A 55,611-nucleotide genomic window follows, 5' to 3' on the forward strand; every position below is an offset into this window, starting at 1 on the left:
TTCGACGACGTGGACGCCACCCTGACCATCGATGAGCTGGTCGCGCTCCACGCGGCCCTGGACGTCCTCAAGGACCACGGCCACCCGTTCGCGGTGAGCGCCGTGGCCTCCGCGCCCGTGCCGCGCGACGCCGTCGTCCTCACCCTGCCCCCCGTCCGGGAGAACTGATGCTGTTCCGCTACGAGCTGCGACGCTTCCGCCGTGGCCTGCCCCTGCTCGCCCTGCTGTTCATCTTCCTCGTCCCCGCCATCTACGGCGCCCTGTACCTGTCCGCGAACTGGGACCCCTACGGGGCCATGGACCGGCTGCCGGTGGCGATCGTCAACGAGGACGAGCCCGTCCAGCGCGGCGACACCACGCTGCGCACCGGCGCGGACATGACCGAACGCCTCAAGGACGACCGCGCCTTCGACTGGCGCGAGACCACGCGCGAGGAGGCCGAGGAGGGACTGCGGGAGGGCCGGTACTACCTCGTCCTGGAGATCCCCGCCGAGCTCAGCCGTGACCTCGTCAGCCCCGAGGGCGGCGGGACACCGCAGCAGGCGCAGATCACCCTGCGCCGAGACGACGCCAACGGCTTCGTGATCGGCTCCGTCACGAACGCGAGCCAGGCCAAGGTCGAGGCCGCCGTGAACCGGTCCGCGATCGAGGCGTACTTCGAGTCCGTCTTCTCCAGCCTCGGCGAGCTGCGGTCGGGCATGGTGGACGCCGCCGACGGCGCCGCGCAGCTGGCCGACGGCACGGCCTCCGCGGAGGACGGCGCGAGCCAGCTGGAGGACGGGATCGTCCAGGCCCACGACGGCTCGGGCAAGCTGGCCGAGGGCGCGGGCCAGCTCGCCACGGGTGCGGGTGACCTCGCGGACGGCGCCGCCCAGGCCGACGACGGCGCCCAGCGACTCGCCGAGGGCGCCGCGTCCGCGCAGGACGGGGCCGGGCGCCTGGCCGACGGGCTCGACCAGGCGCGCGGGGGCTCCCAGGCCCTCGCCGACGGTGCCGGGCAGCTCGCCGAGAACGCCCCCGCCCTGCGTCAGGGCGCCACGGACCTCTCCGACGGGCTGGCCCAACTGCAGACCGGATCGGCCGAGCTCACCGACGGCGCCACGCAGGTGGCCGACGGCACCCAGCAGCTCTACGACACGGTGATCCCCGGCCTGGACCAGGTGATCGAGCGGCAGGACGCGGTGGCCGCCGACGTCGCCGCGGTGGACGAGGACGTCCAGCGGGTCGCCGAGGTGGCCGGCACGGCCGAGGACGGCGCGGGCGCCCGCATCGCCGACGCGCAGGCCGCCCTGGCCGAGCTCGCCGAAGAGGACCCGACACTCGCCGAGTCCGAGCAATACGCCGCGCTCCAGGAGGCGCTCACCGGCGCGGACGAGCGGGTGACCGCCGTCGCCGGCCGCGCCGAGGAGGCCGCCGCGACCTCCGCGGCCGCCAACGAGCGCGTCCAGGGCTTCGTCGAGGACGACGTCGCCGCCTCCGCCAAGGCGGATCTGACGGACCTCAACGACGGCGCCCACGCCGTGGCCGCGGGCGCCGAGAAGCTGCAGGGCGGCATCGGTGAGGCGAAGGACGGGGCCGACTCCCTCGCCGACGGCGCCGGGAGGTTCGCGGACGGCCTCGAGCAGCTGGGCTCCGGCGCGACCGAGCTCGACGGCGGCCTGGCCCAGCTCCAGGACGGCGCCGGAGAGCTGCAGTCCGGCCTCGGCGAGCTGACGGACGGGGCGACCACCCTCGCCGAGGGCAACGCCGCGCTCCACGACGGGGCGCTGACCCTGCAGGACGGTGCGGGCCAGCTGGAGTCCGGCGCCACCGAGCTCGACGACGGCCTGGCCCAGCTCCAGGACGGCGCCGGGGAGCTGCACACCGGCCTCGGCACCCTCGACGACGGCGCCCACGAGCTCGCCTCCGGGCTCTCCGACGGCGTCGACCGCGTCCCCGCCCTGACCGAGGACGAGCGGGACGAGGCCGCCCTGGTGATGTCCCGGCCCGTGGAGGCCGTGATGCAGGTGGACAACTCCGCGGAGGTCTACGGCCGCGGCATGGCGCCGATGTTCTTCTCGATCGCGCTGTGGGTGTTCGGCATCGCCGCGTTCAACATCATGCGGCCCATCAGCGGGCGGCTGCTGGCCGGGCGCCGCAACCCGGTGGCGATCGCGCTGGCCGCGTGGCTGCCCGTGGGCATCGTGGCCGTGGGCGGCGGCCTGCTCATGCTCGCCGCGACGCTGCCGCTGGGCCTGGCCCCCGTGCACCCGGTGCGGGCCGTGGCCCTGACGGTGCTCGTGGCCGTGGTGTTCTCCCTCATCGCGCACCTGGTGCAGACGGCGCTCGGCACCCCCGGTTCGGCGCTGCTGCTGGTCCTGCTGATCCTGCAGCTGGCCTCCACCGGCGGCACCTACCCGGCCGAGGTGCTGCCCGGCTTCTTCCAGGCGCTGCACCCGTTCATGCCGATGAGCTACTCCATCGAGGCGTTCCGCAACGCGATCTCCGGCGGTCTGGACCAGCGCTTCTGGGTGCCGGTGGTCGTGCTGATGGGCATCGGGGCGGCGGCGCTCGCCCTGGACGTGCTCGTGGTGCGGCGCCGGCGTCGGTTCCGCATGAAGGACCTGCACCCCGCGCTGCAGGCCTGAGCGGGGATGACCTCCGCACCCCGCGCCGCCGTCGTCCGTCCGGCCCGCCCCGAGGACGCGCCCGCGATCGCCGCGATCGCCGCGGCCACCTTCCCGGACGCCTCCCCGTCCTCGCTGCCGCGTGCCGCGGTGGAGGCGCACATCGCGTTGCACCTGAGCGAGGCCGCCGTGGCCGCGTGGATCGCGGACCCGGAGCGGATCGTGCTCGTGGGCGCCGCGGCCGACGCCCCGGAGACCCTGCTCGGCTACGCCATGTACGAGACCGCCGCGACCCCCGAGGCACCCGTCACGGAGCGGCTCGGCGACGTGCCGGCCGGCCACCTCTCGAAGCTGTACGTGCTCGCCGAGGGGCGCGGCACCGGGCTGGCCGAGGCCCTCGTGCACGACGGCGTCGAGCGGCTGAGGCGGCTGGGGTTCCGGCACGTGTGGCTCGGCACGAACGCGCAGAACACACGGGCCAACCGGTTCTACGAGCGCCTTGGCTTCGCGACGATCGGGGCGCGGCAGTTCGTGGTCGGCGGGGAGCGCGTCGAGGACGACTGGGTGCGGCTGCTGACGGTGGAGTGAGCCCACCGCCCCTCAGCAGGCCTCCGGGCCGTCGGGGTCGTCGTCGGGATCGATCCACGCCGACGGGTGGTAGTGCACCGCGGCCAGCCCGTCGTCGTCGGCCAGGTGGGTCTGCGCCTCGGGCACGGAGTCCGTGTTCTGCCCGGCTACCGCCTCCCACGCCCCGGCCTCGGTGCGGCGCACCACGAGCAGCAGGACGCCGGTGCGCTCGCCGGCCTCGTCGCCGTCGGGCGCGGTCTGCCCCGTCATGGTCCACGGCGCGTGCACCACCGCCACGTCCCCGAGCTCGCGCACGCGCACCTGCCCGAGCACGAGCCGGGAGGCCGGGAACATCCAGCGGAAGCCGAGCGCGTGGTTCACCCGGATCTGCCGCCGCCGCGTCCACCACACGCCCACCACGTTCACGAAGTCCGCGTCCTCGGCGAACAGCTCGGCGAGCGCGTCGGCGTCGGCGGCGTTCCAGGCGGCCGCGAAGGCCTCGGCCACCGCGGCGGGGCCGGCCGGTCGGGCCGCGACGTCGGCGGTGGGGTCCGCGGGGGACATGGCTGCTCCTGGATCGGGAAGGACGGGTTCAGCGGGCGGGCCCGTAGGCCAGCATCAGCACGACGGCGGCGAACAGCACCGCCATCACGGCCAGGACCGTGAGCACGGCGCGCAGGGCCGCACGCGTGCGCGGGTCGACCGGGGGCGGTGCATCCGGACGTCGGGTCACGCTCGCCAGTGTGGCATGCGGCACGGCACGAGGGGCGCGTGCGTCGGCGCGCGTCGAAGGTGCCTCCCAGCCGGGGCTCAGTCGACGCTGACGCTGCGGATGTGGTTGCTGAACACGAAGCGGTCGAACACGGTCCGCGCCGAGCTCGGGTCGTCCGCGTGACCACTCTGGGCCGTCTACGGCGGATCGAGCCCCGCCGCCGGCCGGCCTCCCATGCCCGGCCGGTTCCCACCTCCGCCCGCCCGCCCGGCAGGGGTGGTCTCGGGCCGGGCGGCCTTGGGATGATGGGTGCCCCCGGAGAAAGGTGCCCGATGCCCCCGCCCGTGCCGCAGCCGACCCGCCGACAGTTGCTCCTGGCCGGTTCCGCCCTGCTCGGATCGGGACTGCTGGCCGCTTGCGGGCAGGACGGGGAGGACGCGGCGTCGTCGTCCGTGCCGACCTCGTCCGCGCCCACCTCCGCCGCCCCCGCTGGTCCGCCGCCCGCCGGCGAACCGGTGGCCTGGTCGGACGTGGCCCGGGTTCCGCACCTGTTCTTCCACTCCCTCGTGGTGGACCCGGCCCGCGCCTTCGACGGCGACGACAAGGCCGGCGGCTACCTGGACTTCATGGTCACGGTGGACGAGTTCGACGCCGTCATCCGGCAGGTCTACGAGCGCGGCTACGTGCTGGTCTCCCCGCACGAGCTGTACGAGGTGGGCGAGGACGACGTCGTCCGCCCGAAGACCCTCATGGTCCCCGAGGGCCGGACCCCGCTGATCCTCTCCCTGGACGACTGCTCGTACTACCTCTACATGGACGGCGACGGCTTCGCGGACCGCCTGATCGTGGCCGAGGACGGCCGCGTCCGCAACGAGTACACGGACGCCGAGGGCACCACGCACATCGGGGCGTTCGACGTCGTCCCGCGCCTGGACGACTTCCTCGCCGAGCACCCGGACTTCAGCCTCAACGGCGCCCGCGGCGTGCTCGCCATGACCGGCTACGACGGCGTGTTCGGCTACCGCACCTCGGCCCGCGAGTTCGGGGACAGCCCCACGTTCGACGCCGACGTCGCGGCCGCCACCGAGGTCGCCGACGCGCTCAAGGACAGCGGCTGGGAGTTTGCCTCCCACACGTGGGGCCACCGGACGGTGCCGAAGCTGACCATGGAGGAGCTCGAGTTCGACATGGGGCACTGGCACGAGGAGGTCGAGCCGATCCTCGGCCCCACGGACATGCTCATCTACCCGTTCGGCGCGGACGTCACCGGCCCCGGCACGTACACGGAGGACAACGAGCGGTACCGCTACTTCCGCGAGCTCGGCTACCGCTCCTTCTTCCTCGTGGACGGCACCTCCAAGGCGTGGGGCCAGCTCGAGCCCGGCTACTACCGCGGCTCGCGCATCAACGTGGACGGCATCAGCCTCGCCGCGGCCGTCTCGGGCGAGCGGCCCGTGCTGGAGGAGTTCTTCGACCCCCGGTCCGTCCTGGACCCGGCCCGCCCCGAGTCCATCCGCGGCCCGAAGAAGCCGAGCCCGGCGCCGTCGTCGCCCGCCGCGGCCCCGAGAACCCCGCGACCCTGAGGAGAGCACCATGTCCATCCCCGCCACCGAGGTCGAGGCCCGCTGGAACGCGGCCGCCGAGCCGTTCACCGCCGTCGTCCGGGAGGTGCGGGACTGGGACGCCGCCACCCCGTGTGAGGGCTGGAACGCGCTGGACCTGCTGGACCACGTGATCGCCGGCCAGCGCGACTTCGCCGCCCGCCAGGGCCGGGAGGTGCCCCTCTTCGACGGGTCCCGCCAGCAGCTGGCCACCCAGTGGGCCAAGCACGCCGCCGCCATGTCCGCCCTCGCCGGTGACGAGGAGTTCATCATGCGGCCCATGAAGACCGCGCTCGGGGAGATGCCCGTGGGCGAGGCGTTGATCCGCTTCCACGCGTTCGACGTGATCGTGCACCGTTGGGACCTGGCCCGCTCGCAGGGCGTGGACGCGCGGTTCACGGACGCGGAGATCGACTGCGTGGAGGAGTCGCTGGAACTGTTCGGCGACGCCGCCTACACGCCCGGCATCCTGGGCGAGCCCGTCCCCGTGGCCGACGACGCCGACCGGCAGACCCGCCTGCTCGGTCGCCTGGGCCGTCGGGGCTGAGACCAGGGCAGGACCCGTCCCCGCACCCCAGGAGGCACCGTGAGCGAGTCCACCGGTTTCAGCGCCGCGGAGCAGGCCGCGATCGCCGAGCGCGCGCAGGAGCTGCGCGCCCAGCGCGGCGGCAGGAAGAAGGCCGACGCCCTGCAGGACCTGCTGGTGAAGATCGAGGAGATGCCCGAGCCGGACCGCGCCATGGCGGTGGGGGTGCACCGGATCGTCACGGAGGCGGCCCCGGAGCTCGAACCCCGCACCTGGTACGGCATGCCCGCCTACGCGCGCGGCACGGACGTGCTCGTGTTTCTACAGGTCAGCAGCAAGTTCGGCGTGCGGTACACAACCCTCGGCTGACGTCCGGCGCAGAGTGGTCACGACACGCCGCGTCGCGCACGCGGAGACGGCGTGTCCTGACCACTCCGCGGGCTTTCCGGCCCCTCCGAGCCCGCCGGCTCCTCCGCGGACCGGGCCGCCCGTCGCCAGTGGCGCACCGCCCACAGGGTCAGACCGCCCACGGTGAGCCAGCCCACCCCGAGCAGCACGCCGTTCACGACGCCCGGGCGCACCGCGAACGCCCCCATCGCCACGAGGGAGAGCTGTCCGGGGATCACGCCGACCGCGGTGGAGCCGGCGAAGATCCCCAGCGGCACGGCGAGCGCGCCCGCCCCGTAGTTCACGGGCCAGTACGGCAGCCCCGGGGCGACGCGCAGGGTCAGCAGGGCGAGGAACCCGGTGTCCTCGAGCCGCCGCTCCACGGTCTCGGCGTGGCGGCCGAGCCAGCGCAGGGCCACCTCGCGCCCGACCGCGCGCGCGATGCCGTACGCCCCGAGCGAGCCCAGCAGGGCTCCGACGACGGACAGCACCGTCCCCTCGATCGCGCCGAAGAGCACACCGGCGGTGACCGCCATGATCGTCACGGGGATGGGGGTGAGCGCCACGGCCGCGTACAGCACGGTGAACGCCAGCCAGCTCCACCAGCCGAAGCCGTCCAGTTGGGCGCGCAGCTCGTCCACACCGGGCAGGCGCACGGTGAGTGCGAGCCACACGAACGCCGCCACCACGAGGACGAGGGCGGCGGTGCGCAGGATCGACACCCCGCGGTGCCCGGTGCGGGCGGGCAGGGTGGAGGCGGCGCCGGAGTCGCGCGGCGGCACGGCGGTGGAGGGCATCGACTCAGGCTACCGGGAGTCGCCCCGCCCCGTTCCGTCAGCATGTCCTCCCCGGTCTGCGGCCACGCCCCGCGCTGCTTCGGTGGATCACACGCGTGTGACTCATCCACACCTGTGGACAACTCTGTGGAGAACCCTGTGCACGCGGCCCGCCGGGTGTGGACGGAGGGGCTCAGACGGTGGACGCGCCGGGCGCGTCGTCACCCGGCCGCGCCTCGCCCGGATCCGTGCCGTCCGGCCCCGCCGCCGGCTCGTCCTCGAAGGCGGGACCGCCGTCGTCCTCCCAGGCCGCGGCGGCGTCGTCGTCCCTGTCGGTCTCCTGCACCTGGTCGTGCAGGCGCTCCATGCGGGTGTCCAGGTCCGCGGCCACGCGGGCGGCGGCCACGAGCTCGGTCGCGATGTCCGGGGGCACGCCGCCGTCGAACTTGTAGTTGATCTTGTGCTCGAGCGTGGCCCAGAAGTCCATGGCGCTCGTGCGGAACTGCATCTCCACGGTCACCGGGATCGTGCCGGTGGACAGGTGGATCGGCACCTGCACGAGGCAGTGCAGACTCCGGTAGCCGGAGGGCTTGGGCCGGGAGATGTAGTCCTCCACCTCGAGCACCCGGATGTCCGGCTGCTGCGTGAACTGGCGGAACACGCGGTACACGTCCCGGGCGAAGCTGACGATCACGCGCGCCCCGGCGATGTCCGTGACGTTGGTGCGCAGCGCGTCTAGGTCCAGGGACAGCCCGCGGGCGGAGGCCTTGCGCAGGATCGACTCCGGCGACTTCACCCGCGTGACGATGTGCTCGATGGGGTTGTAGTCGTGCAGGTGTGTGAACTCGTCCCGCAGCACCTCGAGCCGCGCCTCCACCTGGAGCAGGGCCGAGCGGTACTCGAGGTCGAAGCGCTCGACGTCTCGGCGCAGCCGCTCCAGCGCCCCTGACGCCGCGGGGGTGAGCTGCGTCAACTCGGACACGGGGGTGCCGCGCAGCGCCTCGACGTCCGCCGAGGGCGCGTCCGGGGAAGGGTCCTGCTCCATGGCCTCAGAGCCTACGGCGGGATCCTGCGAGACGGCAGGCCGTCCACAGGCCCGACGGCGGCCCGTCAGTCCTCGGCGGGGATCAGCACGCGCTCGAAGGCGGCGCGCTCCTCGTCGGAGACGGCCACGGGCCGCCCGGCCGCCGGGTCCACCTGCACGAACACGGCGTCGCACAGCACGCAGCGCCGCCCGTCCTGCCACAGCTCGTGGCGCAGCGTGAAGGACGTCCGGCCGATCCGCAGGATCCACACCCGCGCCGTCACCTCGGGCCCGGCGTAGACCACGGGCGCCTCGTACTGGACCTCCATGGACCGCACGACGCGCTGGACGTCCGGGGACGCCGTCGTCGTGGCCCACGCGGCCAGGGCGCGCACGCGCGCCTCCTCGGCGAGGGTGAGCAGGCGGGCGTTGTTGACGTGGCCGTAGCGGTCTTCGTCGGACCAGCGCAGCTGCAGCCCGACCTCGAACGGGGTCGGCGTGCCGGCGTCGGCGGGGGTCTCGGGGGTGGTCGGCTGAGTCACGGGGTGAACACCTTTCCTGGGTTGAGGATGCCGTGCGGGTCGAACACGGCCTTGATGCGCTGCTGGAGGTCGTGCTGGGCGTCGCCGAGCTCGTCCCGCAGGAACGCGCGCTTGAGCAGGCCCACGCCGTGTTCGCCGGTGAGCGTGCCGCCGAGTTCCAGGCCGGCGCGGAACAGCTCGCGGGCGGCCTCCCACACGTCCGCCGGGATCGACGCGGCGTCCTCGGCCGCGCCGCCCACCTGCGCCGCCGCGCCGAACAGCAGGATCGGGTGCAGGTTGCCGTCCCCGGCGTGGGCCGTGGTGGGGATGGCGACGCCGGTGCGTGCCTCGATCTCACGGATCCGCGCGAACATCTCGGCCAGGCGGCTGCGCGGGACGGCCACGTCCTCCACGAGCGGGGTGCCGAGGCGCTCGAGCGCGGGGAACGCGGTGCGGCGCAGGGCCATGAGGGCCTCCCCCTCGGCGGGGTCCACGGTCACGGTGACGTCCCCGCCGTGGGTACGCATGAGGGCGGCCATGGCCTCCCCGTCCGCCTCGGCGCCGGCGCCGTCGGCCTGCACCAGCAGGAACGCGCCGGACTCGGGCAGGGCGGCCCCGCGCTCGGGCCCCGCGTGCGCGCGCACCGCGGCGAGCGTCGCCTCGTCCATCAGCTCCATCAGGGCGGGCACGTGACCGGCCCCGGTGATCGCCTCGGCCGCGGCGGCGCCCGCGACGACGTCCGGGAAGAACCCGCCGAGCGTCACGGGCACGCCGCGCACGGCCGGCCGCAGCGCCAGCGTCGCGCCCACGATCACGCCGAGCGTGCCCTCCGAGCCGATCATCAGCGCGACCAGGTCGTAGCCGGTCACCCCCTTGACGGTGCGGTGGCCCAGCCGCAGCAGGGTGCCGTCTGCGAGCACCACGTCCAGGCCCAGCACCGCCTCGCGCGTGACGCCGTACTTGGCGCACAGCAGCCCGCCGGCGTTCATCGCGATGTTGCCGCCCACCGTGGAGATGTCCTTCGACGCGGGATCCGGGGCCCACCACAGCCCGTGCTCGGCGAGCGCGGCGTTCAGCGCCCCGTTGAGGATCCCCGGCTCGACGACGGCCACGCGGTCCGCGGGGGAGACCTCCAGGATCCGGTCCATCGCGGTCATGTCCAGGACGATCTCGCCCGCCCCCGCGACGGCGCCGCCGGCCAACCCCGTGCCCGCTCCGCGGGTGACCAGCGGGGTGCGGGTCCCGTGCGCGATCCGGCACGCGGCCTGCACGTCCTCCACCGTCCGCGCGCGGACCACGGCCCGCGGCGCGGCGGGGGAGCGATGCCCCGAGCGGTCCGCCCGGGCGGCCTCGAGTGCGGCGGCGGAGACGTCCACGCGGCCGGGCAGCTCCGCCTGCAGGCGGGCGACGACGTCGGCGGGCGGGGCGTCCGCGGCAGGCGGGGCGGCGGGGGTCGGGTCGAGGGGTGCGGAGGAGTCCATGTCCACCAGTGTCGCCGATCACACGGGGTGGGGCGTGCGTCGGCCGGTCCGATGACGCGCCCGGCCCCGTCCCTAGACTGGCGGCCATGACCTCCCCGGACCCCGCGCCCCCGCGCCCCCGCGTCCACGTGCTCACCCTGCGCCCGGATGGAGCCCGTGAGGACACCGCCCGCCGCGTGGGCGCCGTCCTCGCCGAGGCCTTCGCCACGGACCCGTACACGCTCGGGCTCGTGCCCGAGGACCGGCGCGGGCCCCGCCTCGAGCGCAAGTTCACCGCCGCCGTGCGCCAGGGGCTGCGCGCGGGGGCCGACGGCGCCCCGCTGGGCGCCGTGGACGTCGCCGTGGACGCGGCCGACGGCACGCTGCTCGGCGCCGCCGTGTGGACCTCCCCCGCCGCCCCCCGCGGGGTCGACGTGCCGGGCCTGCTGGCGGGGCTGCCCACCGCCGTCGCCGTCCACGGCCGCCACACCCTCGCCCTGAAGCGGATCCAGGCCGCCTGCGAGCGGGCCCGCCCGGCAGGCCGGCACTGGTACCTTGAGGAGGTCGGCACCGTCCCGTCCGCCCGCGGGCGCGGGGCGGCGAGTGCGCTGGTGCGCCACGGCCAGCGCCGCGCGTCGGGTCTGCCCGTGCACCTCGAGGCGTCCGTGCCCGCCACCGTCCCGTTCTATGAGCGGCTCGGCTTCCGTGCGACCGGCCACGTGCCCGTGCCCGGGGGCGAGCCCCTGACCTGCCTGCGCTGGGAGGCCTGAGATGAGACACCCGATCCCCGACTACCTGGCGAGCCTGGTCACCGAGCTCGGCGCCGTGAACCCGGGCGAGACGGCCCAGTACATCCCCGTGCTCGCGGAGGCGGACCCGGACCGCTTCGGCATCGCGCTGGCCACCCCCACCGGGCGGCTGCACTTCGCGGGCGACGCGGACGTGGAGTTCACCATCCAGTCCGCGTCCAAGCCGTTCACGTACGCGGCCGCGCTCGTGGACCGGGGCTTCGCCGCCGTGGACCGGCAGGTGGGGTTGAACCCCTCGGGCGAGGCCTTTAACGAGCTCTCCCTCGAGGCGGAGTCGCACCGCCCGGACAACGCCATGATCAACGCCGGCGCGCTCGCGGTGCACCAGCTGCTCGTGGGACCGGAGGCGAGCCGGAAGGAGCGGCTGGACCGGGCCGTGGAGATCATGTCCCTGCTCGCCGGGCGTCGGCTCTCGGTGGACTGGGAGACGTACGAGTCCGAGATGGCGGTCTCGGACCGCAACCTCTCCCTGGCGCACATGCTCCGCAGCTACGGGGTGCTGCAGGACTCCGCCGAGGAGATCGTGGCCGGGTATGTGGCGCAGTGCGCCGTGCTCGTCACCGCCAAGGACCTCGCTGTGATGGGCGCGTGTCTGGCGACCGGCGGCATCCACCCGATGACGGGAGAGCGGATGCTGCCGTACATCGTGGCGCGGCGCGTGGTGTCCGTGATGACCTCCTCCGGCATGTACGACGCCGCCGGGCAGTGGCTCGCCGACGTCGGGATCCCGGCCAAGTCCGGGGTGGCCGGCGGTGTGCTCGGCGCGCTGCCGGGTCGCGTGGGGATCGGCGTGTTCTCGCCGCGCCTGGACGAGGTGGGCAACTCGGCGCGCGGCGTGCTGGCGTGCCGCCGCCTCTCCGAGGACTTCCGGCTGCATCTCATGGACGGGGACAGCCTGGGCGGCACCGCCGTGCGCTTCGTGGAACGCGAGGGTGACCGCGTGTTCGTGCATCTGCAGGGCGTGATCCGGTTCGGCGGTGCGGAGGCGGTGCTGGACGCGCTCACGGACCTGGACACCGGTGCGGAGAAGCCCGGCACCGGGTGGGACGCCGCCGTCTACCCGCGGTGGCAGGAGGCCGCGGCGGACAGCGCGGCGCTCTCGGCCGCGACCGGCGGCGGGGCGGTGCACGAGGCCGCCGCCGTGGCCGCCCGAGATGAGAACGACGGGCCCATCCGCACCGTGGTGCTCAACCTCACGCGGGTGGACCGGATCGACGACGTCGGCCGACGGCTGATCGCCGAGGGCGTGCGCCGGCTGCAGGCCGACGGCGTGCGGGTGGAGGTCGAGGATCCGGAGCGCATCCTGCCGCTGGAGGAGGCCGGCGCCCACTGAGGCGGCGGGGCGGGCAGGAGGGGGGGCGCGGCGGTGTTCTCCGTCTCGCCCCCTTTCGTTCAACTGCTGTTCATGTGAGAATGGGCGGTCTCATCCCTTGACCCCGCCGTTCGAGGACGACCCCCCATGCCCCTTTCCACCCTCCGCGTCAGCCTGCCCTCCGTCCGCCGCACCCGCCCCGCCCCGCAGGGGGTCCGTGAGCGGATCGCGCACGCCGTCGTGTCCCGGCTGCAGACGCGTCCCGTGCCGCCGGTGGACCGTCGGAGCCGCCTGGCGTGGCAGGTCTCGGGGGCACTGCCGCTGATCGGGTGCCTGACCTCGTTCCCCATCGGGATGTCCAAGGACTCCATGGTGATCCCGGGCGTCGGCTATCAGGGCGGGTTCCCCGCGGGCTGGTCCCACGCCCTCAACCAGCCGGCGTACTTCACGTGGCTGTCCAACGCGCTGGTCGCGGGCACGTCGCTGACGCTGGCCGCGCGTCGTGAGGCGCCCACGTCGGACGCGTTCTGGGCCGTGCGCACCGCCGGCCTCGGCTCGGTGCTGGTCACGGGGATCGTCTACAACGCGGTGCTGCGCGGCCGCGAACAGGACACCTTCCTCTACCGGTTCAACGACGCGCTGCAGCACATCGTCAACCCCGTGCTCGCCCCGGCGGTGTGGGCGCTGTGCGACCCCCGCGGGCAGATCACGCCGCGGCGCGCCGGGCTGGCCTCGGTCATCCCGCTGATGTGGGCGGCGGCGACCATGGCGCGCGGGCCCCGCATCGACTGGTACCCGTACCCGTTCCTCGACGTGCCGCGGCTCGGCCGACGCAGCGTGGGCGTCGTGCTCGCCGGGATCCTGGCCGCCTTCACCGGGCTCATGGGTGTGCTCGGCACCGTGGACCGCCGCCTCGGCCTGGCCTGAGGGGCGGTCCCCGGCGCTGGCGGCGCGTCAGTCGCCGCGGACGGCCTCGGCCACGGGCACGTCGCCGTCCACGAAGTCGATCTTCCGGCCCACCGTGCCCGGCTCGCTGAGCACGGCCACGATCGCCCGGGCGACGTTGCCGCGGCTGGCCCCACGCTGCGGGGCATCGGAGTCGGAGAGGTCCGGGTCCACGGTGATGCGGCCGGACGGCTCCTCGTCGGTCAGGGCGCCGGGACCGAGGATGGTCCAGGCCAGCCCGGAGTCCCGCAGCGCCTCGTCCGCCTCGGCCTTGGCCTGCGCGTAGGTGTAGAAGGGGTCGTCCTCGGGCACGTCGTGGTGCAGGGACGCGCCGAGGTAGGACACCATCACGTAGCGCCGCACGCCCGCGGCCTCGGCGGCGCGCATGCTGGCGACGGCGGCGTCGTGGTCCACGGCCCGGGTGCGCTGGGCGTCCCCGCCGCCCGCGCCCGCGGAGAACACGACGTTGTCCGCGTCGCGCAGCGCGTGGAGCAGCTCCTCCTGGTCCGCCTTCTCGATGTCCAGGACGAGCGGTTCGGCGCCGGCGGCGCGGACGTCCTCGGCGTGATCGGGGTTGCGGATGATCGAGACGACGTCGTGGCCGGCCTCCGCCAGCAGAGGTGCGGCGAGCAGGGCCACCTTGCCGTGGCCGCCGATGATCACGGTGCGGGTCATGGGGATCTCTCCTTCGGTTCGATCGGGTGCTGAACTCCCACAGTAGGGAGAGCCCGACGCCGGTGCGAGGGCGGAGCGGCGCTCCACCACCCCACTCCTCAGCTCTCCGCCTGGCCCTCCCGCCAGTAGCCCATGAAGGAGACGTGCTTCTTCGGCACGCCGCCGGGGCCCACGCTGAGCCGGCGCAGGGCGCGCACCATCGCGGACTCCCCGGCGAGGAACACGTAGGCCTCGGGCCGTTCGTCGGCCTCGAGGGCGGCGACGGTCCACTCGCGCTCGACGGAGGCCGCGGGCGGCGCGACCGGCCCGCCGGCGTCGTCGGGGTCCACGCCCAGCAGGGCGGCGAGGCGGGCGTGCGCCCAGGACCCCGACGGCGCCCCCGGCGCCCGGCGGCCCACGTGCAGGCGCACGCGGCCCCGGTCCGTCAGCTCCGTCACGGCCCGCCAGTCCCACGGCTCGGGGACGGCCAGGCGCTCGGCGATGAGGTCGGCGGCCTGCCCGTCGTGGGGCAGCTCGAGCACGAGGTCCGCCTCGCCGTCGAACCCGCCGAAGGGGTCCGCGAGCTCCTCCGCCACGGACACCAGGGCGGGGACGGCGGTCTCGTCGCCCACGGCCAGCACTCGGTGCGCCCCCGTCTGCCGCCAGCCGGACCACGCCGGCGCCTCCGCCGAGGGCACCAGCACGTTCACCGCGTCCCCCGCCTGGACGGCGCGCGCCCAGCGCAGGCCCGGCCCCTGATGCGGGTCGGCGGGGTCGTCCGGGTCGCCGTGCAGCACCACGTCCACGGTCAGCGAGGGCACCTGCCGCCCGTCGAGCCGCACGAGCCCGGCCGAGCGCACCGTATATGTGCGCATCCAACCGCGCTCCTCCTCGGGGATGGCCAGGAACCCGGCGCGGAACCCGGCGGACAGGTCCGGGTCCGCCGACGTCCCGCCCGGCGGGGGGATCAGCAGCTTCACATAGGCGTCCCGGCGCGGCCGCGCGCCCCGGTACAGGGCGTGCAGGTCGGCGACGCCGGGCGGCAGCAGTCCCAGCAGGTCCCCGCTGGCGGCCTCCAGGTCCGGCCCTGCCAGCACGATCCGCCGGAACCCGCGGCACGGCTGCTCCACGGACACCACGCGCGTGTGCGCCACGATCATGCCGTCGGCGCTCATCGGCGGTCCCCGTTCCCGCGCGGCAGCACCACGGGGTGGCCCAGCAGCGGGTCGGCCACCACGTCCGCGTCCAGGCCGAACACCTCGGCCAGCACCTCCGGCACGATCACCTCGCCCGGCGTGCCCTGCGCCACCACCCGGCCCGCGGCCATCGCCACGATGTGGTCCGCGCTGCGCGCCGCCAGGTTCAGCTCGTGCAGCACCGCGACGACGGTCGCCCGGCCCCCGCCGCGCGGGTCCGGGAGGGCGCGCACCAGGTCGAGCACCTCCACCTGATGGCTGAGGTCGAGGTAGCTCGTGGGCTCGTCGAGGAGCACCACCGGGGTCTGCTGGGCGAGCACGAGGGCGAGCCACGCCCGCTGCCGCTGCCCGCCGGAGAGCGTGCCGGCCTCGCGCTCGGCGAGCTCCACGAGGTCGGTGCGCTCGAGCGCCGAGGCGATCGCGGCGTCGTCGCCGGCGGCCCGGCCGCCCAGGAGCCCGCGGTGCGGGTGACGGCCGCGCGCCACGAGCTGCGCCACCGTCATGCCCTCGGGCGCCACGGGATGCTGGGGCAGCAGCGCCACGGTGCGGGCGTAGTCGCGTGCGGACACGCGGGCGGCGTCCCGACCGAGCACCTCGATGCTCCCGGCCCGCGGGGCGAGCTGGCGGGTCAGGCCGCGCAGCAGCGTGGACTTGCCGCAGCCGTTGGCGCCGATGATCGCGGTGACGCGCCCGGCGGGCACGTCCAGGTCGAGGTCCGCGACGATCGGCGGTGCCGAGACCGGGCCGTAGCCGAGCGTCAGGCCGCGCAGGCGGATCGCGACGTCGTCGGCGGCCCCGGCGCGCGGTGCGGCGGGGGACGGGACGGTGAGCGGGGGAGCGGTCATGCGGAGCGCACGCCTCCTGGGGTCCGGCCCTGGCGCAGCAGCAGCCAGAGCATGAGCGGGGCGCCGGCGGCGCCGGTGAGCACACCGGTGGGCAGGGCGGCGCCGGTGAGCAGGGGGACGGCCTCGCCGGCCACGAGGTCCGCGAGCAGCACGAGCGCGGCGCCCGTGAGCGCCGCCGCCGGCAGGGAGGGCAGGCCACGGGTGAGCCCGCGCGCCACCGGGGTGGCCAGCAGCGCCACGAACGCCAGCGGTCCCACGACGGCGGTCGCCACGGCGGCCAGCACCGCGCCGAGCCCCAGCGCCGCGGCCGAGGTGGGGCGCGCTCGGGCGCCGAGGGCGTGTGCGAGGTCCGGGCCGACGTCGGCGGGGGCCAGCTGCGTGTGGAGCGCCCCCGCCAGCGGCAGTGCGGCCGCGAGCACGCCCGCGAGCAGCGCAATGCGGCCCCACGTGACGCCGTTGAGCGAGCCGGCGATCCAGACGGTGGCCGACTGCAGGTCGTGCTGGGCCAGCGAGAGCATGGCCCCGGCCACCACGGCCTGGCCCGCCGCCGCCACCGCGATGCCGGCCACCACGAACCGTTCGCCCCCCACCGAGCGGGCCGTGGCGAACACGGCGGCCACCGCCACGAGGCCGCCGATCAGTGCCGTGGCGGCGCGCGTCAGGTCCGATGCGCCGCCGGTCTGCCCGGCGGTCGCCAGCATCCCCAGCACGACCGCCGCCGCGGCGCCCTGGGTGACGCCCAGGATGTCCGGCGAGGCCAGGGGGTTGCGCAGCGTGCGCCGGTAGAGCGCGCCGGCCGCGCCCAGGGCGGCGCCGGTGAGCACCGCGGCCACGGCGCGGGGCAGCTTCTCCTCCAGCACGATGAAGCTCGCTCCCGGGATCGTCTCCCCGGCCAGGATCTGCACGAGGTCCGGGACGGTCACCTGGTATGTGCCCCACACCACGCGCAGCAGGGCGAGGACCAGCACGGCCACGGCGAGGCCCGTGCAGGCCCCTCCGAGGCGGCGCCGGTCGGAGCGGCGCAGGCGGGCGACGACGTCGTCCGGGGCGGTGCGCTGGACGCTCATGCGGCCACCCCCGGGCGGCGCAGCAGCGCCAGCAGCACGGGCACGCCGAGCAGGACGGTGGTCACCCCGAGGTGGATCTCCCCGGGCGCCACGACGAGCCGCCCGGCGAGGTCCGCGAGGATCACGAGGACGGCGCCCCACAGGGCGCAGCCGACCATCAGGGCCCGCGTGCTCGGCGGCCGCAGACGGCGCAGCGCGTGGGGCACGAGCAGCCCCACGAACCCGACCGGCCCGGCCAGCGCCACCGCCGCGGCCGTGAGCAGCACGACCGCGCCCAGCAGCACCGCGCGCACCCGCTCCGGGCGCCCGCCCAGGCCGTGCGCGAGGTCGTCGCCGAGGGCGAGGGCGTCGAGCCCGGGGGCCACGGCGACGGCGGCGAGCAGCCCGACGGCGATCACGGGCGCCAGGGCGAGCGCCTCGCCGAGGTCGGCGCGGGCCACCGTGCCCACGGCCCAGAACCGCAGTCGGTCCTGGACCGTGGGGGAGAGCACGAGCAGCGCCGTGGTGCCGGCGGTGGCGCCGGCGGTGATCGCGGCGCCGGCCAGCACGAGCGCCATGGGGGAGGGGGCGCCGGGCGTCCGGCCCCTCCGCGTGGCGGCCGCCGCCACCGCGTAGCCGAGCGCCGCCGCGACCAGCGTCCCGACGGCGGCCAGCGCCAGCACCCCGAACGTGGAGCCGGCGACGCCGAGCGCCATGCCCGCCGCCACGGCCAGCCCCGCGCCGGCGGAGAGCCCGAGCAGCCCCGGGTCACCGAGCGGGTTGCGGGTGGCCCCCTGCAGGGCCGCGCCGGCCACGGCCAGCGCCGCCCCCACCAGCGCCCCCGTCACCACGCGGGGCACGCGGGAGGCCACGGCCGCCGCCTCGATGCCCTCCGGCACGGGGTGCCCGGTGAGGACCGCGCCCAGGGTGTCGAGCGCCGTCGTCGCCGGCACGGTGCGCGCGCCGAGGGCGACGCCGGCCACGAGCGCCGCCAGCAGCAGCGCCGCGGGCAGGGCGCCCATCAGCACGCCCGCGCGGACGCGGGCCGGGGAGGCCAGGGCCGTGGACGGCATGGGGAGGGATCAGCCCTGCGCGGTCTTCGCGGCCTCGGCGATCGGCGGGACGACCTTCTCGAGCGCGAACGGGATGGACAGCGGGGAGATCGCGGAGACGGAGAGGACCTCCTGCTCGTCCGTCTGCAGGACGAGGGCGCCGGCCTTCACGGCCGGGATCGAGCCCAGCAGGGGGTCGGACTCGATGGCCTCGCGGACCGAGTCCTGGGCGGCCCAGGAGACGAACACGTCCGACTCCAGCTCGTCCGCGCGCTCGGGCGACCACGTGAAGAAGAACGCCTGGTCCTCCGGGGAGTTCTCCGTCACCACCGGCGCCTGCTCCATGCCGAGCAGCTCGAGGAACTTCGGGCGGTTGTCCACGTCCGTGTAGATGCTGATCTGGTCCGCGGCGGCGGGGTCGATGGTGCCGTAGACGAAGGACGCGCCCTGGAGGCCCGCGTGCTTCTCGCCGGCGTCCTTGATCTGCTGCTCGAGGTCCGCGATGAGCTCCTCCGCCTCCTGCTCCTTGCCGAGCACGCGGCCGATGACCTCCGTGGACTGCTGCCACGAGGTGCCGTAGGCGGGGACGTCCTTCGGGTAGGCCACGGTGGGGGCGATCTTCGAGAGGCGGTCGTAGTCCTCCTGCGTGATGCCGGAGTAGACGGCGAGGATGACGTCCGGCTTCACGGCGGCGATCGCCTCGGCGTCGATGCCGGAGGCCTCGGACCACTGCACGGGCTTCTGGGCGCCCTCGGTCTCGGCGAGCTTCGCGTCGAACCAGTCGGTGGACTTCTCCGCGTTCCCGCCGAACTCCACGGCGGCCATGCCCACCGGCACCACCCCGAGGGCGAGGGCCACGTCCTGGTTCACCCAGGACACGGTGGCCACGCGGGCCGGGCGCTGCGGGATCTCGGTGGTGCCGTAGACGTGCTCGATGCTGCGCGGGAACGCGGCGTCCCCGCCCGCGGCGTCTGACGACGACGCACCGGCCGACGAGGACGAGGCCGAGCCTCCGGCCGGGCCGGTGGAGCACGCGGCGAGCAGGAGGGTGAGCCCGACTCCCCCGCTGGCGAGGAGGGAGCGGCGGGACAGGGGGGACGGTGCCATGGTGGTGGCCTTTCACGGTCGCGACGCGCGGGCGCCGGGCGGAGGGGGTCGGGTCTGCGGTCGGAGGATGCGTCGGCCCTGCCGGGCCGGTATTAGCAAACACCGACGTGAGGTAACTCTGGAAGATTAGGGCAACCTAACTCCCCTGTGCAATCCCGGTGAGGGGCGTCGTCGGGGGAGGTGGGCGGGATACGGTGGCCTGGTGAGCCAGAACCCCCTCCCCGCCCCGCGCGGCGACGCGCAGCGCGGCGCCGCCGACCACCACGACCGGGTCTCCGCGATGTTCGACGCCATCGCCGGCCGCTACGACCTGATGAACGCCGTCATGACATGGGGTCAGGAGCCGCGCCTGGTGCGCCGCACGGTGGCGCGGGCCAACATCCCCGCGCAGGCCCGCGTGCTCGACCTGGCCACCGGCACCGGGGACCTCGCGTTCGAGGTGCTCAAGCAGCACCCCGACGCGCAGGTGGTGGGCGCCGACATCGCCGCCGAGATGATGGAGGTCGGCCGTGCCCGCGCGGGCGGGGACCGCATCGAGTGGGTCGTCGCGGACGCCACGGACCTGCCGTTCGAGGCCGGCTCGTTCGACGCCGTGACCCACGGCTACCTGCTGCGCAACGTCGCGGACATCCCGGCGACCCTCGCCGAGCAGTTCCGTGTGCTGCGCCCGGGCGGCTGGGTCGCGGCCCTCGAGACGTCGCCGGCGCCGGACAACGTGCTCAAGCCCTTCTCCTCCTTCTACATCCACCGGGTGATGCCACAGCTGGCGAAGCTGATCGCCGACCGGCCGGAGGCCTACGCGTACCTGTCCTCCTCGACGAAGGCGTTCCACACGCCGGACGAGGTCGCGGACCTCTTCGCCGAGGCCGGCTTCGTGAACATCGGGCACGAGACCCACATGTTCGGCACCCTGGCCACGCACTGGGCCATGAAGCCGGTCGACTGACGCGGGCCACGCGGCGCGGCGTCAGCACAGGGCGGCCCCGGTGGCGCCGCCGGATGCGTCAGGGCTGTGACGAGTCACGCTGATGTCCGCAATCCGAGAAGACTCTGGGCCGACCCGGCTGATCCGCGTAGCATGGGGCTCCGTCGAGGGGGGATCCGCGCACCCCCCGGCCTCCGGTCGCCGCCCGTCCGCCATCCCCCGGAACGGCGTCGCCCCTCCGTCGCGAGGCGCTCGTCCCCCGCAGCCCGCGACGTCCGCGTGGGCACCGTGAACCGTCTCTTGAACGTAGAGGAACCTTGTGAGCCCCATCCAGAGCACCACCGGCCCGTCATCCATGGCGGAGCTGAAGAAGGTCCTGCCCGAGCTCTCGCACCCGGACGGCGCGCCGGTGCGGGTGCTCGTCGTGGACGACGAGCCGATGATCGCCGACCTGCTCTCCATGGGCTTCACCCTCTGCGGCTGGGAGGTGATCGTGGCCCACGACGGCGCGACCGCCGCCGAGCTGGGCACCGCCGGCCGTCCGGACCTGGCGATCCTGGACGTCATGCTGCCGGACATGGACGGCCTGGACGTCCTGGAGCGCCTGCGCGCCCACTGGTCGGAGATGCCCGCCATGTTCCTCACCGCCAAGGACGCGACGGAGGACCGCGTGGCGGGCCTGGCCGCCGGCGGCGACGACTACGTGACCAAGCCCTTCTCCATGGAGGAGGTGCTGATCCGCGCCCACCGGCTCGTGCAGCGCTCCGGCGTGGTCTCGGGCGGCTCCGAGGTGCTCGTGGTCGGCGACCTGGTGATGAACACCCGCACCCACGAGGTGACCCGCGGCGGCGACGAGATCGAACTGACCGCCACGCAGTACAACCTGCTGAAGTTCCTCATGGCCAACGTCCGCACGGTGCTCTCCAAGGAGCGCATCCTGCAGGACGTCTGGGGCTACGACTTCGGCGGCCGCGCGAACATCGTCGAGCTGTACATCTCCTACCTGCGGAAGAAGATCGACGCGGACCGGGATCCGATGATCCACACCATCCGCGGCGCCGGGTATGTCATCCGGCCTGCCTGAGACCGCCGCGGTCCCGTCGGGGCACGGCAGCACCCGCCGCACGCAACCCACGTCGCTGGCCCGACGCATCGGCGCCGGCGTCCTTCTGATCCTGGTGGCCACCATCCTGGCCTACTCGTTCTTCGCGGCCGGCATCACGAAGGCCCTGCTGGCCGAATCCGCCTCCCGGGACGCCTCCGAAGCGTGGATCCGCGCCTCGGAGCAGCTGACGGCCCCCTCGCCGGGCGGAGGGGGCGACGCCCGCCCCGGGGAGGGGTACCTGCGCGCGCCGGGCACCCTCGGCCAGCCCGAGGGCACGGTGGTCGCGCTCGTCCCGCTCTCCGGTCTGGAGGCGCATCAGCAGGACGCCCTCACCGGGCACCGGGTCGGTGACACCGGGGAGTCCGTGCCGCTCACGGCGCAGGAGGCCCACGACCTCCTCCACGCCGTCCGGGTCAGGCCGGGCGGGCCGATGCTGGACGCCGTCGTCGGCGACGTCTCCTATCGCGTCCAGGCCCAGACCCTGACCGCGCCGGGCCCCTGGGTGGCCGCGGACCAGGTACTCGTGGTGGGGGCGCCGACGGGCGCCATGTCCGACGTCGCACGGCAGGCGCTGCTCGCGGTCGCCGTCGGACTGTCCGTCACCGTCCTCACCACCGCGATCCTGGTGACCCTGTGGCTGCGTCGGGGACTGGCCCCGCTGCGCGAGGTCGCCGCCGTCGCCGAGCGGGTCGCCCAGGTGGACATGGCCCGCGCCGGGCTCGATCCGGAGGACTCACGCATGCCGCCTCGGCTCCTGCAAGGGCCGGACGAGGTGGCTGTCGTCGCCCAGGCGCTCGAACGGTTCACCGGCTCGGTCGAGGCGGCCCTGGAGCAGCGACGCGTGCAGGAGCAGCAGATGCGCCGGTTCATGGCGGACGCCTCCCACGAGCTGCGCACGCCGCTCGCCTCGGTGCGCGGCTACGCCGAGATGATCGCGATGACGGAGGAGCTCTCCGCGACCGGCCGGCGGTCGCTCGGCCGGGTGCTGTTCCAGGCCGACCGGATGGCGGCCCTCGTGGACGACATGCTCCTGCTCGAACGGCTCGAGTCCGTCTCGCGCGGCCGGGCCATGGGTCTGGAGCCCTCCGAGGAGGTGGCGCTGGCCGAACAGGTGGACCTGTCCGAGGTGGTCCTCGAGGGCGTGATGGACGCCCGCGCTGCGTGGCCGGACCACACGTGGGTGGTGGACCTGCCCGAGGGGGCGGAGCCGGGCACCCAGCGGTCCGTCACCGGCGACCGGTCGCAGCTGGCCCGCGTGGTCGGCAACCTGCTCTCCAACGCGGCCAAGCACACCCCCGTCGGGACCACCGTCACGGCCTCCGTGCGGGAGGACCGGCCCCGGCCCGGCCTCATGCTCGTCAGCGTCCACGACGACGGCGGCGGCATCCCGGCCGACCGACACGCCACCCTCTTCCACCGCTTCGTCCGCGGCCCCGGGAAGGGCCGGTCGAGCGCCCCGGGCACGGAGCCGTCCACAGGTCTGGGGCTGGCCATCGTGCGCTCGATCGCGCGCAGCCACGGCGGGGACGTGACCGTGGCGTCCGAGGACGGGTGGACGCGTTTCGACGTCGTCGTGCCCTGCACCCCGGGGCGCGCCGGGCCGGGGGCTGCGGGCTCCTGCTGCGGCTCCGCCCGGGCCGGCCGGCCCTGACCCCGGGACGGCAACCGTTGACGTACCCCCACCCCCCTGTATGTACGGTGCCTGTGTATGACCGAAAGGGTCGTCCGGGACTTCCGGCCGATCCACCCCGACGCCGGTCGGCGAAGGCCGCCGGTGAGAGGAGCACGAACATGACTGACATCCGCCGAACCGCCACTGCCCTGACCCTCGCCGCCGCCGTCGTCACCGGCCTCGGTGCCCCCGCCGCCGTCGCGCAGACCACGGCCCCGGCCACCGAGGCCGCCACGACGGCACCGGCCTCCGAGTCGCCCGCCCCCCAGGAGGAGGAGAAGGACGACAACGGCAACTGGGGCCTGTGGGGCCTGGCCGGCCTGCTGGGCCTGGCGGGCCTGGCCGGCCGCCGCAAGCGTGAGGTGCACGCCGAGCCCGTGCGCCGCGACCACCACGTGGGCGGCGCGCACCGCGACCATGACGTGCACCGCGTGGACGACCGCGCCGGCGACGTGCGCGCCGAGGGCGCGGACACCCGCCGCCCGGGCACCGGCGACGCCCGCTGACCCGACCCCGGCCGCCCCGAGCGGCCCGTGACCGCGACCCCCGCCCCTCCGGCGGGGGTCGCGGCGCGTCCGGGGCGGGTCTCGAATGCGCCCGTCAGTCCGCGGTGTCCCCCGCCGAGGGCGCGGCGCGCAGCACCGCGTCCGTGAGGCGGTCCAGGGCCGCGGTCCCGGCCGTCCAGCGCTGCCAGTGCAGGTGCACGTCGGCCGCGCCGAGGGCCGGGATCGGCTCGAGATCGGGGTGCCGGCCCTCGAGCACGCCCGGCGGGATCTGCACCGAGGGGAGCATGCCCCACCCCAGCCCGAGCTCCACTGCCCGCAGATACGCGTGCACGGACGGCACCAGGTGGGTCGGCGGGTCGGCCACGGGCCGGCCGCGGGTGACGCGGCGCAGCACCGTGTGCTGCAGGCCGTCGCGGGGGCCGTAGTCCACGATCGGCAGCGTGCCGAAGTCGACCCGGCCCCGCGCGTCGCGGTGCAGCTCCAGCAGGAAGGACGCGCACACCGCGTGATAGCGCATCGTGCCCAGCGGGGTGGAGGTGCACCCGGCCACGGGCGTGGGGTCGTCCGTCACGGCGGCCACGACCGCGCCGTCCCGCAGCAGGACGGCGGTGTGCTCCTGGTCCTCGGACTGCATCTGCAGGACGACGTCGTCCCACGTCGCCGCCTCGCGCAGCACGGGCTCCCACCACGTGTCGAGGGAGTCCGCGTTGAGGGCCACGCGCAGCGGCACGCGGCCGCCGTCGCCCCGGCCGAGCGCGGCGAGCGTCTCGTCCTCGAGCACGAGGGTCTGCCGGGCGAGACGGAGCATGCGCTCTCCGGCCGCGGTCGGCCGGACGGGGACGGTGCGGGCCAGGAGCACCTGGCCCACCTGCCGCTCCAGGGCCTTGATCCGCTGCGAGAAGGCCGAGCCGGAGATCCGCAGGGAGTCCGCGGCGGCGTCGAAGGTGCCGTGGTCGACGGCCGCGACGAGGGCGCGCAGGTGGTCGGAGTTCATGCGGTCCAGGGTAGGGGTGGCCATGAAGGATGTCTTCAGATCCTGAAGAAAATCGCGATGGCACGGACGTGGGGCGACTCCTATCCTCGCTCGGTGACCATCTTCGCCACCGGATTCCTGACCTACCTCGCCCTCATCGTCGCCATCGGCGCGCAGACCCTGTTCCTGCTGCGCCAGATCGTCCGACGCGACCGCGTGTGGACCGTCCTGACCGTGTGCTTCGTGGCCGATGTGGCGCTGCTCGTGCTCGGCGCCGGCGGCGTGGGCGTGGTGGCCGAACGCTGGCCGTGGCTCGTGCCCGCGCTGACCGTGGCCGGCGTGGTCTACCTCCTCGCGTTCGCCGTGGGCGCGCTGCGCTCCGCCTGGCGCGGGGACCGGACCCTCACGACCGCGGCCGCGGACGCCGCGGGGACCGGGCACGGGCCCGACCGCATCGACCTCGCGGTCCTCACCGGCGAGCTGCCCCTGATCGACCCGGCGACCGGCCGCCTGGCCGAGCGCGAGCCGGCCGGGGCCGGCGTCGGGCAGCACGACGACGGCGCGCCCGGCGTGGGCGCTCCCTCGGGCGGCGGGTCGGTGGCGGCGCGGCAGCGCGTGCAGCCGCGCCGCGTGGCGCTGGACCGCCCGCAGACGCCGCTGCCGCGGATCATCCTGCTGGCGCTGTCCGTCTCCCTGGTGAACCCGCACGCCATCCTCGACACGGTGGTGATGATGGGCACCTTCGCGCAGACGTTCGGGGCGGCGAAGTGGACGTACGTGGGCGGCGCGGTGGCGGCCTCGCTCGTGTGGTTCACCGCGCTCGGCTGGGGCGGCACGAAGCTCGCCCCGTCCATGGACTCGGCGCGGACGTGGCGGATCGTGGACGCCGTGGTGGGCGTGCTCATGCTGGGAATCGCCGTGAAGGTGGGGCTCACGCTCCTCTGAGCCGCCCGGGGAGGATGATGGGGGCATGAGTCCTTCCCCCTCCGACTCCTCCCGCACGCCGACCGTCGCGGCCGGGGAGGTCATCCGCGTCTCCGCCGTCGTGCTGGCCCGCCCGGACCGCCGCGTGCTGACCGTCCGCAAGGCCGGCACCGCCATGTTCATGTTCCCCGGCGGCAAGCACGTGCCCGGCGAGGCCCCCGTGGACACCGCCGTCCGCGAGGTGGCCGAGGAGACCGGGCTGCGCCTGCGCCCGGACGAGCTGACCCGCCTCGGCGCGTGGGACACCGCCGCCGCCAACGAGCCCGGCGCCGCCCTGCACTCGGAGGTGTTCGCGCTGTGGCGGCCCGTCGCCCGGCACGAGGTCCCCGAGCCGACGGACGAGATCGTCGAGCTGCACTGGATGGACCCCGCCGCCCCGGCCGCACCGGGCGGGCACGGCGTGGCCCCGCTGCTGCACCCCGTGCTGGCCGCCGTCGCGGCAGCGCCCCCGTTCTGACCTCCAGGCGGGCCGACCGGCCCGCGCTGATGTCCGCACCGGCCACTAGCCTGGCCCGGTGACGTCGCTGCTCCGCATCCTGCGCTTCGCGCCCCAGCTCCACCGCCTCTACCTCGGCATCGCCGTCAGCTCCGTGCTGGCCGCGGTGCTGGCCCTGGCCACCCCGTTCCTGATCGGTGCGGCCACGGACCGGATCGTCGCCGCCGTCGCGGGGGAGACCGACGTGGCCGAGGCCGTCACCGCGGTGACCTGGCTGGCGGTCGCGTTCCTCGCCGTCGAGGTGGCGACCACCCTGGTGGTGAGCGTGGGCGGCTACTGGGGCGACGTGATGGCCGCGCGCATGCGCACCATTCTCTCCACGCGGTACTTCGAGCAGCTGCTGCACCTGCCCCAGCGGTACTTCGACACCGCGATCACCGGGCGGGTCGTCAACCGGTTGAACCGCACCATCAACGAGATCACCCAGTTTCTGCAGTTCTTCGCGAACAACGCGTTCACCATGCTCGTCACCACCGCCGCGATGCTCGTGATCACGGCGTTCTACTGGTGGCCGCTGGCGATCCTGCTGGCCGTCGTCTTCCCCGTGTACATGTGGCTCACCGCGCGGACGTCCGCGAAGTGGCAGGTGTGGGAGGGGGAGAAGAACACGGAGGTGGACGTCGCCTCGGGGCGGTTCGCCGAGGTGGTCTCCCAGATGTCCGTGGTGCGGGCCTACAACCGGCAGGACCACGAGCTCACCGGGTTCCGCGACCGGTTCCTGCGGACCGTGGAGATCACCCGGCAGCAGTCCCGGTTCTGGCACGGCATGGACGCCGGGCGCCGGCTCGCCCTGAACGTGGCCTTCGGCGCGATGTACCTGATCGTGTTCGTCCGCACCGCGCAGGGCCTGTTCTCCGTGGGCGACATGGTGATCCTCCTGCAGCTGATGAACATGGCCCGGCAGCCGATCTTCTCCATGAGCTTCCTCGTGGACTCCGCCCAGCGCGCCGTCGCCGGGTCGAAGGACTACTTCGAGGTGCTCGCCGAGGAGCGCGAGCGGGCCGGCGGGGCGGCGCTCGCGGCGGCGAGCGCGAGTGCGGAGTCGGCGGGTGCGGACGCACCGCGCGTGCCGGCGGAGCCGCGGGCCGACGTCGTGCCGGGTGCGCCGGACGTCCCCGCGGACGTGCCGGCCGTGCGCTTCGACGAGGTCTCCTTCGCCTACGACGCCGACGCCTCCCGCCCCGTGCTGGACCGCGTGTCCTTCGACATCCCGCGGGGTGCCAGGGTGGCGCTCGTGGGCGAGTCGGGCGGCGGGAAGTCGACCATCGCGCACCTGCTGCTGGGGCTGTACCCGGTGACGAGCGGACGCATCGAGGTGTTCGGACAGGACGTCGCCGGGCTGGACCTGGCCGTGCTGCGCGGGCGGATCGCCACCGTGTTCCAGGAGCCGAGCCTGTTCTCCGGGACGGTGCGCGAGAACATCGCCTACGCGGACCCCGACGCCTCCGACGAGCGCGTCCGGGCCGCCGCCGAGGCCGCGTACGCGCACCGGTTCGTGGAGGCGTTCGACGACGGCTACGAGCAGGTGATCGGCGAGCGCGGGCTGCGGCTGTCCGGCGGGCAGAAGCAGCGGATCGCGGTGGCGCGGGCCGTGCTGAAGGACGCGCCGATCCTCGTGCTGGACGAGGCCACCTCCGCGCTGGACACGAAGTCCGAACGGCTCGTGCAGGCGGCCCTCGAGGAGCTGATGGTGGGGCGGTCGAGCCTGATCGTGGCGCACCGGCTGAGCACGATCGCGTCCGTGGACCGGATCGTCACGCTGCGCGGCGGGCAGGTGCAGGAGATCGGGACCCCGGCCGAGCTGGCCGAGTCCGGCGGGATCTACGCGCAGCTGCTCGAGCTGCAGAGGGCCGGCACCCAGGAGGCCCGGAAGATGCTGAAGGAGTACGGGCTGAGCGGGTGATCCCGGAATCTTCTGCGGATCCGACCCTTCCGAGCGCTGCGCGGCGGCCCAGAAGGGTCAGATGTGCAACGGATTCCCAGCGCGCGGCAGGACGTCCACGACGACGTCGGCCCGACGCCTCCGCAGGGCCTGTGGACAACCGGGCCCGCCGACGTCGGGAGCGAGCAGGATCGGGGCCATGCGCGTGCCCGGACCCTTCCCCGCCCACCTCCAGGACGCCCCGTTCACGCGGGCGCAGGCGCTGGCCGCCGGGGTGTCCGGGTCGCGGCTGCGCAGCCGGGACGTCGAACGCGTCGCGCACGGCCACTACCGCTGGATCGGCCCCGTCACCGGGGCGACGCCGCCCGCGCGTCCCCTCGCCACCGAGCTGTCCCGGCTGCAGGACCTGGCGGCGATGCGTCCCGACGTCGTGGTGACCGGAGAGTCCGTGGCCCGGTTGCTGGGCTGGCCCCTCCCGGACGACGTGAAGGCCCGGGTGCGTCCTACCGTCCTGCGGTCCCGCACCCGCCGGGTGCTGCGGGAGCCCGGCGTGCGCACCCGGCTCGTGGACCTGGACCGCGTCCTCGTGCGGAGGGACCGGCTGCACGGGCTGCGATGGACCTCGCACGCCGACACCTGGTTCCACCTGGCCACCGTCCTGGACCGAGACGCGCTCGTGGCGGTCGGAGATCGGCTGGCACGGGAGGACGAACGGCGGGGGAAGGTCGCGCTGGCCACCCGCCGGGAGCTCGGCGCCGCGCTCGAGCGGCACACCGGCGAGGCCGGGATCGTGCGGGCGCGGGAGGCGCTCGCGCTCGTGCGCACCGGTTCCGACTCCCCGGCCGAGACCGAACTGCGCCTGGCGCTGATGGCCGCGGGGCTGCCCGAGCCGGACCTGCAGATCGAGCTCTGGGACCCGGACTACTCGCTGTGGCACCCCGCCAGCGCGGACCTCGGCTACCGGCGGTGGCGGATCGCGATCCACTACGAGGGCAAGACCCACGACGGCGCCGCGCAGGTCGGCAAGGACACCCGCCGGGACGCGGTGTTCCTGCGTCAGGGCTGGCTCAACATCCGGGTGGCGGGGACGGACCGGTGGCGGGGATTCGTCGAGACGGCGGGGCTGGTGCGGGCCGCGATCGCGGAGCGTGGCGGTCTCGACGCCGGTGGCGCGGAGGATCGTCTGCGGAACTGACCCTTCTGGGGCGGGAGCGGACGTCCAGAAGGGTCAGGGGCGCAGAAGATTCCGGAAGGCCGACGACGGCGCCGCGTCACGCGACGACGCACCGCGGCCCCGCTCTTACCATGACGGGATGACCGCACCGGATCCCGCCCCCACCGACGCCCGCCGCGCGGAAGACCGCTCCGCGCGCATCGCCGTCACCGTCTTCCCGCTGCTGGTGCTCGCCGCCGCGCTCGTGGGCTTCCTCGCCCCGACCGCCGCGAAGACGCTGCTGCCCCAGGTGAACCTGTTCCTCGGGATCATCATGTTCGGCATGGGCCTGACGCTGACCCTTCCGGACTTCGGCCTCGTCGCCCGCCGGCCGCTGCCCGTGCTGCTGGGCGTGGTGGCGCAGTACGCGATCATGCCGCTGCTGGGGCTCGGCGTCGCCGTCGTGCTCCAGCTGCCGCCCGAGCTCGCGGCGGGCGTGATCCTCGTGGGCTCGACCCCGGGCGGCACGTCCTCGAACGTGGTCAGCTATCTCGCCCGCGCCGACACAGCCCTCTCCGTGGCCATGACCTCCGTGTCCACGCTCCTGGCTCCGCTACTCACGCCGCTGCTCACCCTGTGGCTGGCCGGCCAGTACATGGCCGTCGACGGCGGCGCCATGGCCAAGTCCATCGTGAACATCGTGCTCCTGCCGGTCCTGGGCGGACTCGTCGTGCGCCTGCTGCTGCGCCGCGTCGTCGACCGCGTGCTGCCCGCCCTGCCGTGGGTCTCGGTGGTGTTCATCGCGCTGGTGGTGGCCGCCGTCGTCGGCAACAGCGCCTCCCGCGTGCTGTCGGCGGGCCTGCTGGTGTTCGCAGCGGTGGTGCTGCACAACGGGCTCGGCTACCTGCTCGGCTACGGCGCGGCGAAGCTGTTCCGGCTGCCCACGCCCGTGGCGCGCACGGTCTCGATCGAGGTCGGCATGCAGAACTCGGGCCTGGCCGCGGGCCTCGCCGCGCAGTACATCTCGCCGGCGGCGGCCCTGCCGGGCGCCGTGTTCTCGATCTGGCATAACCTCTCCGGGGCCGTGCTCGCGATGGCCTACCGCCGTTCCGACGGCCGCAGGGCCGCGGGCGCCCCCGGCTCGGCCCCGGCGAATCGTCTGCGGAACTGACCCCTCCGAGGCGGGATCGGACCCCCAGAAGGGTCAGTTCTGCAGACGATTCCGGACGGTCGACGACGACGCCGGCCGCCGGGCAGCGCGCGAGTGAGGGCCGTGGCGCGGCCCGCTCACACCGCGGCCCGCCCGCTCACACCGCGGCCAGGCCCGCTCACACCGCGGCCAGGCCCGCTCACACCGCGGCCAGGCCCGCTCACACCGCGGCCAGGCCCGCCACGGGGCTCAGCCGGGCCGCCCGACGCGCGGGCAGCAGCGACGCCGCCAGGCCGGCCAGCGCCGCCACGGCCACCACCAGCACGAGCTCGAGCCACGGCACGGCCGGGCGCACCGCGGTCCCGGCGCCCGCGGTCGCGGAGAGGTCGGCGAGGACCAGCTGCGCCCCCGCCCAGCCGTAGAACACCCCGAGGGCGCAGCCCAGCACGGCGGCCACGGCGGCGATCAGCACGGCCTCGATCGCGATCGTCCCGCGCAGTCCGCCTCGCGTCAGGCCGAGGGCCCGCAGCAGCGCGTTCTCGCGCGTCCGTTCGATCACGGACAGGCTCAACGTGTTCGCCACCCCGATCAGCGCGATCAGCACGGACACCGCCAGCAGCGCCACCACGATCCCGAGCATCGCGTCGATGATCCGGGCGTAGAGCGCGCGCTCGCCGGCCCCGCCGTCGATCACGGCCGCCCCGGTGCCCGCGGCCCGGGTCACGTCCTCGCTCAGGCCCTGCAGGCGGTCGACGGGGACACCGGGGTCGAGCGCGACGAGCAGCTGGCCCGGCACGGCGGCGCCCGCGGCCCCGTCCCACCCGGCCTCGCGCAGCGGCTCGGCCGCCACGTACACGCCGGAGCTCAGCGAGCCCGCGCGCACCGGGACGAACGTCCGCTCGGCCCCCGCCACCTGCCCGCGGACCTGATCCGTGTCGACCCAGTCGGGCACGAGCGCCGTGCCGGGGTCGCCGAGGCCGGTCACGCCCTCGGGCAGGCGCGCGACGACGGCGCGCAGGTCCGCGGCCGGCGTCGCCAGCACGGGGGACCCGTCCTCCGTGGCGCCCACCGAGGTGGCCAGGGCCACCGCCTGCACGTCCGCCGTCGCGGCGACGGCCTCGGCCGCACGGGCCGGGTCCGCGTCGGCGGGCAGCTGCACCACGAGGTCCACCGGGTAGGCGGTGTCCAGGGCGAGGGCCGTCTGCTCCTGGGCGGTGCGCCCGCCGGTGAGGAACAGCGCCACGAGGGTGGTGCCCACGAGCAGGGCCGCGGCGGTGGCGGCGGTCCGGGACCGGTGGCGCACCGCGTTCAGCCCGGCCAGGCGACCGGGGACGCCGGCCGGACGGGCCAGCACCGCCGCCCCCCGCACCGCGGCGGGCACGAACAGCCGCGCCAGCAGCAGCACGCCCACGAAGGACAGCGCGCCGCCGCCGATCGCCGAGACCGGCTCCCTGACCGACACGCCCCCCAGCATGAGCGCGGTGCCACCGACGGCCAGCGCCAGTCCGATCGCCGTGCGGACCCGGCCGCCGCGCGATGCGGCGGTCACCTCGTCCCTGGGCCGCAGGGCCTTGAGCGGGGCGACGCGCGTCGCGGCCACCGCGGGGGCCAGCGCGGCCACGACCGTCACCGCCACGCCCACGGCCACCGAGACGGCGAGCCCTGCCGGGTGCAGCCCGAACGTGAGGAACGGCAGGTCCAGCATCGCGCGGGCGGCCGCGGCCACGCCGGCCACGATCGCCACGGCGAGCCCGGCGCCCAGCACGGAGCCCACCACGCCCACGACGGCGGCCTCGGTCAGCACGGACGCCCGCACCTGGGCCGTCGTCGAGCCGATGGTGCGCAGCAGCGCGAGGTCACGGGTGCGCTGGGCCACGAGCACCTGGAAGGTGTTCGCAATGACCAGCGCGGTCACCAGCAGGGCCAGCGCCGCGAAGCCGCCGAGCACCCAGCCCAGCAGGTCGGTGCCGCCGCTCAGCTGCGTCACCACCGAGCGCACGGCCTCGTCCGGGGCCGCGACGTCGACGTCCACCCCGGCCGCGGCGGCCTCGGCGCGGGCGGCCTCGGCGACGGCGGGGACGTCAGCCCCGTCGGCCAGGCGCAGCAGCAGGTGGGGGGTGAACCCGGCCTCCCCGTCCTGGCCCTGCACCGCGGTCAGCGCCGCGGGCGAGGCCCACACCTGCGCCTGCCCGGAGAGCATCGGGTCCGGGGAGGGCTGGGTCAGGCCCGTGACCACCGCGTCGACCGGCGTGGTGGTCGAGTCGGGCCCGGACTCGCTCGCCAGCGCGACGACGTCGCCCACGGCCACCCCGTGCCGGTCCGCGGTCTGCGCGTCGAGGGTGACGCCGCGGGCGTCGTCGGCGGCGGGCAGGGCGCCGGCGGTCACGGTCAGGCCCGCCAGGGCCGGGTCGCGGGGCAGGGGCATCACCGCGGCGCCGAACTCGGCGTCCGCGGCGCGGGCCGCCGCCCACGCCATCCGCAGGGCGTACGCCTCCTCGACGCCGTCCAGGCGGGCCAGCGGGCCGGGCTCGGCGGAGGTGCCGGCGAGGTCGGAGACGTCCTCGGACCCGCCCGGCAGGACCACGAGGTCGGCGCCGGCGTAGGTGCTGCCGAGCGTGGCGCGCAGGGTGGCCTGCGCCGTCGAGGAGACGAGGAAGGAGGCCGCGAGGAACAGGGTGCCGATCAGGATGGCCAGCACCAGGGAGACGTAGCGGCGCGGCTGGGTGCGCAGCTGGGAGAGGGCGACGGTCCACATGGTCAGCGCACCCCGCCCTCGGCCGGGGCGGACAGGGCGGTCAGGGCCGCGGTGACGGACTCGACCGTGGGGTCCACGAGCTCGCCGGCCAGCCGGCCGTCCGCGAGCAGCACGACGCGGTCGGCGGCGGAGGCCGCCACGGGGTCGTGGGTGACCATGATGACGGTCTGGCCCATCTCCCGCGCGGACCGGCGCAGCAGGCCGAGCACCTCGGCGGAGGTGGCGGTGTCCAGGTTGCCGGTGGGCTCATCCCCGAACACGACGTCCGGTCGGGTGAGCAGGGCGCGGGCCACGGCGACGCGCTGCTGCTGGCCGCCCGAGAGCTCGTGCGGCCGGTGGCCCAACCGGTCTGCGAGGCCCAGGGTGCGGGTGATCTCGTCCAGCCAGGCGCGGTCCGGGGTGCGGCCGGCCAGCTCGAGCGGCAGCACGATGTTCTGTTCGGCCGTGAGCGTGGGCACGAGGTTGAAGGCCTGGAACACGAAGCCCACGCGGTCGCGACGCAGCCGGGTCAGGGCGGTGTCGTCCAGCCCGGTGATCTCGGTGCCGCCGATCCTCACGGAGCCCGAGGTCGGCGCGTCCAGCCCGGCCAGGCAGTGCATGAGCGTCGACTTGCCCGAGCCCGAGGGCCCCATGATCGCGGTGAACGCGCCCGAGGCGAAGTCCACGTCCACCCCGCGCAGGGCGTGCACCTGCGCGTCACCGCGCCCGTAGGCGCGGGTGAGGCCGCGGGCGCAGACGGCGGGCGCCGTCGTCGTGGTGGCGGACGACGACGGCGTGCCCGGCCCCGGCGCGACGGGGCCGGGGGTCGTGGGGGAGAAGGGGTGTGCGGGGGAAGAGGTGTCCATGGCGGCCACTCTCCCGCGCGGACCCGGCGGGGCGGATCGGAGGAGGGGACCACCTCCGCGGGCGGCGGGTCATGCCCGGGGATGAGGCGGGCCGGCGAGGCGTGGACCCGAGGGCGTCAGGTCCCCGCCGCCGGGCGGTGCGGGGTGGAGTGGGATGATGGGGACATGAGAGCCGACGCCCGCGCCAACCGCCAGGACCTGCTGGCGGCCGCCGGCCGTCTCATCGCCACCCAGGGGGCGGCGATGTCCCTGCGCGGGGTGGCGCAGGAGGCCGGGGTCGGCGTGGGGACGCTGTACCGGCACTTCCTCACGCGTCGGGATCTGCTGGACGCCGTGCTCGAGGACGTCGTGGCCCGCACCGGGGGGATCCTGCAGGCCTTCCTCGACGGGGTGGGCGGGGACGGGCACGGCGGTGGGACCGAGGCGCGGTGGCGGAGGCTCGCGGAGGACCTGGGGGCCGTGAACCTGGCCTCGCTCGCGGCGGCCCGGGACGACTTCGACCCCGCCGACCGGCCGCCCGAGGCCCTCATCGCCGAGGCCGAGCGTGTGATCCTCGAGCTCGCGGACCAGGTGGTGGCCGAGGCGCGGCGGGCCGGGCTCGTGGGCCCGGACGTGACCGGGGCGGACTACCTGTTCGGCCTGCTCATGGTCACCCGGTCGCCGGAGTGCGCGCTGCTGGGCCACGGCCCGGACCAGCGGGGCTGGCTGCTGGACACGTACCTGCGCGGCCTGCGGCCCTGAGGGCGCGGCCGGGTCAGTCGCCCGGGGCGTCGTCCTCCAGGACGGGGCGGGCGGTGGCCCACGCGACGGCGCCGGCGAGCAGGCCGGCGCCCGCGGTGAGCGCCAGGCGGAGCAGCCCCTCGACCCCCGTGAACAGGCTCAGGCCCAGCATCACGACGGCGGCCGTCACCAGCGCCACGAAGAAGGCCACGCATTCACTGTCCCGCTGCGCCTGCTCGGCGGCTGGGTCGGAGGCGCGGGACGTCGTCGGGGTGGGGTGGTCCAGGATGCTGCCGGTCATGGTGCCTCTCCTCCAGTGCGCGTCGGGCCGGGGCGGCCATCGGCGCGTGCACCCCGGCGGCGGACCCGCTGCGGGGCCTGCGTCCAGCATCGCGGAGGGGGTGGGCGCACCGGCAGGGCCATGAGGATGAACCTCGGGGCGTCCGACTCATACCCAGGTATGACCTGTGATTGTGCTGGCAGGCGCCTGGGGAGTGGCTCAGGGAAGGGCCCCGCCGCCCCGGCCGACCGCCCCGGCCGACCGCCGAGGCCGGCCGTTGAGGCCCGCAGACACGCCGCTACGACGACGGCGTAGCGGCGTGTCTGCGGGCCTCGACGAGGGGTGGGGCAGGGGCTAGGGCGGGGGCTGCAGGGCGTGCCGGAACGGCGGGTCAGAACTGCACGAGGCCCGCGCGGTGGGCGATGAGCACGGCCTGCACGCGGTCGCGGGCGCCTAGCTTGGCCAGCACCCGGCCGACGTGCGTCTTCACCGTGGCCTCGGAGAGCACGAGCTCGGCGGCGATCTCCAGATTCGCGGCGCCCTGCGCCATGAGCACCAGCACCTCGTGCTCGCGCGGGGTCAGCGACGCCACGGCCGCCTGCTGCTCCTCGCACTCGGCGCTGCGGACCTGGTCCGAGCGCAGACGCGGGGCCATGTGCGTCAGGAGCCGGCGCGTCGTGGACGGGGCGATCACGGCGTCGCCCCGGTGCACCGTGCGGATCGCGGCGAGCAGCTCCTCGGGCGGGGCGTCCTTGAGCAGGAAGCCGCTGGCGCCCGCCTCGATCGCGTCGAAGGCGTACTCGTCCAGGTCGAAGGTGGTCAGCACCACGACGCGCGGGGCGTCCGGCCGGCGCAGCAGCGCGCGGGTGGCCTCGATGCCGTCCATCTCCGGCATGCGCACGTCCATCAGCACGACGTCGGCGCCCGCCACGGACACCGACGCCACCGCCTCGCGCCCGCTGCCCGCCTCCGCCACGACCGTCAGGTCCGGCTGCGAGTCCACGAGCATGGCCAGCCCGGAGCGGATCAGTGCCTGGTCGTCCACCAGGGCCACGCGGACGGGGACGGTCTCCTCAGAGCTCATGGGGTCATCCTCTCAAGTCGGGCGGGGTGAGCGGGCGAGACGGGGGCGGCCACCCCTCACACCGCCGAGTACGGCAGGTGGGCGGACACGCGGTACCCGGCCCCCACGCGCGGCCCCGTCTCGAGCGTCCCGCCGAACAGGGCCGTCCGCTCGGCGGCCCCCCGCAGACCCTGGCCGCTGCCCCGGGTGGCGGGGTCGGCGGCGGCGCCGCAGCCGTCGTCGTCGATCTGCAGGTCCAGGCCGTGCGCCGTCCAGGCGAGCGTGACGAAGGCGTCCGCGTCCGGCCCGCCGTGGCGCAGCGTGTTGGTGAGCGCCTCCTGCACGATCCGGTACGCCGCCAGCTCCCCACCCGCCGGCAGCGTGCGGCGGGGTGTGCCGGTCTCCAGCAGGGACACCTCGAGCCCGGACAGGCGCATCGTCTCCACGAGGGCGGGCAGGTCCGCGAGTCGCGGCTGGGGCCGGCGGCCCGGGGGCAGGCGGGTGCCGCGGCCGTCGGGGGAGGCGACGACGTCGGCGGCGGGTCGCCGGGCGTCGTCGTCGGTCACGCCGGGCACCCCGGCCACGGTCTCGCCGGTCTCGCGGAGCACGCCGAGCAGCTGGCGCATGTCCGCGAGCGCGGAACGGCCGGTCTGGCCGATGGTCTCGAGCGCGGTGACCGCGAGCGCGGGCTTGGCGGCGGCGGCGTACCGGGCGCCGTCGGCCTGGGAGATGATCACCTGCAGGGAGTGGGCGACGATGTCGTGCATCTCCCGGGCGATGTGGCTGCGCTCGTCGGCGGCGGCGAGCTCGCGCTCCTGCCGGGACTGCACCTCGAGGCGGTGGGCGCGGTCCTCGAGGGCGCGCACGGTGAGGCGGCGGTTGCGCACGACGTCGCCGAACGCCCACGCGGTGAGCACCATGAGCCCGCAGCCGATCGCCATGATGACCATGGCCAGCGGCTCCGCGGGGGAGCGGACGGTGAGGCCGTCGGGGGTGACGAACTGCGCCGGGAACAGCCACACCTTCACCCCGTTGGCCACGCCGCCGACCAGCCCCAGGAGGAGCCCGGCCACGGAGACGCTCCGGGGCGCGTTCGCAGCGAGGTTGTAGACGGTGAGCGGCACCATCAGCAGGGACAGGCTGAACTCGGGCCCGGCGAGCAGGTGCAGGACGGCCGCGGCCGTCACGACGGCGGCCGAGGCCACCGGGCGCACCCGACGCACGGCCCACGGCAGGACCATGCCGGCCCCGGCCAGGAGGGAGACGGCCGTCTGCCGGCCCTGGGGGTCCGGGGCGACCATCGGCCCGAGCGCGATCCACGGGAGCGCCACGAGTACGGTGAACAGGGCTGCGGCGGCCATCACGTCCGTGCGCACGGGGTGCAGGCGCGTCCACTGGTCGAGGCGGCGCAGGGGGTTCACGCGGGCCAGCCTAGGCCGCAGGCGGAGGGGCCGGCGTCAGCCCGCGGGATGATCCGGGGCGGTCCTCAGGGCGTGAGGGAGGCGAGGACGTCGGCGGCCGGCGCCTCACGGACCCGGTGCGCCTCGGTGCCGGCCCACAGGTGGACGCGTTCGAGGTCGCCGACGGCCGCGGCGGCGGCGCGCAGCCCCTTCGTCAGGACGTTGACCTCGGGGTACGCGGCGGGGGCGTCCGGGTGCTCCGCCATGAACGCGGTGGCCAGCGACCGCGCCCACCGCCCCGTGTAGGCGCGGGTCAGGGCGGTGCGGGCCCGGCCGTCGTCGGCGGAGAAGCGTGTCCCGGCCGCACACGCCGCGACGGCGGCCCGGTGCGCCGCCGAGGTGCCCGCCTCCGGGGTGAGGAGGAACGCGGTGCCGGCCGCGACGGCGTCCGCGCCGGCGGTGAGCAGGGCGCGCACGTCCTCGGCGGTGCCCACGCCGCCGGCGGCCACCACGGGCATGGCGCTCGCGGCCCCCGTCCCGACGACGTCGCGCACCGCCGCCAGCACCGTCGGCATCTCGGCGCGGGTCGGCTCCGCGGCCGGGTCCGACGTGCCCCGGTGCCCGCCGGCGCGGTGGCCCTGCACCACGAGGAACGCGGCCCCGTGGTCGAGGGCGGCCCGCGCCTCGGTCGCGTCCGTCACGGTGGCTCCGGCCGGGATACCCGCGGCGGCCAGCCGGGCGAACACGTCGGCGGCCGGCAGGCCGAACGTGAAGGAGACCAGCGGCCACGCCTGCTCCTCGGCGGCGGTGAGCAGGGCGTCGAAGTCGGCCCGTTCGGCGTCCGGGTCCGGGACGACGTCCGCGGCGGTGGGCAGGCCGGCGGCGCCGTCGGCCGTCAGGCCCGCCCGGTACGCGGCGACGGCCGCCGTCCGCGCCGACCGTGCCGCCTCCGTGCGCGCCGCGTCCGGGATGGCCGTGTTCACCGCGTCCGGCACGAACAGGTTCACGCCCCAGCGGTCCGGCCCCTCCGCGCCCAGCAGCGCGCGCAGCGCGTCCACCTGCGCGCGCATCTGCGCGGCCGTCCGCATGCCGCCGGCGAGAAACCCGCCGCCGCCTGCGCCGACGACGGCGGCCACCAGCTCCGGGGTCGAGGGGCCGCCGGCCATCGGGGCCACCGCCACGGGCACGGGCGGGATCAGGCGGGCGCGGGTGACGTCGTCGGGGTGGGATGGCTGCGTCATGACCCCCAGAGTAAAGGGGAGGGGTGTCGGCCCCACCCCGCGCCTACAGTGGGGCGCAGTACACGAGGAGAGGGGGTGCGCCGTGGAGGTGCTGCTCGCGCTCTCACCCATCCTGCTCACCCTCGTGCTGCTGCTCACCCGGCTGCCCGCGTGGGTGGCCCCGGCCGCCGGGACGGCCGTGGCCGTGCTGCTGGCCCTCACGGCCTTCGGCGTGGCCCCGGGCGACCTGGGCGGCGCGATCGGCGCCGGCGTGCCCACGCTGCTCGAGATCCTGGCGATCATCGCTGGCGGTATCACCCTGTCCCGCGTCATGGAGTACTCGGGCGGGCACGCGCGCCTGGCCGCGTGGCTGTCGGCGGGCAACGGCCCCACGATCGCGACCGCGCTGCTCATGGTGCACGGCGTCATCCCGTTCCTCGAGACCGTGACCGGGTTCGGCGTCTCCCTGATCGTGGGTGTGCCGCTGCTGCTGGGTCTGGGCTACACGGCGTTCCGGTCCGCGCTGATCTCCGTCCTCGCGCTCACCATCGGCCCGTGGGGGTCCATGGCGCCGGGCACGCTCATGGGCGCCCGCCTGTTCGGCCTGGACTTCCGGGAGATCGGGGTCACCGCCGCGGTGTTCAACCTGCCGGCCTGCCTGGTGGCGGGCGTGGCCACGGTGCTGCTGCTGCGCGGGGCGCGCGGCATGCGAGTCGACGTCGGCCCGGCCCGGACACTGCCCTGGCTCGGCGTCGCCGTGCTCTCCGGGGTCGCCCAGTGGGCGCTGATCCTGGGGGCGAACCTCGTGGTCGGCACCGCGCCGGCGGGCGCCGTCGCCACGTTCGTGCTCACCGTGGCCTGGCTGCTCGTGATCCGCGGCGGCCGGCTGCTGCCCGGGCCGGGGCGGGACGTGGTGCCGTACCTGACGCTCATGGCCGGCACCGTGCTGGGCACCACCGTGAAGGGCGCGTTCGGGCTCGAGGGGGCGGCGGCCCTCGTGGGGACGCCGGCGCTGTGGGCGTTCGTGGCGGTGGGCGTGGGCGTGCAGCTGCTCCACCTCGACGCCGCCGCCCGCCGCCGCGTCCCCCGCGAGGCCGGGAAGCTGTGGGTGGGCACCGCCATCCCCAACGCGCTCTACGTGGCGTTCGGGCTCATCCTCTCCGCCGGCGGGGTCTCGCAGGCGCTCGCGGGCGCACTCAGCGGGATGGGGGAGTCCTACCTGGTGGCGATGCCGTTCCTCGGCGCGTTCGCCGGCTTCATCACGGCCTCGAACACCGGGGCCATGGCCCTGATCGGCCCCCTGCAGATGGACACAGGCGCCGCCCTGGGCGTCCCCCCGCCCTGGTCCAACGGCCTGCACAACGCGGCCGCGGGCTGGGGCATCGTCGCCGGGCCCGCTCGCATCCAGGTGGCCCACGGCATGGCCGCGGGGGCGCAGTCGCCGCAGATGCCCGGCTGGGCCGTGACGCGGCGGAACCTGTTCGTGGTGCTGCTGCCGGCCATGCTCGCCGGGATCCTCGGCATGGCCGTGATGGGCTGGTTCCTGCTGCCGCGGTGACGCGCGGGGGGTGGAGCGGGGCCCGGGTGGGGCGGCCCGGTTCCGTGGGCGGAAGCGGCAGGCCAGAGCGTTCCGTGGGCAGAAGTGCCCTCTCTTCTGCCCACGGAGGCGACGGGGTTGTGGGTTCTGCCCACGGAGGCGCCGGGGTTGTGGGTTCTGCCCACGGAGGCGACGGGGTTGTGGGTTCTGCCCACGGAGGCGCCGGGACTGCGGTGGCCGGCCGGGCGCGGGAGCCGGCCCGGTCCGCCCCGAGGCGGGGGCCGACGTCGACCTTCGGCGGACGCGCGGCGGCCTGTGCGCCGCCTACGCTGGGCGCCATGATCCGAGTAGTCGTGGCCGACGACCAGGCGTTGATGCGCACCGCCCTCGAGCACTTCGTGGCCCAGGCCGAGGACCTCGAGGTGGTCGGCTCCGCCGAGGACGGGGTCCAGGCCCTCGAGGCGGCCCGCACGCTGGCCCCCGACGTCGTGCTGATGGACATGCAGATGCCCCACATGGACGGCGTCGAGGCCACCGCGCGCATCTCCGCCGAGGCCCCGGGCGTGCGCGTCCTGGCGATCACCACCTTCTCCTCCGAGCAGTACCTCGTGCCCGCCCTGCGCGCCGGCGCCGCAGGCTACCTCGTGAAGGACGCACCGCCGGCCGAGGTCGTGGACGCCATCCGCCGCGTCCACGCCGGGGACGCCGTGTTCTCCGCCCGCGTGGCCGCGGACCTGGTGGAGGCCGTCACCGCGGCCCCCGAGCACGCCGACCCCTGCCCGGCCGAGCCCCTCGCCCCGCACGAGCGCCTCACCGAGCGCGAGCTGGACGTGGTCCGCGAGCTCGCCAAGGGCGCCTCCAACGCGGAGATCGCCGGCGCCCTGTTCCTCGCGGAGGCCACGGTGAAGTCCCACATCGTCAAGGTCCTGGACAAGTGGCAGGTCCGTGACCGCGTGCAGATCCTCATCCGCGCCGCCCGCGCGGGCCTCGTGGACATCGGATGAGCATCGCGGCGCCCGCCCCGGCTCGGACGACGACGGCGACGTCGCGCCCGCCCGCCGAGTCTCCCCTGGACTCCCGCCTGCCCGCGATCCTGCGCACGGAACCCGTCTCCCGGCACATGCGGATCGTCCTCTACGTGATCGTCGGGCTCATGGTGCTGGGGGAGATCCTCACCCTGGTGCTGGGGCCCACGGTGGCCGCCGGGCTGAGCGCTGACCCCGAACTCGCGGGCATCCTCGAGGAGGACGGCGGGCTGACGGGTGAGGGGCGGGAGCCGCTCCTGCGCTGGGTCCTGTTCCTGGCGAGCGTGCTGGTCACGCTGCTGTTCGGGTGGCAGCCCACCCTCGCGGCGGTGTTCGTGCTGCTCGGGAGCACGTTCGGTCTGGTGGGCCTCGTGGAGGCGGACCACGCGCACCTCACCCCGCAGGCGTTCAGTGGCGGGGTCGTCCTGGGCGCGGCCATAGTGACGCGGTACTCGCACCGGGTGTTCGTCTGGTTCGCCCTGGGCGCCCTCATCCTGCTCACCGTCGCGGGCGAGGTCCTCACCGACGGCACGTGGGCGGACGAGGACAGCCTCAAGGGCGTCATGGTCATCACGCTCATCGTCGCGCTGTGCGTGGCGGTGCCGGCCTTCATGATCCGCCGATCCCGGCATCGGGCCCGGGACCGCGAGGCGGCCCTGCGCCGGGCCGAGGAGGCCGCCGCCTGCGCCGCGGAGGCGGAGCGGCAGCGGATCGCGGCGGAGCTGCACGACGTCGTCGCGCACGGGCTCACCGTGATCTCGATGCAGGCCGCCATGCTGCCCACCCAGAAGGACCCGGAGAAGCGGGCCGCCGCGGAGAAGGCCATCGAGCAGGCCGCCCGGCAGTCCCTCGTGGACCTGCGCCGCATGCTCACCGCGCTGCGCGGCTCCTCCCGCAACGCGCAGACGGCGGAGGGGGACGCCGTCGTGGACCTGCCGGCCCGCCTCGACGAGTTCGAGGCCCAGCTGCACGCGGCCGGGTTCGCGGTCGAGCGCTCGCTGACCGAGCTGGACGAGCTGCCGCGCTCCCTGGAGCTGACCGTGCTGCGTGTGGTGCAGGAGTCGGTGACGAACATCCTCAAGCACGCCCCGCGCCGCGGCACGGTGCGCCTGACCTCGCAGCTCGAGGGCGCGGACCGCCTCGTGCTGTGCATCGCCAGCCCCATGGACGAGGGCGAGCCCCGCCGCGACCGCGTGGTGGTCGCGATGGCCAGCGGCTTCGGCCTGGCCGGCATGCGCGAGCGCGTGGCCGTGTTCGGCGGCACCCTCATGGCCGGCCCGCTGGGCGGCTGCTGGGTGGTCCGCGCCGAGCTGCCGCTGCGCTGAGCCGGGGCGGCAGCCGCGTCCTCCCGCGTCCTCCCGCGTCCTCCCGCGTCCGGGGGCGAAAGTGGGCGGTATCCGCGCGGGATACCGCCCACTTTCGCCCCCAAAGGGACGGGGTGGGGTGGCCGACGACGGCGGCCCTCAGCCCAGCGGGACCGTCAGCTTCTCGCCGGGGGACAGGGTGTGCTCGCGGCCGGCGATGATCATCGGCACGTCGTGCCACATGCCCTCGCCCGCGGCCACCGTCACCTCCCGCTGGGTCATCTGGATGACTACGGGCTGCTGGCGGAACCGGATGGTGAACCGGGCGCCGGGCAGCTGGGCGGGCATGCGGGGGTGCAGCCGGACGACGTCGTCGCGCGTCTCGAGGCCCGCGTAGCAGCGGATCACCGTGTCCACGGTGCCCGCCATCAGGCCCAGGTGGATGCCCTCCTTCGTGGTGCCGCCCTGCGTGTCCGAGAGGTCCGACTCGAGGGCCTCCGTGAACAGGTCCCAGGACCGGTCCGGGTCCGTGCGGGCCGACACCCACGCGTGCACCAGCCGGGAGAGCGTGGAGCCGTGCGTCGAGCGGGCCTCGTAGTACGTGACCATCCGCTCGAACGCCTCCTCGGGCAGCTCGTAGCCCATGCGGCGCAGGATCCGGTCCAGCTCCTCGGCGGAGAACAGGTATCCGAGCATGAGGGTGTCGGCCTGCTTGGAGAGCTTGTACCGGTTGGTGGCGTCGCCCTCGGCCTGCAGGATCAGGTCCATGCGGCCGATGTTCCCGTACTTGGCGCGGTAGGCCTCCCAGTCGAACTCGAGCAGGTCCTGGTAGCCCTCGAACTGGGCGAGGATGCCGGCCTCCTCGCCCTCCTCGAAGAACGGCACGGTCAGACGGGTGCTGACCTCCTCCCAGCGCTCGATCTCCTCCTCGGAGATCTCCATGAGCTCGGGCAGGCCGTCGTCGATCGTGTCCAGCCAGCGGACCAGGCGGGCGGTCTCCGCGAGCACCCACGAGGTCAGCACGTTCGTGTACGCGTTGTTGCGCAGGCCGGAGCCGGGGGTCTCGGGATAGCCGTCGTGGAACTCGTCCGGGCCCATGACGCCGTGGAGCTCGTAGCGGTCCGTGACGGCGTTGTGCAGGGTCATGGACATGAAGAACCGGGAGATCTCCACGAGCATCTCCGCGCCGTAGTCCGAGATGAAGGACGTGTCCTTCGTGATCTCGATGTACCGCAGCACCGAGTAGGCGATGTCCAGGGAGACGTGGCGCTGGTTGTGGGAGTTGTCCGGCATCCACATGCGCGAGCGCGGGTTCCACAGCTCGGTGGGCGTCTCCTCGGAGCCGTCCGCCCCGGACTGCCACGGGTACATGGCGCCGGCCCAGCCCTCGGCCTGGGCGTTGGCGCGGGCCTCGTTGAGACGCCGGTAGCGGTACATCAGCAGGCCCCGGGTGATCTCGGGGCGGCGCAGCGTGAGCATCGGGTAGACGTAGATCTCGTCCCAGAAGATGTGGCCGCGGTAGCCCTCGCCGTGCAGGCCGCGCGCCCCCACGGAGGCGTCCAGGTCCCGGCGGCGGCCGTAGGCCGTCTGGAGCACGTGGAACGTGTGCAGGTTCAGGGCGAGCTGCTGGCGCAGCGACGCGCCGTCCTTGCCCATCGGGACCGCGGAACCCACCGGGGCCGAGTGGCCGGCGTCGACGACGGGCGGCGCGTATTCGCCGCCGGCCTCCGCCGCCGTGGAGCGGCGCTGATGCCGGTACGGCTCAGCCAGGTCGATGCGCACGGAGAACCGGTCCCAGTTGGTGCCCCAGCGCTGCTCGTGCAGGGTCAGCAGGTTGCGGAAGTTCTGGGCGCGCTGGACGTCCTTCACCGCCGACTCCCACACGGAGGCGTTGGCGTGGTCGTGGCTCGTGGCGACGGCGGCGATCTTCTCCAGCACGAGCGGCACGCCCTCGTCCACGTGGAGGAGGATGTCCTGGCCGACCACCAGGTCCGAGCCGTCCACGGGGCGGCGGATGGGCTCGTGGTGGCCCACCGGCGCCACCTGGCGGGTGCGGGTGGCCATGGCCACGTGGATGCCGGACTGGTTGGTGGCGGTCTCGAGCAGGACGGTCTCGCCGTCGATCTCCCGGGCCTGGACCGGCTCGAGGTGCTGGTTGGCGAGGGTGCGGTCGTCGGAGACGTTGAGGTTGGCCACGCGGCCCTCGATCTTCGAGCGCACCGTGAGGTCCCCGGACCAGTTCTCCGCCACGACGGTCAGCTCGATCGCGGCGAGGTGCCGGTTGGCCAGCGAGGTGAACTGTCGGGTGTGGACCGTGGTGCGCCGGCCCTGCTCGTCCTCGAAGGTCATGGTGCGGGAGAGCACGCCGCGGCGCAGGTCCATCTCCTGGCCGTACTCTACGAGGTTCTCCTCGCCCGGCAGCAGCGGGCGGCCGTGGCGCGGGGTCACCACGAGCGGGGTCCAGTCCTGGATGTTGACCATGTGCTCGGTCTCCACGACCCGGCCCTGGACCATCGAGGTCAGCCGGTTGAACACCCCGGCCATGTAGGTGCCGGGGTAGTGGACGGAGGAGATGCGCGTGCCGGGCACGGCGCCGCGGGTGCCCCAGTACCCGTTGGCCAGGGTGCACAGCACCTCGCGTGTGCCCTCGGAGGCCGGGTCGAAGCGGTCCCAGCGCAGCACCCACGCGGGGTCGAACGGGGTGGTGGTGCGGTCCTCCAGATGCAGGGTCCCGTAGTCCTGGACCACCAGGTGGGCGCCGGCCTCCTTGAGCCGGCCCTTGCCGAGATCGGGCTCGCGGTCCACGCCGATCACGAGGCCGAAGCGGCCGTCCGCGGCGGCCTTCACACCGGAGACGGCGTCCTCGAGGACCATCGCGTCCGCGACGTCGACGCCCAGCTCGCGGGCGGCCTCCCAGAACATCGCCGGGTCCGGCTTGCCCGGCAGCCCGCGCTCGAGGGCGGTGTTCCCGTCCACGATCACGGGGAAGAAGTCCAGCACGCCGCCGGCCGTGAGCACGGCGCGGGAGTTCTTGGAGCTGGTGACCAGTGCGACCGGCACGCCCTTGGCCCGCAGCCGCTCGAGGAGGTCCTGGGCCTCCGGGAACACGCGGACGCCGTCGCGCTCGAGCACCTGCTCGAAGTAGCCCTGCTTGCGCTCGGCGAGGGCGAGGACCGTCAGCTCCGGGGCCGTGTCCGCTTCGGGGGAGTCGGCCTCGGGCACCTGCAGGCCGCGGGAGGCGAAGAACGTGCGGACCCCGTCCTCGCGGGGACGCCCGTCCACGTGGTGCAGGTAGTCGGCGGCGGCGTCGAAGGGGCGCAGCACGTCCGGGTCCGCGGCGACGACGGCGGCGTTGGCGGGCAGCGCGCCCACGGCGGGCAGCGCCCCGTCGAAGAGCTCCTTCCACGCCTGCGCGTGCACGCCGGCGGTGTCCGTGATGACCCCGTCCATGTCGAAGATGACGGCGCGGTAGCGGCGGAGCCGGTGACGGCGGGCGTTCAGGTCCTGCGGAGCGGCGGGGGTGAGCGTCTGCGACATGGGAACCAGCCTACGGGCGGGGAAGTGGGGCCGCACGGGGAGTGCCGCGGCGATGTTCACCGCAGCGAGCGCGCCGTCGTTCCGGCCGACCGCACCGCAGCGACATCACAGCGGTTCTCAGCTGCGGTGATGTCGCTGCGGCGCGGTGGGTTCCGGGAATAGGGTCGTGCCGACGGGGCGGACGTGTGCCCCCGCGCGCCGGAAGCGTGGCCCGGGAACGAGCAGGACACACTCGGCGGAGATGGCCGGGGGGCGAAGGGCTCATGAACTGGATGATGAGCAAGTGATGGATGCGAAGCCGACGCGGTTGCGGAAGAAGGCGACGCGGGAGGAGATCCTGGCGAGTCTGCCGGTGCAGGCGCGGGTGCGTCCGGCGCGGTGGTTGCTCCTGTGGCTGATCGTCGTGGTGTGCATCGCGGTGTTCGTGTGGGTGATCTTCCGGCCGTCGGAGGATGTCTCGGCCGGGTTCGGGGTGTGGCGTGTGGCGTCGTTCATCGGGTTGGCGCTGGCGTTGGCGGTGCTTCCCGCCGCGACGATGGGTCTGTTCCGGCCTCGGCATGTCACGTTCGATGAGCGACGGGTGTGGACGCGGGACTGGTCCGTGGACTGGGCGGACGTGAAGGAAGTCCGTGCTGTGGCGCCAGAGTCGGAGCACACGATGAAGGTGGCGCTCAAGGTGGACGAGCGGCTGTGGAACGAGGGTGGTCTGCGCAAGGCCAACCGGTGGGACTCGGGACGGCCGTTGCAGGGTGGCGGGTTGACCCGTGCGCAACCGCTCGTGCTCACGCAACCCGCGCTCGCGCCGTCGGCTCTGACGCTGCTGCAGGTCTTCGTCGAGTTGAAGAAGCGGAACCGTCGGGCGGGGAGCCCGCGGTGACGCGCCCCGGCCCCCGTCACCGCCGGGTCAGCAGCGTGAGCACCTCCGCGTGCCGGGTCTGCGGGAACATGTCGAACACCTGCACCCGCGCCACCCGGTAGGAGGGCATCCTTACGAGGTCCTGCGCGAGCGTCGCCGGGTTGCAGCTGGAGTACAGGACGGTGGGCACGCCCGAGTCCTCCAGCGCGTCGGCTAGTTCGGCGCCGATGCCCCGCCGCGGCGGATTCACGACGACGGCGTCCGGGCGGGCCCGCCGTTTCTCGAACGAAAGCGCCTCCGGAGCCCGCCGTTTCTCGAACGAAAGCGCGGAGGTGGCGTCGCCGGCGGAGAAGCGCGCCCGGTCGGCCAGGCCGAGCTCCGCGGCCGTCTCCCGGGCCGCGGCCACCGCCTCGGCGGAGGACTCCATGCCCCACACGTCTCGCACGCCGGCCCGGGCCAGGTGGAACGCGAACCCGCCCACCCCGCAGTACAGGTCCCACGCCGCCGCCGGCAGGCCGGCCTCGGCGACCCACGCCGCCGCCGTCGCGTACAGCCCCTCGGTCACCGCGGTGTTCGTCTGGAAGAACCCCTGCGGGCGCAGCCGCAGGCCCACCCCGTTGAGCCGCATGGTCAGCGTCGGCCCGCCGGCGAGCACGATCTCCTCGTCGCCCTCGGGCAGGGCCACGTGCTCCGGCAGCAGGTTCGCGCTCACCACGGCGGCGGGTGTCCCGCGCGCCGCGAGGTCATCCAGCAGCCCCGGCACCGCCGCGCGCAGCGCGTCCAGCCGGTCGGCGGAGCGCAGCACGAACCGGACCATCGCCTCCCGGTCGGGGGAGAGCGTCACGATCACGTTCTTCAGCTCGCCCGTGCGGGCGGCGACGTCGTAGGGCTCCAGCCCGGCCGCCGTCACCGCCGCCGCGCACGCCTCGAACACGCCCTCCATGCCGGCCTCGTACAGGCCGCAGTCGCGCAGGTCCACGCCGGCGCCGTCGTGATGGCGGGGGTGCTGCCGCGGGTCCAGGATGCCCAGCCGCGGCGCCGCCGCCGACCCCGTGACCACGAGCTTCGCCTTGTTCCGGAACCCGGCCTCCGCGGAGGCGAACGGCTCGGCCACGACCGTGTCCGCATCGAGCGCGTCCGCCAGCGCGGCCAGGACCGCGGCCTGCTTGTCCGCGAGCTGCCGGGCGTACGGCACGCCCATCAGCGGGCAGGAACGGCACTCGCCGACATCGAAGTGGGGGCACTGCACGGGCGTCGCCTCAGCCCTCGAGGCTGACCCGCAGGCCGGGCCGGTCCAGGCGGATCGCGAGCTGCTCGAGGGCCAGCTCGGCGGCCGCGGCCAGGTCCGCGTCCACGTCCATCACCATGCCGGTGAGCACGGGCAGGGCGGACTCGAGGTCCTCGGGGCGGGCGAGGGCACCCAGTGCGGACGCGGCCGACGCGCGGACCTCCGGGTCCGGGTCGGCACAGCCGGCCCGCACCGCGTCCACGAGGGTGCGGTCGACGGCGGCATCGCGGCGCAGCGAGCCGGCGCGGGAGGCGAGCACGAGGTGGGCCGCCGAGCGGACGTCCGCCTCGGGGGCGGTGAGCGCCCCGGTCAGGGCGGGCAGCGCGCTGCGGTGCCACGCGTGCATCAGGGCCAGGGCGCCGGTCGCGGCGGGGCTGAGGTCGCCGTCGTCGCCGGTGAGGGCGCGGGCGGCGCCCGAGGTGACGTCATCGGGAGTGGCCGCGCCGGTCATCAGGCGCACCGCCAGCCCGGCGACGGCGGCCTCCCCGCGCTCGGCGACGGCGGCCTCGGTGCGGCGGCGCAGGCGGTCGTGCGGAGTCTGGGGCTCCGCGGGCAGGGGGAGACGGTCGAAGGCGGTCATGGGTCCATTGTCCCCCGTGCGCGGACCCGCCTGGGGCGCGGCCGGGAGGTTCCCCGCAGACTCCTGGACGGGGCGTGACCGGCCGCACAGGGCCCGGACTCGGGTGATACGTTCGACGGCATGAGACCCCCCGGAGCCCTCGCCCTCGAATTCCGGGCGGACAGCTTCGATCATCCCACCGGCCTGGTGGACGCCGGCACCGTCATCTCCTGGATCGAGAAGGCCGGCTACGCCGTCGCGGCGAGTTGGGCCGGGACGTTCGTGCGTGCCCGCTACATGGGGCACACTCAGTTCCGGCACCCCGTGCCGGTGGACCGCCGTGCCGTGGTGCAGGCGCGCGTGGTCCACACGGACGGCGCCGAGGTGCACGTCCAGACCCGCCTGCTGCTGCCGGAGATCCGCGACGACGACGGCGACCCCGTGGTCGCCACCTCGTCCCTCGTGGTCTACGCCGCGGAGGAGGGCGGGGTGCCCGTGACCGTGCCGGTCTGGGAGCCCTCGACCCCCGGCCAGATCGAGCGCGACGAACAGGCCCGCCGCTCCACCGTGGCCCGCCGCGCCGTCGAGCGCGGCATGGCCCGACTGCCGTTCCCCGCGCCCGGGGAGGCCCCCGAGGAGATGAGCACCCTCGCGTTCCTGGCCCCCAACGCGGAGGCCACCGTGGGCGGCACCATCAACGCGGGCGCGATCCTGCGCTGGGTGGACGAGGCGGCCGCCGTCTGCGCCGCCCGCTGGACCGGACATGAATCCGTGGTCGCGGTGTTCGGCGGCGGTGTGCGCTTCGTGCGGAACATCCACGTGGGCGACCTCGTGCGCGTGGAGGCCCTCCTGGTGAACACCACGGAGCGGTCCATGCATGTGGCGCTGCGCGTCTACGCGAGCCGACGCACCGGGGCGGAGTCCCGCCTGGTGGCGCACTCGATCGCCGTCATGGTGGACGTCTCCGCGGAGGACCAGGCCCAGCGGGTGCGGCAGTACATCCCCGAGAGCGAGAGCGCCCGGAGGCTGCAGGAGACGGCGATCGAACTCGTGCGCATGCGCTCCGAGGTGAGCGCGGCCTGGACCGAGATGCGCCGCTCGACCGATCCGCGCTGACGGGGCCCTGAGTAGACTGAGCGAATGCGTCGACCGTCCCTGCCGTCCCTGTCCCGCCTGCCGGTCCGTCGTCTCCTCCGGGGAGCGGCCGTGGCCGCGGGCGTCGGTCTCGTGGGACTGCCGCTGACGGTCGCCGCCGGGCTCACCGGCGTGGACATGGTCAAGCGCGGCGGCCGAGTGCGCCGACCCGCGCCGAACCCCGGCGTGTTCGACGCCCACGTGGAGGGCTCCGAGCTGCGCATCTTCACCTCGGGTGAGGACCTCTACAAGGAGATGATCGCCGCGATCGACGGAGCGCAGCGGATCATCAAGTTCGAGACCTTCATCTGGAAGGGCGACCCCACGGGCCAGCGGTTCATGGACGCCTTCAACCGGGCGGCCGCGCGCGGCGTGGAGGTCTACGTCTCCTACGACGGGTTCGGGAACCTCGTGGTCCCGCCCCGCTTCTACCGTCAGCTGGACCCGCGCATCCACGTGTTCCGGCTGCCGGCCTTCGCCCGCCCGATCTGGCGAGGCGTGGTCCGGCACAGCGGGTTCAACCACTCGAAGATCATGGTGGTGGACGACGAGGTCGGCTTCGCCGGCGGCTTCAACATCGGCGACGACTACGCCCGCCTGTGGCGGGACACCCACGTGCGTGAGCGCGGCCCGGCGGTGTGGGCGCTGGGCCAGTCGATCTCCATCAAGTGGAACGCCCACCACCGCGCGGGCGAGCAGATGTCCTGGCGCCCCCCGGACACGTGGGACCCGCGCGTCACCGTGGCCGCGAACCAGCCGCCGCTCCTGGTCTACCCGATCCGGCTGAGCTACCTCGACGCCATCCAGCGGGCGCAGCACCGCATCCTCATCAACACGCCGTACTTCATCCCGGACCAGCAGGTCCTCGAGGCGCTGCTGCACGCGGCCCGGCGCGGGGTGGACGTGCAGGTGATGGTGCCGGAGGACTCCAACCACATCGTGGCGGACTGGGCCTCGCGCGGCTTCTTCGGGAAGATGCTCGAGGCCGGCATCACGATCCTGCTGTACAGGGCCAGCATGATCCACGCGAAGACCGCCACCGTGGACGGCATCTGGTCCACCGTGGGCTCGGCCAACGTCGACCGCCTCTCCCTGGGCTTCAACTACGAGTCCAACGTGGTGGTCGTGGACCGCGACTTCGCCGCCCGGATGGAGGAGATCTTCGCTCTCGACGCCCAGCGGGCCGTCCGGATCGACACCCCGCGCTGGGAGGACCGTCACGGCCTCGCCCGCGTGGTCGAGGCCCTGCTGGTACCACTGCGTCCCCTGCTCTGAGGACCCCGGGCGCTGAGCCAGACGTTTCTGCAGTTCTGACGCCCGATCCGCAGCAGAAACGTCTGGCTCACGCCCCCGTCTGGCGTCGCTCAGTCCTCGTGCGGGTCCGCCAGCGGGTGGTTCGGCAGCCGGCTGTCCGGGGTGCGCCCGCGGCGTCCGACGACGACGGCTGCTGCCCGACCTCCTCGCCCGCGGCTGGGGCACAATGAACCCGGCCCCCTTCGGCCCATCTCCCTGCGGCCCACGCGGCCGTGCGCCCATCCCGACTCCCTGGGAGCCCCATGCTCTGGACCCTGCTCCGCCGTCACGGGCGGCGCTATCGCGGCGCCGTCGCGGCCGTCGTCGTGCTGCAGCTGATCAGCACGCTGGCCATGCTGTATCTGCCCAGCCTCAACGCCCGCATCATCGACGAGGGCGTAGCCCGCGGTGACACCGCCCGCATCTGGGACATCGGCCTCGTGATGCTCGGCGTCGCGCTGGTGCAGGTGGTCGCCGCGATCGCCGCCGTGTGGTTCGGGGCGAAGGCCTCGATGGGCGTCGGCCGGGACCTGCGCCGCGCCGTCTACACCCGCGTGGACGCGTTCTCCGCGGAGGAGCTCGGCCGCTTCGGCGCCGCGACCCTCATCACGCGCGGCACCAACGACGTCAACCAGGTCCAGATGCTCACCCTCATGGCCCTGAACTTCATGGTGGCCGTGCCGATCATGGCGGTCGGCGGCATCATCATGGCCATCCGCGAGGACCCGGGCCTGTCCTGGCTCGTGTGGGTCTCCGTGCCGGTGCTGCTGGTGATCGTGGCGTGGATCGTCGCGCGTCTCATGCCGCTGTTCCAGCGGATGCAGGACAACATCGACGACGTCAACGGCGTGATGCGCGAGCAGATCCAGGGCATCCGCGTGGTCCGCGCGTTCGTGCGCGAGCGCCACGAGACGCGCCGGTTCACGGACGCCAACGCCGCCCTGACGGAGACGTCCGTGCGGATCGGCCGGCTGTTCGTGCTGCTCGGCCCGGTCATCACGATGATCCTCCACCTCGCCACCGCCGCCGTCCTGTGGTTCGGCGGCGAGCGCGTGGACGCGGGGCTCGTGCAGGTCGGCGCGCTCACCGCGTTCATGCAGTACCTGCTGCAGATCCTCACGGCGGTGATGATGGGCACCTTCATGATGATGATGCTCCCGCGCGCCGTGATCTCCGCCCGCCGCATCGGCGAGGTCCTGGACACCGTCCCCACGCTCGGCGAGCCGGTCCGCCCGGTGACCCCCGCGCGTCGCGACGGCGCCGTGGAGCTGCGCCACGTCACCTTCCAGTACCCCGGCGCCGAGGCGCCGGTGCTCGACGACGTCAGCTTCGCCGTCGCCCCCGGCACCACGACGGCGATCATCGGCTCGACCGGCTCCGGCAAGTCCACGCTGATCAGCCTGCTGCCGCGGCTGTACGACGCGACGTCCGGCGAGGTGCTCGTGGACGGCGTGCCGGTGACCGACCTGGCCCGGGCCGAGCTGACCGAGGCCGTGGCCCTCGTGCCGCAGAAGCCGTACCTGTTCTCGGGCACCGTGCGGGAGAACATGCAGTTCGGGGCCCCGGACGCCTCGGACGAGCGCATCTGGGCAGCCCTCGAGACGGCCCAGGCCGCCGACTTCGTGCGCGCCCGCACCACCGGCAAGGCAGAGACGGCGGCCTCCGGTCTGGACTCGCGCCTCTCCCAGGGCGGCACGGACGTCTCCGGTGGCCAGCGCCAGCGCCTGTCCATCGCGCGTGCCCTCGTGGCCGAGCCGCGGATCCTCGTGTTCGACGACTCGTTCTCCGCGCTGGACGTCACCACCGACGCGCGGCTGCGGGCGGCGCTCGACCGCGCGGCGGCCGGGGTGACTCGGATCGTCGTCGCCCAGCGGGTGGCCACCATCACCGACGCCGACCAGATCATCGTGCTGGACGAGGGCCGCGTGGTCGGCCGCGGCACCCACGCCGAGCTGCTGGCGGACAACCAGACCTACCGGGAGATCGTGGACTCCCAGCTGACCGCGGAGGACGTGGCATGAGCGAGCACCTGACGGACGAGGAGATCCTCGAGATCCAGGAGCAGGGCGCCACCGACGACTGGGGCGGCGGGCCGGCCCGCAAGGCCAAGGCGTTCTGGCCGTCCGCGAAGCGGCTCATGAGCCTGTTCCGCACGGAGAAGCTGGGCCTGGTGGTGGTCGCGCTGATGGTGCTGGTCGCCGTCGTGCTCAACGTGTGGGCCCCGCACGTCCTGGGCCGGGCGATGGACGTGATCTTCGGCGGCGTGGTCTCCGCGCAGATGCCCGGCGGGCTGAGCCGCGAGCAGGTCATCGACGGGCTGCGCGCCCAGGGCGAGGACCAGGCCGCGGAGATGCTCTCCGGCATGGCGTTCACACCGGGCGAGGGGATCGACTTCACCGAGCTGGGCCGGCTGATCCTGATCGTGCTGGCCATGTACCTCGTGGCCCAGCTGTTCATGTGGCTGCAGGGCCGCGTGCTCAACGACCTCGTGATGCGCCTCGTGTTCCGCCTGCGCGAGGACATCGAGGCCAAGATCAACCGGCTGCCGCTGAGCCACTTCGACCGCGGGCAGCGTGGCGACCTGCTCTCCCGCACCACCAACGACGTGGACAACGTCCAGCAGGCCCTCCAGCAGGCGTTCGCCTCGCTCGTGTACTCGGCGCTGACCGTGATCGGCATCGTCGGCATGATGTTCTGGCTGTCCTGGCAGCTCGCGCTCATCGCCCTGATCGCCCTGCCGGTGGCCGGCGTGGTGGTGGGCGTGATCGGCAAGAAGTCCCAGGCGCTCTTCTCCGCGCAGTGGCGGGAGACGGGCCGGCTCAACGGGCACATCGAGGAGTCGTTCACGGGGCACGAGCTGGTGACCGTGTTCGGCCGTCAGCGGGACATGGCCGCGCGCTTCGACGAGCGCAACGAGGAGCTGTACGAGGCCGCGTTCACGGCGCAGTTCTACTCGGGGATGATCATGCCGATCATGCAGTGGGTGAACTGGCTGGGCTACGTGGGCATCGCGGTGGTCGGCGGCCTGCGCGTGGCCAACGGGCAGATGACCCTCGGCGCCGTGACCGCGTTCATCCAGTACTCGCGCGAGTTCAACCAGCCGCTTGGGCAGATCGCCGGCATGTCCAACATGCTGATCTCCGGCGTGGCGTCGGCCGAGCGCATCTTCGAGCTCCTCGACGAGCCGGAGGAGACCCCCGACGGCACCCCCGCCCGCACCCCCGACGGCACTTTCGTTTGGGAAACGGCGCCCTCCGAGAGCGCTTTCGTTCGGGAAACGGCGCCCTCCGCCATCCCCGGGCCCGACGGCGTCGCCCACCTCCCGCGCCCGCTGCGCGGTCGCGTGGAGTTCGAGCATGTGCGCTTCTCCTACACGCCGGAGAAGCCGCTCATCACGGACCTGAACTTCGTGGCGGAGCCGGGGCAGACGGTCGCGATCGTCGGGCCGACCGGTGCCGGCAAGACCACCCTGGTCAACCTGATCATGCGGTTCTACGAGGTGGACGGCGGGCGGATCCTGCTGGACGGCGTGGACACCCGCACGGTCAGCCGCGGCGAGCTGCGCGCCGCCACCGGCATGGTGCTCCAGGACGCCGTGCTCTTCGGCGGGACCATCCGGGAGAACATCCGCTACGGCCGACTCGACGCCACGGACGAGGAGGTCGTCGCGGCGGCGAAGGCCACCTACGTGGACCGTTTCGTGCACACCCTGCCCGACGGCTACGACACCGTGATCGAGCAGGACGCCGCCAACGTGTCCGCGGGCGAGCGGCAGCTCATCACCATCGCCCGTGCGTTCCTGGCCCAGCCCTCGCTCCTGATCCTGGACGAGGCCACCTCCTCCGTGGACACCCGCACCGAGGTGCTGGTCCAGGGCGCGATGGCGGCGCTGCGCTCGGACCGCACGAGCTTCGTGATCGCCCACCGCCTCTCCACCATCCGGGACGCGGACGTCATCCTCGTGATGGAGGACGGCGACATCGTGGAGCAGGGCTCGCACGATCAGCTGCTGGCCGCTCGCGGCGCGTACTTCCGGCTGTACAGGAGCCAGTTCCAGGGCGGGGAACAGGCGGAGGAGCAGGACGACGACGGCGCGCCCGCCGCGCGCGAGGACGCCCGCTGAGGCCGGGGCTGGATGGCGCCGGCGCCCAGCCACTGGCCGCTGGCGTCGCTGCGACACGGGACCACCCGATGACCTTCTCGATCCAGGTGCCGGTGAGTTTCACGAGCCCGCACCTCTCCGGAGCCGGAGGTGTACGGGGCTAGGGCGCGCGGCGGTGACGGGAGTATCGAAACCCGATCGTCGGGCCACCCCTGCCGGTGTGGCCGCGCTCATTCGTCCCCTGAGATTGCGCATCCGTCACGCGCAGGACCCTCTTGACTCCCTGGTGGGGCACGTCTGTGGACCGACCGAGAATTCTCTGGACACAGGGCGAGCACCTTCATAGAGTGTGACGCAGATCACGACTGAGCGTGAACCATAAGGAGGAGCGACATGGGTATGAAGCAGCGGATTTCTAAGGTCGGTGCCGGCGTGGCCGTCGCTGGACCGTTGGCCGTCTCCGGTGCGGTGCCAGCGCAGGCGCTGACGGACTCCGGTCGGCAGGACTGCAGCGCAGGACTCCTCCTGTCGGGCACCTACGGCTACTGCTACTACCCGTACTGACTCGCCGGCACCGATGACTTCATTACGCATTCCTGCGACGGCCGCCCTGGTGGCGGCCGTCGCCCTGACCCTCACCGGCTGCGTCGGTCGGGAGTCTGCGGGCCTCGGCGGTTCATCCACGGTCGCCGCTCCCCCCA

51 protein-coding genes (2 of these 51 running past the window's edge) are annotated in these 55,611 nt (G+C 74.5%); 29 read left to right on the forward strand and 22 right to left on the reverse strand.

The window, feature by feature from the left end; genetic code table 11:
- The 3 genes in view from ACUW6W_RS08115 to ACUW6W_RS08125 are tightly spaced (at most 6 nt apart) and all read left to right on the forward strand, a layout consistent with a single transcriptional unit that may run on beyond the window.
- Positions 1–168, forward strand: partial view of an ATP-binding cassette domain-containing protein gene (locus tag ACUW6W_RS08115; RefSeq protein WP_069941208.1) — the 3' portion only. 618 nt of this gene lie to the left of the window's left edge; 168 of the gene's 786 nt are visible here — the last part of the coding sequence; the start codon falls outside the window, past its left edge; it ends in the stop codon at positions 166–168.
- The gene (locus tag ACUW6W_RS08120; protein WP_454180107.1) at positions 168–2,627 is read left to right on the forward strand and encodes a YhgE/Pip family protein; all 2,460 of its coding nucleotides are present in this window, start codon (positions 168–170) and stop codon (positions 2,625–2,627) included. The genes ACUW6W_RS08115 and ACUW6W_RS08120 overlap by 1 nt, the downstream gene beginning before the upstream one ends.
- A gap of 6 nt (positions 2,628–2,633) precedes the next feature.
- Positions 2,634–3,194 carry a GNAT family N-acetyltransferase gene (locus tag ACUW6W_RS08125; RefSeq protein ID WP_073117326.1) on the forward strand — a complete coding sequence of 187 codons (561 nt, stop codon included), beginning with the start codon at positions 2,634–2,636 and terminating at the stop codon, positions 3,192–3,194.
- Between the two features lie 12 nt (positions 3,195–3,206).
- Here the strand turns inward: ACUW6W_RS08125 and ACUW6W_RS08130 are convergent, their stop codons facing one another.
- Positions 3,207–3,737, reverse strand: coding sequence for an SgcJ/EcaC family oxidoreductase (locus ACUW6W_RS08130; protein WP_069941206.1), 531 nt, complete (start codon positions 3,735–3,737; stop codon positions 3,207–3,209).
- Positions 3,738–3,765: 28 nt separating this feature from the next.
- Entirely contained in the window at positions 3,766–3,906 is a 141-nt protein-coding gene (locus ACUW6W_RS08135) for a hypothetical protein (RefSeq protein ID WP_168168005.1), read from the reverse strand.
- A 311-nt stretch (positions 3,907–4,217) separates the two neighbouring features.
- Here ACUW6W_RS08135 and ACUW6W_RS08140 point away from each other — a divergent pair, with 311 nt between their 5' ends.
- From ACUW6W_RS08140 to ACUW6W_RS08150, 3 genes are read left to right on the forward strand one after another with little or no spacing between them, the layout of a single operon-like run.
- Positions 4,218–5,468, forward strand: a complete 1,251-nt coding sequence (locus ACUW6W_RS08140) for a polysaccharide deacetylase family protein (RefSeq protein WP_170720977.1) — start codon at positions 4,218–4,220, stop codon at positions 5,466–5,468.
- Positions 5,469–5,478: 10 nt separating this feature from the next.
- Positions 5,479–6,033 carry a TIGR03086 family metal-binding protein gene (locus tag ACUW6W_RS08145; protein WP_049146990.1) on the forward strand — a complete coding sequence of 185 codons (555 nt, stop codon included), beginning with the start codon at positions 5,479–5,481 and terminating at the stop codon, positions 6,031–6,033.
- 39 nt (positions 6,034–6,072) lie between these two features.
- Positions 6,073–6,381, forward strand: a complete 309-nt coding sequence (locus ACUW6W_RS08150; RefSeq protein ID WP_049147058.1) for a hypothetical protein — start codon at positions 6,073–6,075, stop codon at positions 6,379–6,381.
- 17 nt (positions 6,382–6,398) lie between these two features.
- Here the strand turns inward: ACUW6W_RS08150 and ACUW6W_RS08155 are convergent, their stop codons facing one another.
- The 4 genes from ACUW6W_RS08155 to ACUW6W_RS08170 form a co-directional block, all read right to left on the reverse strand.
- Complete coding sequence (locus ACUW6W_RS08155) at positions 6,399–7,196, reverse strand: TVP38/TMEM64 family protein (protein ID WP_049146992.1); 798 nt, start codon at positions 7,194–7,196, stop codon at positions 6,399–6,401.
- A gap of 172 nt (positions 7,197–7,368) precedes the next feature.
- A complete protein-coding gene (locus ACUW6W_RS08160; RefSeq protein ID WP_060974352.1) occupies positions 7,369–8,220 on the reverse strand; it encodes a GTP pyrophosphokinase in 852 nt (283 codons plus the stop codon).
- Positions 8,221–8,285: 65 nt separating this feature from the next.
- Positions 8,286–8,741, reverse strand: coding sequence for an acyl-CoA thioesterase (locus ACUW6W_RS08165; protein ID WP_060974353.1), 456 nt, complete (start codon positions 8,739–8,741; stop codon positions 8,286–8,288).
- Positions 8,738–10,201 carry an FAD-binding oxidoreductase gene (locus ACUW6W_RS08170; protein ID WP_454180108.1) on the reverse strand — a complete coding sequence of 488 codons (1,464 nt, stop codon included), beginning with the start codon at positions 10,199–10,201 and terminating at the stop codon, positions 8,738–8,740. The genes ACUW6W_RS08165 and ACUW6W_RS08170 overlap by 4 nt, the downstream gene beginning before the upstream one ends.
- Before the next feature lie 86 nt (positions 10,202–10,287).
- Between ACUW6W_RS08170 and ACUW6W_RS08175 the strand changes: the two genes are divergently transcribed.
- From ACUW6W_RS08175 to ACUW6W_RS08185, 3 genes are all read left to right on the forward strand, one after another.
- Positions 10,288–10,950 carry a GNAT family N-acetyltransferase gene (locus ACUW6W_RS08175; protein WP_101965887.1) on the forward strand — a complete coding sequence of 221 codons (663 nt, stop codon included), beginning with the start codon at positions 10,288–10,290 and terminating at the stop codon, positions 10,948–10,950.
- A 1-nt stretch (position 10,951) separates the two neighbouring features.
- On the forward strand, positions 10,952–12,322 hold the full coding sequence (gene glsA / locus ACUW6W_RS08180; RefSeq protein WP_041104101.1) for a glutaminase A: 1,371 nt from the start codon (positions 10,952–10,954) through the stop codon (positions 12,320–12,322).
- Between the two features lie 126 nt (positions 12,323–12,448).
- Positions 12,449–13,228 carry a Pr6Pr family membrane protein gene (locus tag ACUW6W_RS08185; protein WP_041104099.1) on the forward strand — a complete coding sequence of 260 codons (780 nt, stop codon included), beginning with the start codon at positions 12,449–12,451 and terminating at the stop codon, positions 13,226–13,228.
- A 27-nt stretch (positions 13,229–13,255) separates the two neighbouring features.
- On the opposite strand, the gene ACUW6W_RS08190 is transcribed toward ACUW6W_RS08185, so the two are convergent.
- The 6 genes from ACUW6W_RS08190 to ACUW6W_RS08215 all read right to left on the reverse strand — a co-directional run bounded on the left by ACUW6W_RS08190 (position 13,256) and on the right by ACUW6W_RS08215 (position 19,146).
- Positions 13,256–13,921, reverse strand: coding sequence for an SDR family oxidoreductase (locus ACUW6W_RS08190; RefSeq protein WP_041104097.1), 666 nt, complete (start codon positions 13,919–13,921; stop codon positions 13,256–13,258).
- A gap of 98 nt (positions 13,922–14,019) precedes the next feature.
- Positions 14,020–15,075: a siderophore-interacting protein gene (locus tag ACUW6W_RS08195; RefSeq protein WP_041104096.1), complete on the reverse strand. Its 1,056-nt coding sequence runs from the start codon at positions 15,073–15,075 to the stop codon at positions 14,020–14,022.
- A complete protein-coding gene (locus ACUW6W_RS08200) occupies positions 15,072–15,941 on the reverse strand; it encodes an ABC transporter ATP-binding protein (RefSeq protein ID WP_135101275.1) in 870 nt (289 codons plus the stop codon). The genes ACUW6W_RS08195 and ACUW6W_RS08200 overlap by 4 nt, the downstream gene beginning before the upstream one ends.
- Entirely contained in the window at positions 15,938–17,008 is a 1,071-nt protein-coding gene (locus ACUW6W_RS08205) for an iron chelate uptake ABC transporter family permease subunit (protein WP_454180109.1), read from the reverse strand. The genes ACUW6W_RS08200 and ACUW6W_RS08205 overlap by 4 nt, the downstream gene beginning before the upstream one ends.
- Complete coding sequence (locus tag ACUW6W_RS08210; protein ID WP_113914254.1) at positions 17,005–18,060, reverse strand: FecCD family ABC transporter permease; 1,056 nt, start codon at positions 18,058–18,060, stop codon at positions 17,005–17,007. Before ACUW6W_RS08210 ends, ACUW6W_RS08205 begins: the two co-directional genes overlap by 4 nt.
- Positions 18,061–18,069: 9 nt before the next feature.
- Positions 18,070–19,146: an iron-siderophore ABC transporter substrate-binding protein gene (locus tag ACUW6W_RS08215; RefSeq protein ID WP_102708653.1), complete on the reverse strand. Its 1,077-nt coding sequence runs from the start codon at positions 19,144–19,146 to the stop codon at positions 18,070–18,072.
- A 202-nt stretch (positions 19,147–19,348) separates the two neighbouring features.
- On the opposite strand from ACUW6W_RS08215, the gene ACUW6W_RS08220 reads away from it, so the two are divergent.
- From ACUW6W_RS08220 to ACUW6W_RS08235, 4 genes are all read left to right on the forward strand, one after another.
- Positions 19,349–20,092, forward strand: a complete 744-nt coding sequence (locus ACUW6W_RS08220) for a ubiquinone/menaquinone biosynthesis methyltransferase (RefSeq protein WP_036314489.1) — start codon at positions 19,349–19,351, stop codon at positions 20,090–20,092.
- A 334-nt stretch (positions 20,093–20,426) separates the two neighbouring features.
- Positions 20,427–21,155: a response regulator transcription factor gene (locus ACUW6W_RS08225; protein WP_060974070.1), complete on the forward strand. Its 729-nt coding sequence runs from the start codon at positions 20,427–20,429 to the stop codon at positions 21,153–21,155.
- A 94-nt stretch (positions 21,156–21,249) separates the two neighbouring features.
- Complete coding sequence (locus ACUW6W_RS08230) at positions 21,250–22,827, forward strand: sensor histidine kinase (protein ID WP_454180110.1); 1,578 nt, start codon at positions 21,250–21,252, stop codon at positions 22,825–22,827.
- Positions 22,828–22,967: 140 nt separating this feature from the next.
- A complete protein-coding gene (locus ACUW6W_RS08235; protein ID WP_036314487.1) occupies positions 22,968–23,354 on the forward strand; it encodes a WGxxGxxG family protein in 387 nt (128 codons plus the stop codon).
- 94 nt (positions 23,355–23,448) lie between these two features.
- Here ACUW6W_RS08235 and ACUW6W_RS08240 read toward each other — a convergent pair whose 3' ends face one another.
- A complete protein-coding gene (locus tag ACUW6W_RS08240; protein ID WP_080695864.1) occupies positions 23,449–24,372 on the reverse strand; it encodes an ArgP/LysG family DNA-binding transcriptional regulator in 924 nt (307 codons plus the stop codon).
- Positions 24,373–24,441: 69 nt separating this feature from the next.
- On the opposite strand from ACUW6W_RS08240, the gene ACUW6W_RS08245 reads away from it, so the two are divergent.
- From ACUW6W_RS08245 to ACUW6W_RS08265, 5 genes are all read left to right on the forward strand, one after another.
- Positions 24,442–25,272, forward strand: coding sequence for a LysE/ArgO family amino acid transporter (locus tag ACUW6W_RS08245; RefSeq protein WP_223247484.1), 831 nt, complete (start codon positions 24,442–24,444; stop codon positions 25,270–25,272).
- A gap of 25 nt (positions 25,273–25,297) precedes the next feature.
- Positions 25,298–25,768, forward strand: a complete 471-nt coding sequence (locus ACUW6W_RS08250; RefSeq protein WP_036314485.1) for an NUDIX hydrolase — start codon at positions 25,298–25,300, stop codon at positions 25,766–25,768.
- Between the two features lie 58 nt (positions 25,769–25,826).
- Entirely contained in the window at positions 25,827–27,710 is a 1,884-nt protein-coding gene (locus ACUW6W_RS08255; RefSeq protein WP_036314483.1) for an ABC transporter ATP-binding protein, read from the forward strand.
- 178 nt (positions 27,711–27,888) lie between these two features.
- Positions 27,889–28,884: a hypothetical protein gene (locus ACUW6W_RS08260; protein WP_036314481.1), complete on the forward strand. Its 996-nt coding sequence runs from the start codon at positions 27,889–27,891 to the stop codon at positions 28,882–28,884.
- Between the two features lie 118 nt (positions 28,885–29,002).
- Complete coding sequence (locus tag ACUW6W_RS08265; protein WP_036314479.1) at positions 29,003–30,013, forward strand: bile acid:sodium symporter family protein; 1,011 nt, start codon at positions 29,003–29,005, stop codon at positions 30,011–30,013.
- Positions 30,014–30,212: 199 nt separating this feature from the next.
- Here ACUW6W_RS08265 and ACUW6W_RS08270 read toward each other — a convergent pair whose 3' ends face one another.
- Together ACUW6W_RS08270 and ACUW6W_RS08275 are read right to left on the reverse strand one after the other, a co-directional pair.
- Positions 30,213–32,747 (reverse strand): FtsX-like permease family protein, encoded by a 2,535-nt coding sequence (locus ACUW6W_RS08270; RefSeq protein ID WP_036314478.1) that lies wholly within the window; start codon positions 32,745–32,747, stop codon positions 30,213–30,215.
- A 2-nt stretch (positions 32,748–32,749) separates the two neighbouring features.
- The gene (locus ACUW6W_RS08275) at positions 32,750–33,592 is read right to left on the reverse strand and encodes an ABC transporter ATP-binding protein (RefSeq protein WP_069941555.1); all 843 of its coding nucleotides are present in this window, start codon (positions 33,590–33,592) and stop codon (positions 32,750–32,752) included.
- A 165-nt stretch (positions 33,593–33,757) separates the two neighbouring features.
- Between ACUW6W_RS08275 and ACUW6W_RS08280 the strand changes: the two genes are divergently transcribed.
- A complete protein-coding gene (locus tag ACUW6W_RS08280) occupies positions 33,758–34,333 on the forward strand; it encodes a TetR/AcrR family transcriptional regulator (RefSeq protein ID WP_454180111.1) in 576 nt (191 codons plus the stop codon).
- A 13-nt stretch (positions 34,334–34,346) separates the two neighbouring features.
- Here ACUW6W_RS08280 and ACUW6W_RS08285 read toward each other — a convergent pair whose 3' ends face one another.
- From ACUW6W_RS08285 to ACUW6W_RS08300, 4 genes are all read right to left on the reverse strand, one after another.
- Complete coding sequence (locus tag ACUW6W_RS08285) at positions 34,347–34,613, reverse strand: hypothetical protein (protein WP_020625619.1); 267 nt, start codon at positions 34,611–34,613, stop codon at positions 34,347–34,349.
- A 370-nt stretch (positions 34,614–34,983) separates the two neighbouring features.
- The gene (locus ACUW6W_RS08290; protein ID WP_036316208.1) at positions 34,984–35,676 is read right to left on the reverse strand and encodes a response regulator; all 693 of its coding nucleotides are present in this window, start codon (positions 35,674–35,676) and stop codon (positions 34,984–34,986) included.
- A gap of 56 nt (positions 35,677–35,732) precedes the next feature.
- Complete coding sequence (locus ACUW6W_RS08295) at positions 35,733–37,076, reverse strand: sensor histidine kinase (protein ID WP_069941556.1); 1,344 nt, start codon at positions 37,074–37,076, stop codon at positions 35,733–35,735.
- Between the two features lie 65 nt (positions 37,077–37,141).
- The gene (locus ACUW6W_RS08300; protein WP_069941557.1) at positions 37,142–38,296 is read right to left on the reverse strand and encodes a nitronate monooxygenase; all 1,155 of its coding nucleotides are present in this window, start codon (positions 38,294–38,296) and stop codon (positions 37,142–37,144) included.
- An 82-nt stretch (positions 38,297–38,378) separates the two neighbouring features.
- Here ACUW6W_RS08300 and ACUW6W_RS08305 point away from each other — a divergent pair, with 82 nt between their 5' ends.
- The 3 genes from ACUW6W_RS08305 (at position 38,379) to ACUW6W_RS08315 (ending at position 42,162) form a co-directional block, all read left to right on the forward strand.
- Entirely contained in the window at positions 38,379–39,833 is a 1,455-nt protein-coding gene (locus ACUW6W_RS08305; protein WP_036339358.1) for an L-lactate permease, read from the forward strand.
- A gap of 317 nt (positions 39,834–40,150) precedes the next feature.
- Positions 40,151–40,816 (forward strand): response regulator, encoded by a 666-nt coding sequence (locus tag ACUW6W_RS08310; RefSeq protein WP_454180112.1) that lies wholly within the window; start codon positions 40,151–40,153, stop codon positions 40,814–40,816.
- On the forward strand, positions 40,813–42,162 hold the full coding sequence (locus ACUW6W_RS08315) for a sensor histidine kinase (RefSeq protein ID WP_454180113.1): 1,350 nt from the start codon (positions 40,813–40,815) through the stop codon (positions 42,160–42,162). Before ACUW6W_RS08310 ends, ACUW6W_RS08315 begins: the two co-directional genes overlap by 4 nt.
- 138 nt (positions 42,163–42,300) lie before the next feature.
- Here ACUW6W_RS08315 and ACUW6W_RS08320 read toward each other — a convergent pair whose 3' ends face one another.
- Entirely contained in the window at positions 42,301–45,678 is a 3,378-nt protein-coding gene (locus tag ACUW6W_RS08320; RefSeq protein ID WP_454180114.1) for a beta-phosphoglucomutase family hydrolase, read from the reverse strand.
- Between the two features lie 286 nt (positions 45,679–45,964).
- On the opposite strand from ACUW6W_RS08320, the gene ACUW6W_RS08325 reads away from it, so the two are divergent.
- On the forward strand, positions 45,965–46,555 hold the full coding sequence (locus ACUW6W_RS08325; RefSeq protein WP_163721669.1) for a hypothetical protein: 591 nt from the start codon (positions 45,965–45,967) through the stop codon (positions 46,553–46,555).
- 16 nt (positions 46,556–46,571) lie between these two features.
- Here ACUW6W_RS08325 and rlmC read toward each other — a convergent pair whose 3' ends face one another.
- Together rlmC and ACUW6W_RS08335 are read right to left on the reverse strand one after the other, a co-directional pair.
- Positions 46,572–47,783, reverse strand: a complete 1,212-nt coding sequence (gene rlmC, locus ACUW6W_RS08330; protein WP_454180115.1) for a 23S rRNA (uracil(747)-C(5))-methyltransferase RlmC — start codon at positions 47,781–47,783, stop codon at positions 46,572–46,574.
- A 10-nt stretch (positions 47,784–47,793) separates the two neighbouring features.
- Positions 47,794–48,402 carry a HEAT repeat domain-containing protein gene (locus ACUW6W_RS08335; protein ID WP_020628173.1) on the reverse strand — a complete coding sequence of 203 codons (609 nt, stop codon included), beginning with the start codon at positions 48,400–48,402 and terminating at the stop codon, positions 47,794–47,796.
- 120 nt (positions 48,403–48,522) lie between these two features.
- On the opposite strand from ACUW6W_RS08335, the gene ACUW6W_RS08340 reads away from it, so the two are divergent.
- The 6 genes from ACUW6W_RS08340 to ACUW6W_RS08365 all read left to right on the forward strand — a co-directional run.
- Positions 48,523–49,497: an acyl-CoA thioesterase gene (locus ACUW6W_RS08340; protein ID WP_036316197.1), complete on the forward strand. Its 975-nt coding sequence runs from the start codon at positions 48,523–48,525 to the stop codon at positions 49,495–49,497.
- 24 nt (positions 49,498–49,521) lie between these two features.
- Complete coding sequence (locus ACUW6W_RS08345; RefSeq protein ID WP_036316196.1) at positions 49,522–50,790, forward strand: phospholipase D-like domain-containing protein; 1,269 nt, start codon at positions 49,522–49,524, stop codon at positions 50,788–50,790.
- A gap of 281 nt (positions 50,791–51,071) precedes the next feature.
- Positions 51,072–52,829, forward strand: coding sequence for an ABC transporter ATP-binding protein (locus ACUW6W_RS08350; RefSeq protein ID WP_454180116.1), 1,758 nt, complete (start codon positions 51,072–51,074; stop codon positions 52,827–52,829).
- Positions 52,826–54,931, forward strand: a complete 2,106-nt coding sequence (locus tag ACUW6W_RS08355; RefSeq protein WP_020621743.1) for an ABC transporter ATP-binding protein — start codon at positions 52,826–52,828, stop codon at positions 54,929–54,931. The genes ACUW6W_RS08350 and ACUW6W_RS08355 overlap by 4 nt, the downstream gene beginning before the upstream one ends.
- Positions 54,932–55,303: 372 nt before the next feature.
- Positions 55,304–55,474: a hypothetical protein gene (locus tag ACUW6W_RS08360; protein WP_020621742.1), complete on the forward strand. Its 171-nt coding sequence runs from the start codon at positions 55,304–55,306 to the stop codon at positions 55,472–55,474.
- Positions 55,475–55,523: 49 nt separating this feature from the next.
- Positions 55,524–55,611 carry the start of a hypothetical protein gene (locus ACUW6W_RS08365; protein ID WP_020621741.1) on the forward strand. It continues 623 nt past the right edge of the window, so the window shows 88 of its 711 coding nt (coding positions 1–88); its start codon is at positions 55,524–55,526; its stop codon lies off the right edge, out of view.

Source organism: Micrococcus sp. 093350064-1, from assembly GCF_053627955.1.

What these genes read in the sequence shown, in the direction of transcription:
- ACUW6W_RS08355 (WP_020621743.1), top strand. Translation starts at nt 52,826, where the DNA reads ATGAGCGAGCACCTGACGGACGAGGAGATCCTCGAGATCCAGGAGCAG.
- ACUW6W_RS08200 (WP_135101275.1), bottom strand. Translation starts at nt 15,941, where the DNA reads ATGACCGCTCCCCCGCTCACCGTCCCGTCCCCCGCCGCACCGCGCGCC.
- ACUW6W_RS08145 (WP_049146990.1), top strand. Translation starts at nt 5,479, where the DNA reads ATGTCCATCCCCGCCACCGAGGTCGAGGCCCGCTGGAACGCGGCCGCC.
- ACUW6W_RS08300 (WP_069941557.1), bottom strand. Translation starts at nt 38,296, where the DNA reads ATGACGCAGCCATCCCACCCCGACGACGTCACCCGCGCCCGCCTGATC.
- ACUW6W_RS08195 (WP_041104096.1), bottom strand. Translation starts at nt 15,075, where the DNA reads ATGAGCGCCGACGGCATGATCGTGGCGCACACGCGCGTGGTGTCCGTG.
- ACUW6W_RS08275 (WP_069941555.1), bottom strand. Translation starts at nt 33,592, where the DNA reads ATGGACACCTCTTCCCCCGCACACCCCTTCTCCCCCACGACCCCCGGC.
- ACUW6W_RS08270 (WP_036314478.1), bottom strand. Translation starts at nt 32,747, where the DNA reads ATGTGGACCGTCGCCCTCTCCCAGCTGCGCACCCAGCCGCGCCGCTAC.
- ACUW6W_RS08345 (WP_036316196.1), top strand. Translation starts at nt 49,522, where the DNA reads ATGCGTCGACCGTCCCTGCCGTCCCTGTCCCGCCTGCCGGTCCGTCGT.
- ACUW6W_RS08315 (WP_454180113.1), top strand. Translation starts at nt 40,813, where the DNA reads ATGAGCATCGCGGCGCCCGCCCCGGCTCGGACGACGACGGCGACGTCG.
- ACUW6W_RS08325 (WP_163721669.1), top strand. Translation starts at nt 45,965, where the DNA reads ATGGATGCGAAGCCGACGCGGTTGCGGAAGAAGGCGACGCGGGAGGAG.
- ACUW6W_RS08290 (WP_036316208.1), bottom strand. Translation starts at nt 35,676, where the DNA reads ATGAGCTCTGAGGAGACCGTCCCCGTCCGCGTGGCCCTGGTGGACGAC.
- ACUW6W_RS08215 (WP_102708653.1), bottom strand. Translation starts at nt 19,146, where the DNA reads ATGGCACCGTCCCCCCTGTCCCGCCGCTCCCTCCTCGCCAGCGGGGGA.
- ACUW6W_RS08285 (WP_020625619.1), bottom strand. Translation starts at nt 34,613, where the DNA reads ATGACCGGCAGCATCCTGGACCACCCCACCCCGACGACGTCCCGCGCC.
- glsA (WP_041104101.1), top strand. Translation starts at nt 10,952, where the DNA reads ATGAGACACCCGATCCCCGACTACCTGGCGAGCCTGGTCACCGAGCTC.
- ACUW6W_RS08125 (WP_073117326.1), top strand. Translation starts at nt 2,634, where the DNA reads ATGACCTCCGCACCCCGCGCCGCCGTCGTCCGTCCGGCCCGCCCCGAG.
- ACUW6W_RS08310 (WP_454180112.1), top strand. Translation starts at nt 40,151, where the DNA reads ATGATCCGAGTAGTCGTGGCCGACGACCAGGCGTTGATGCGCACCGCC.
- ACUW6W_RS08205 (WP_454180109.1), bottom strand. Translation starts at nt 17,008, where the DNA reads ATGAGCGTCCAGCGCACCGCCCCGGACGACGTCGTCGCCCGCCTGCGC.
- ACUW6W_RS08350 (WP_454180116.1), top strand. Translation starts at nt 51,072, where the DNA reads ATGCTCTGGACCCTGCTCCGCCGTCACGGGCGGCGCTATCGCGGCGCC.
- ACUW6W_RS08265 (WP_036314479.1), top strand. Translation starts at nt 29,003, where the DNA reads ATGACCGCACCGGATCCCGCCCCCACCGACGCCCGCCGCGCGGAAGAC.
- ACUW6W_RS08240 (WP_080695864.1), bottom strand. Translation starts at nt 24,372, where the DNA reads ATGGCCACCCCTACCCTGGACCGCATGAACTCCGACCACCTGCGCGCC.
- ACUW6W_RS08190 (WP_041104097.1), bottom strand. Translation starts at nt 13,921, where the DNA reads ATGACCCGCACCGTGATCATCGGCGGCCACGGCAAGGTGGCCCTGCTC.
- ACUW6W_RS08250 (WP_036314485.1), top strand. Translation starts at nt 25,298, where the DNA reads ATGAGTCCTTCCCCCTCCGACTCCTCCCGCACGCCGACCGTCGCGGCC.
- ACUW6W_RS08120 (WP_454180107.1), top strand. Translation starts at nt 168, where the DNA reads ATGCTGTTCCGCTACGAGCTGCGACGCTTCCGCCGTGGCCTGCCCCTG.
- ACUW6W_RS08155 (WP_049146992.1), bottom strand. Translation starts at nt 7,196, where the DNA reads ATGCCCTCCACCGCCGTGCCGCCGCGCGACTCCGGCGCCGCCTCCACC.
- ACUW6W_RS08260 (WP_036314481.1), top strand. Translation starts at nt 27,889, where the DNA reads ATGCGCGTGCCCGGACCCTTCCCCGCCCACCTCCAGGACGCCCCGTTC.
- ACUW6W_RS08225 (WP_060974070.1), top strand. Translation starts at nt 20,427, where the DNA reads ATGGCGGAGCTGAAGAAGGTCCTGCCCGAGCTCTCGCACCCGGACGGC.
- ACUW6W_RS08280 (WP_454180111.1), top strand. Translation starts at nt 33,758, where the DNA reads ATGAGAGCCGACGCCCGCGCCAACCGCCAGGACCTGCTGGCGGCCGCC.
- ACUW6W_RS08130 (WP_069941206.1), bottom strand. Translation starts at nt 3,737, where the DNA reads ATGTCCCCCGCGGACCCCACCGCCGACGTCGCGGCCCGACCGGCCGGC.
- ACUW6W_RS08210 (WP_113914254.1), bottom strand. Translation starts at nt 18,060, where the DNA reads ATGCCGTCCACGGCCCTGGCCTCCCCGGCCCGCGTCCGCGCGGGCGTG.
- ACUW6W_RS08185 (WP_041104099.1), top strand. Translation starts at nt 12,449, where the DNA reads ATGCCCCTTTCCACCCTCCGCGTCAGCCTGCCCTCCGTCCGCCGCACC.
- ACUW6W_RS08340 (WP_036316197.1), top strand. Translation starts at nt 48,523, where the DNA reads ATGAGACCCCCCGGAGCCCTCGCCCTCGAATTCCGGGCGGACAGCTTC.
- ACUW6W_RS08335 (WP_020628173.1), bottom strand. Translation starts at nt 48,402, where the DNA reads ATGACCGCCTTCGACCGTCTCCCCCTGCCCGCGGAGCCCCAGACTCCG.
- ACUW6W_RS08170 (WP_454180108.1), bottom strand. Translation starts at nt 10,201, where the DNA reads ATGGACTCCTCCGCACCCCTCGACCCGACCCCCGCCGCCCCGCCTGCC.
- ACUW6W_RS08175 (WP_101965887.1), top strand. Translation starts at nt 10,288, where the DNA reads ATGACCTCCCCGGACCCCGCGCCCCCGCGCCCCCGCGTCCACGTGCTC.
- ACUW6W_RS08160 (WP_060974352.1), bottom strand. Translation starts at nt 8,220, where the DNA reads ATGGAGCAGGACCCTTCCCCGGACGCGCCCTCGGCGGACGTCGAGGCG.
- ACUW6W_RS08360 (WP_020621742.1), top strand. Translation starts at nt 55,304, where the DNA reads ATGGGTATGAAGCAGCGGATTTCTAAGGTCGGTGCCGGCGTGGCCGTC.
- ACUW6W_RS08140 (WP_170720977.1), top strand. Translation starts at nt 4,218, where the DNA reads ATGCCCCCGCCCGTGCCGCAGCCGACCCGCCGACAGTTGCTCCTGGCC.
- ACUW6W_RS08235 (WP_036314487.1), top strand. Translation starts at nt 22,968, where the DNA reads ATGACTGACATCCGCCGAACCGCCACTGCCCTGACCCTCGCCGCCGCC.
- ACUW6W_RS08320 (WP_454180114.1), bottom strand. Translation starts at nt 45,678, where the DNA reads ATGTCGCAGACGCTCACCCCCGCCGCTCCGCAGGACCTGAACGCCCGC.